We start from the raw sequence: 57671 nt of genomic DNA on the forward strand, positions 1-57671 counted from the left end.
TCCCGGGACAACACACCTAGCCGCACTCCTCGCGCCGGGCCGGCAGCTCCACGGTGACCGTCAGTCCCTCGCCCGGTGCCGTGCGCACCGACACCTCGCCGCCGTGGGCGTGCACCACGCCCTGCACGATCGCCAGCCCGAGGCCGCTGCCCGCGCCGCCGCCCGCGCGGAAGAAGCGGTCGAACACCCGCGCCGCGTCGTCCGCGGCCAGCCCCGGCCCCTTGTCCCGCACCCACAGCCGTACGACGCCCTCGGCGCCCCCCGCCGGCTCCGCGCCGAGCTGCACCGGCACGTCCGCGGGCGTGTGCGTGCGGACGTTGGCGACGAGGTTGCCGAGCACTTGGCGCAGCCCCGACTCGTCCGCGCGCACCCGCACCGACGCGGCAGCGTCCACGGTGACGGGCCGCTGCGGCTGCTGCGCCCGCAGGTCCTCGGCCGCGTCCCGCACCAGCCGGCTCACGTCGACGTCCCGCAGCCGCAGCTCGGGACGCTGGTCCAGCCGGGCCAGGGTGAGCAGCTCGTCCACGAGCCGGCCCATGCGGTCCACCTCGCCGTTCATCCGGTCCCAGGCCCGGCGCCGCTCCTCGGCCTCGCGCAGCATCCCCTGGTCGTAGAGCTGGAGGTAGCCGCGGATCGCGGACAGCGGGGTGCGCAGCTCGTGCGAGGCGTCCGCGACGAACCGGCGGAGCTGGGCCGCGCTGTGCTCGCGGGTGCGGTACGCCGACTCCACCTGGTGCAGCATCGAGTTCAGCGCGATCCGGAGCTGCTCCACCTCCCGGGTGGAGTGGTGCCGCGACGGCACCCGCCGGGTCAGGTCGCCCTCGGCGATCGCCGAGGAGGTCTCCACCATGTCCTCCAGCGGCCGCATCCGCCGCCGCACGCTGAACAGCGTCAGGCACGCCAGCAGCGACAGCAGCAGCGTGCCCACGGCCAGGTCCAGCTTGAGCGCCTTGCCGATGCCCTTGTGCAGGCCGTCGGTGGAGGTGGCCAGCAGGACGTACGTGCCGTCGGCGAGGCGGGTGGCGGTCGCGCGGTAGGCGGCGCCGTGGACGTCGACGGAGTGCGGGTCGGGGTCGGAGGTGAGGGCGGCCGGGTCGTCGACGGCGTCGGCCAGGCCCCGCTGGGCGGGGGTCGGGGTGACGCCGAACAGGGTCCGGGGACGGCCCCGCGCGTCCAGCGCGGTGAAGATCGAGTCGGGTGTCGCCCGCTCGTCGAACTGCTCGGGCGCCAGCCCGTCCCGGACGAACGACAGCACGCTGAGCGAGTCGATCTGGCGGACCGTGAGCCTGGTGCTGGCGAGCGACGTGCGGGTCTTGGTCAGCCCGGAGTCGACCTGGTCGAGCAGGTAGTACCGCATGCCCATCAGGCTGACGGCCGTGGTGGCGACGATGCCGAGGGCGAGCAGCGCCACGTTGGCGAGGGTGAGCTGCACCCGCAGCGAGTGGATCGCGCGCCGTGCCCGGGGCGCCTTCACCGGCAGCCGGGGACGCCTCATGCCAGCCCGTACCCGACCCCGCGCCGGGTCGTGATCAACGGAGGGCCCAGCGCGGCGAGTTTGCGCCGCAGGTAGCTGATGTACGTCTCGACGACGGTGGACTCCGGCGGGGTGTGCTCGTACTGCCAGACGTGGCGCAGCAGTTGCTCCTTGGGCACGATCCGCCCGGCGTTCCGCACCAGGAAGCGCAGCAGCGCGTACTCGGTGGGCGTCAGCTCGACCGTGCGGCCCGCGCGGTGGACGCTGTACGTCGTCTCGTCCAGTTCCAGGTCGCCGTAGCGCAGCGGGGGGCGCCGGGGCAGGACGTCGGCGGGGCGGGTGCGGCGGATGACCGCGCCGATGCGGGCCACCACCACGTCGATGTCGAACGGCTTGGTGATGTAGTCGTCGCCGAAGCCGAGCGCGCCGACGATCTCCGCGGGCGCGTCCCGCGCGGTGAGGAACACCAGTCCCAGCTCGGGCTGTTCGCCGCGCAGCCGCCGGCCGAGCTCGCGGCCGTCGCCGTCCGGCAGCATCACGTCCAGCAGGGCCACGTCCGGCCGGGTGCGCCCGGCGAGCTCCAGCGCCGCACGGACCGTGGCCGCGGTCATGACCTCGAAGCGGTGGAAGCGCAGGGCGATGGCGAGGACGTCCGCGATGCTCGGCTCGTCCTCCACCACCAGTACCGTCCCGGGAGCCGTCGTCATGACCCCAGTATCGGGCGGTGGGCCGGTGCGGGGGCGGCCCGCTGCTTTGGAGTTCCTTGAGAGTCGTCCCGGGGAACGGCCTCGCGCGCACCCGTGCGCCCATGCTGGTGCCAGGACCCGGGGGAACCGAGCGAAGAAGGAGCTTGAGCGTGGCGGCATTGGCGCGGTGGTGCCATCGGCACCGGCTGGTGGTCCTGTTGCTGTGGGTGGGGGCGCTGTTCGGCATGGGGTTCTCGGCCTCGACGGCCGGCACGGACTACGCGAACGTCTTCTCCCTCCCGAACACGGACTCCAAGAAGGCGTACGACCTGATGGAGAAGGCGTTCCCGGCCCGGGCCGGCGACACCGACACCGTCGTGTGGAAGGTCGACGGGGGCTCGGTGCGCGACGCGGACGTGCGCGCCCGCATCCAGCCCGCGCTGGAGAAGATCGCCGGGATGAAGGGCGTCGGGGACGTCGCCGGCCCCTACACCGGGGCCGCGGGCGCCGCGCAGGTCAGCCGGGACGGGCGGATCGCGTACGCGCAGGTCACCTTCACCCAGCGCGCCAACGAGGTGCCCAAGGACCTCGTGCAGGACGTCGTCGACACCGCGCAGGCGGCCGAACGGGACGGACTGCGCGTCGAGTTGGGCGGCCAGGCCATCCAGCGCGTGCAGGAGCCCCCGACCGGTCTCGCCGAGATGGTCGGCCTGGTGGCCGCGGCCGTCGTGCTCTTCCTCGCCTTCGGCTCCGTGTTCGCGATGCTGCTGCCGATCGCGGTGGCGGTCTTCGGCGTGGGCATGGGCCTGTTCGGCACCCAATTGCTCAGCCACAGCACGGACATCCCCGACCTGGCCCCGCTGCTCGCCTCGCTGATCGGCCTCGGCGTCGGCATCGACTACGCGCTGTTCATCGTCACCCGGCACCGGCGCGGCCTCCTGCGGGGCCTGGAACCCGAGGAGTCGGTGATCACCGCGATGAACACCTCCGGGCGGGCGGTGCTGTTCGCGGGCGGCACGGTGTGCATCGCGCTCGCCGGGATGCTGGTGACGAACCTGCGCTTCCTGGACGGCGTGGTGATCGGCACGTCCCTCACGGTCGTGCTGAGCGTGCTCGCGGCGACCACCCTGCTGCCGGCCCTGCTGGGCTTCCTGGGCCCGCGCGTCCTCAGCCGCCGGCAGCGGCGCCGGCTCGCGGAGGTCGGGCCCGAGCCGGAGCGCGCGAGCGGCCTCGCGGCCCGCTGGTCGTCGGGCGTGCAGCGGCGGCCCCGTACGGTCGCGGCGCTCGCGCTGGTCGTCATGGCCGTCCTGGCGGTGCCGGTGCTGTCGCTGCGGCTCGGCGCCACCGACCAGGGCAACGACGACACCACGACGACCACCCGCCAGGCGTACGACCTGCTCGCCGAGGGCTTCGGGCCGGGCTTCAACGGCCCCCTGCAGGTGGTGGCCGACGGCGGCGACACCGCGGCGCTGGTCAAGGGCATCCAGGGCACCCAGGGCGTGGCCCGGGTGGCGGCGCTGCCGCCCGCCGGCGGCGTGACGGTGGTCCAGGTGGTGCCGACGACGTCCCCGCAGTCGAAGGAGACCGACGAGCTGATCGACACCCTGCGCGACGAGGTGATCCCGCGGGCCGGGGCGTCGGCGCACGTGGGCGGGGTGACGGCGGTGTCCAAGGACTTCGCGACGGTCACCGGCGACCGGCTGCCCCTGTTCGTCGCGACGATCATCGGCCTGGGCTTCCTGCTGCTCCTGGTCGCGTTCCGCTCGCTGGTGGTCCCGCTGACGGCGGCGGTGATGAACCTGATCGCGGCGGCGGCGTCGTTCGGTGTGCTGGTCGCCGTCTTCCAGTGGGGCTGGGGCCTGGACCTGCTCGCCCTCGGCAAGGAGGGCCCGATCAACGCGTTCCTGCCGGTCATCATGCTGTCGCTGCTCTTCGGCCTGTCGATGGACTACCAGGTGTTCCTGGTGAGCCGGATGCACGAGGAGTGGGTGCACACCCGGGACAACGCGCGGGCGGTGCGGGTGGGCCTCGCGGAGACCAGCCGGGTCATCAACTCCGCGGCGCTGATCATGGTGTGCGTCTTCCTCGCCTTCGTCCTCAGCGGCGACTCGGGTGCGGCGATGGCGGGCGTGGGCCTCGCGGCGGCGGTGGCGCTGGACGCGTTCGTCCTGCGCACGGCGCTGGTCCCGGCGGCGATGCACCTGCTCGGCAGCTCCAACTGGTGGCTGCCGGCCTGGCTCGACCGGCGGCTGCCCCACCTGGCGGTGGAACCGGCGGAGGACCCGGCCCCGGGCCCCGCCCCCGACGCGGACGGCCCTTCCTCCGTGGTCCACGGCTTCGTCCGCGCCGCCACGGGCGACCCGGTCGACGGCGCGGCGGTGACCCTCCTGTCCAAGGGCGGCCGCCAACTGGACCGCGTCACCACCCTGGCCGACGGCTCCTACATCCTCACGGTCCCCGCCCCCGGCACCTACCTCCTGGCGGTGACGTCCCCGGCCCACGGCTCGAACGCCCGCCACGTGACCGTGACCGACATCCCCCTGACCCACGACGTGGAACTGGCGGGGGGCGGGGTGGACGCGGTCAACCAGCCGAGCCCTGACCGGCCTTGACGATGCCCTCCACGTCGAGGGCGACCTCGGCCCCGATGACGTCGGGCAGGGCGACCGTCTCCCCGGGGGCGTGCACGCGGTGGTTCGCGTACGCGCCCCCGTCGGGCTCGGTGAGCACGTGCAGCCGCTGGTGCTTGCGGTCGACGACGACGTAGACCGGGACCTTCGCCTCGGCGTAGGCGGCGGCCTTGGTCTTGAGGTCGTCCTTCCAGTTGCGGGAGGTGACCTCGACGACGAGCCGGAAGCAGACGGGGTCGTAGGCGTTGCGCTCGACGTGGTGATCGTCGTAATCGGCGTCCAGCAGCGCGAGATCCGGGATCGCGTAGTCCTCCGCGCCGCTGGGCAGCCAGATGCCGACGTTCTGGATCACCACGGTCTCCCCTCCGTGCAGCCCGGCGGCGAGGAAGGGAATCATCAGGTCGGTCAGCACGTGGCCGTGTCGGGCATCCGGTGAAGGGGTCACGAGGAGATGGCCTCCGATGATCTCGACGCGGTAGCCCGGATGACGCTCCATGATCTCGTCGGCGACGGCCGCGAGGGAGAACGGCTCGTCGGCGTCGAAAGGCTGCTCGACGGATGCGGCGGACATCACGTGCCTCCTAGGGGCTGGTGTCGAGAGCATCATCGTAGGCAGCCGGGAGCCCGCATGTCCGGACAGGCGCCGTTCACCCGGAAGTGATCACTCCCGGTCCCCCCGCCCCTTCCCCGGGTCGGGCAGGACCCGCGTCATGCCCGGCAGGAAGTCCGTGAACAGTTCGTGGACCTCGTGGACCAGGGGGCGCAGGAGGCGGAAGCGGGCCAGGGAGACGCCGCGGGCCGTGAGGCGGGCCCCGCGTTCGGCGAGGCGGTAGCTGCGCTCGCGGCCCTCGGTGCGGTCGAAGATCCAGTACAGGACGAGGCCCATCTGGGAGAGCCACATCAGCTCGGGCAGCACGTCCCGCAGCTCCTCGGGCACCTTGGTCCGCGTCGCCCCCGCCAGCACCTCGCGGTGGACGGAGATGGCCTCCTCGCGCGCGTGCTCGCTCTCCGGGGAGAACGGGCTGAGGGGGCTGTCCGGGTCGGCGGCGTTCTTGAAGAACTGCACGGCGAACTCGTGGTACGGCTTCGCCACGTCCAGCCACACCCGCAGCACGCCCGCGAGCCGGGCCTCCAGGTCGGTCTCCCGGTCCAGGACCGCGCGGACCGCCTGCCGGTGCTCGGCGGCGAGGCGGTCGTAGAAGCCCTGGATGAGGTGTTCCTTGCCCGCGAAGTAGTAGTACGCGTTGCCGACCGAGACCCCGGCCTCCTGGGCGATGGCCCGCATCGTCGTCTTGTCGTACCCGCGCTCCTGGAACAGCCGCATCGCGGTCTCCAGGATCAGCGCGCGGGTCTGCTCGGACTTGCTGGGGACGGGGGCCGGCTCCTCGGGGCCGGCGCCCTGGTTCTTCGCGGACACGGACAGAGCCTAACGAGTGGCGCAGGTCCCGCCGGCACAGCCGTCGCCGCCCGGCGGGTACGTCCATCCGGCGGCGGGGTCGTACACCCACCCGTCCGCCCGCCGGTAGCCCTGCCCGCCCCACGGCCGGTCCTGCGCCTGCGGCGGCCCGGAGGGGGCCGGCCAGGCCGGGGCCCGCCCGCGCTCCCGCCACCTGGCCGCGGCCAGCGCCGCCCCCCGGGCGAGCCGCAGCCCCGAGGGGGTGCTCAGCCGGTGGGCCAGGGCCCGGTGCCGGCGCAGCGCCCACAGGGTCACGACCCAGGCGGCGGCGTCCCGGTAGACCTGCCCGGCGTCGTCCACGACGGTGATCTCGTCGAGGGTGGCGCCGTGGTCGAGTCCGGGGAAGAGCCGCCGGGCCTGCTCCGACCCGGCCGGGACCAGGTCGAGCGGCACGAGCTGCGGCTGCCGGACGAGCCAGTCGCGCAGGAAGGCACACGGCGGGCACGCGGCGTCCCAGAGGACGGTCAGCCCGCGCACCGGGACGCGGGCGGTCTCGGCCGGCACCGGGATCACGCGCCCGGCGTGGGGGCGACCCGGCCCTGCGGCCGCACCGGCGGCACCTGCTCCCGCTCCAGCAGCCCCCGCCGCCGGATCCGGTTGAGCACGTACACGTTGCCCAGGTGCATCACCCCGAGCACCAGCAGCACGACGCCGAGCTTGGTGGACAGGGCCTCGAAGACGCCGCGGGCGTCCTCGACGGTGTCGTCGCCGCTCAGGTACAGCGCGACGAAGCCGAGGTTGACGAGGTAGAAGCCGACCACCAGCAGGTGGTTGACGGCGTCCGCGAGCTTCTCGTCGCCGTGCAGCACGTCGGCGAGGAAGACCCGGCCGTTGCGGCTGAGGGTCCGGGCCACCCAGACGGTCAGCGCGATGCTGACGACCAGGTAGATGACGTAGGCGATGACGGTGCGGTCCATGCCCCACCCCTTCTTGAACGCGTTCAAAACGCTGACAGGGTGACTGTAGACCTGTTTTTGAACACGTTCAAGACACATGTGGCCAGGGGGGCGGGCGGGCCGGGCTCAGCCGCGGCGGCCCAGCTCCGGACGCTTGGTGTAGTCGGTGAAGCCGAGGACGTTGCCCCAGGGATCGCACACCTCGACCGTCCAGCCGGTGGCCACCGCGAACGGTTCGTCCAGCGGCGGGATGCCGGCCGCCGCGAGCCGTCGCGCCGCCTCCCGCGCGTCCGGCACCTCCAGCCACACCCGCGGGGACGGCCAGGGCGGCGGCCGGTGCCCCAGCCCGTCCTCCCGCCGCAGCAGGACGCCGGGCGTCTCGCCCCCGACCTTCAGCAGGGCGATCCCGCCCTCGTCGAACCGGAAGCCCACCACGAACCCGGCCCGCTCGTAGAACCCGACGGCCTCGTCGAGGTCCCCCACGGGCAGCAGGACGTTGTCGAATCCGAGCAGCTCGTACGACTGGTCATCTGACATACCGTCAGAATAGGTGCGGACCGTCCGTGAACCCGTGAGGGCACGCCCCGCCCCGCACGGCCGTCGCCCCGGGCCCGGACCCGGCTTCTCAGCGGGCCGCTGCCTCCTGCAAGATGACCTGGACTCACTTCACTGTCGGAGCCGACAGGTCCGTCCATGTGCCAACGGGGAGACACCGCCGTGACCGAACAGCCGCAGCAGCCGCAGCAGCCGCCCCAGCCGGGGTACGGCTACCCGAACGCCGGCCCGGGGCCGTACGGGGGCGGCCAGGCCGGCCCCTACGGCTCCCCGCAGCAGGGCTACGGCCAGCAGGCGTACGGCCAGCCCGGCTACGGGCAGCAGGGCTACGCCCAGGGCGGCTACCAGCAGCCCGGTTACGGCTACCCGCAGGGCGGCGCCGTCCCGCCCGGCTCCTACACCGGCGACCCGAACGCCCCGTACGGCTACGACCCCTACGGGCGCCCCTACTCCGACAAGTCGAAGATCGTCGCGGGCATCCTCCAGCTGTTCCTCGGCACCTTCGGCGTCGGCCGGTTCTACATCGGCAACGTCGGCCTCGGCCTCGCCCAGCTCTTCACCTGCGGCGGCTTCGGCATCTGGGCCCTGATCGACGGCATCATCCTGCTGACCAGCAGCAACACCACCGACGCCCAGGGACGGGTCCTGCGTGGCTGAGGCGGCGCCCCCGCCGCCGTCGGCGCGCCCCACCGCGCGCACGCTGCTGCGGCACCCGGCGGCGGGCCCCCTCGCGGTGCTCACCGCCGGCGCGGCGGGCAGCGCCTACCTGTACGTCACCGACCCGCACGAGCCCGGTCACCTGCTGCCGCGCTGCCCCTTCCGCCTGGTCACCGGGCTGCTCTGCCCGGCCTGCGGCGGCACGCGCATGGCGTACGACCTGATGCACGGTCACCTCACCCAGGCCTGGCTCGACAACCGGGCCCTGCTCCTGGCCGCACCCTTCGCGCTGGCGCTGCTCGGCCGGTGGATGACGGAGGGCCTGCGCGGCCGCCGCTGGCAGCCCCGCGTCGGCCCCCGCGGCCAGGTCCTCATCCTCGCCCTCGCGGTGACCTGGACCGTGGTCCGCAACACCGCCTGACCGCCCGAGGGGTGACGGCAACTCATCCGCCTACCCCTCACACGGGGTCCGAGGCCGGAACTTGACGAAGATTTGATCACGGAACAGGAACGATCATCCCGCGGCCCTCCCCGCGGTCTCGTCCCGCTCTCTAGGCTCACCGCTTACGGGGGGTGGGCCGAGCCATGGGTCCGTGCGCCCTCCGTTCCGGAGCCGTTCCGCTCCGGACTCTCGCAGCAGTCATCCAGGAGCAGTGCACATGACCGTCCCCACCCCTGACGCCCCCTTCGGCTTCGACCCGCAGGGCCGTCCGTACTCCGACAAGTCGAAGATCGTCGCGGGTCTCCTCCAGATCTTCCTCGGCGGGCTCGGCATCGGCCGCTTCTACGTCGGCTCCGTCGGCGTCGGCGTCGCGCAGCTCCTCACCTGCGGCGGCCTCGGCATCTGGTCCCTGATCGACGGCATCCTGTTCCTGACGAGCAACGACCGCACCGACAAGCAGGGCCGCGTCCTGCGCGGCTGACGCCGCCGGCGCACCGACGCGCACCCGCACGCACCGACGGCGAGGGCCCCCTCCGTACTGCACCGGAGGGGGCCCTCGCCGTCGTGATGTGCGCCGGCCGGTCAGAAACGGCGGGTGATCAGCGCCCGCTTGACCTCGGCGATGGCCTTGGTGACCTCGATACCGCGCGGGCAGGCGTCCGTGCAGTTGAAGGTCGTACGGCAGCGCCACACGCCGTCGCGGTCGTTGAGGATCTCCAGCCGCTGCTCCCCGGCCTCGTCACGCGAGTCGAAGATGAAGCGGTGGGCGTTCACGATCGCGGCTGGACCGAAGTACTGGCCGTCGTTCCAGAACACCGGGCAGGACGACGTGCACGCGGCGCACAGGATGCACTTGGTGGTGTCGTCGAAGCGCTCGCGGTCCTCGGCGGACTGCAGCCGCTCGCGCGTCGGCTCGTTGGTGTCCTTCGTGATCAGGAAGGGCATCACGTCCCGGTACGCCTGGAAGAACGGCTCCATGTCGACGACCAGGTCCTTCAGGACCGTCAGGCCCTTGATGGGCTCGACCGTGATCGGCTTCTCGGGGTTGATGTCCTTGATCAGCGTCTTGCACGCGAGGCGGTTCTTGCCGTTGATCCGCATCGCGTCGGAGCCGCAGATGCCGTGCGCGCAGGACCGGCGGAACGTGAGCGTGCCGTCCAGGTCCCACTTGATCTTGTGGAGGGCGTCCAGGACGCGCTCCTTCGGGTCGATCTCCAGCTGGAAGTCTTCCCAGGTCGCCTCGGCCGCGACCTCCGGGTTGAACCGGCGGACCCGGAGGGTGACCGTGATGTACGGGGAGTCGGCGAAACCGGGCTCGGGGCGGCCGGCCGCGTCGTCCTTCTCCAGAACAGGGGTAGCCATCAGTACTTACGCTCCATCGGCTGGTAGCGGGTCTGGACGACCGGCTTGTAGTCCAGACGGACGGTCTCGGAGCCGTCGGCGCCGACTTCGCGGTACGCCATGGTGTGACGCATGAAGTTGACGTCGTCGCGGTTCGGGTAGTCCTCGCGGTAGTGACCGCCGCGCGACTCCTTGCGGGCGAGCGCGGAGACCGCCATGACCTCGGCCAGGTCGAGCAGGTTGCCCAGCTCGATGGCCTCCAGCAGGTCCGTGTTGAACCGCTTGCCCTTGTCCTGGATCGCCACGTTCTTGTAGCGCTCGCGCAGCTCGGCGATCTTCTCGACGGCCGTCTTGATCGTCTGCTCCGTGCGGAACACCATGACGTTGGCGTCCATGGTCTCCTGCAGCTCGCGGCGCAGCGTCGACACCCGCTCGGTGCCCGTCGAGGTCCGCAGGCGCTCGATCTGCTCGACCACGAGGGCCTCGGGGCGCTCCGGCAGCTCGACGAAGTCGGCCTTCTGGCTGTACTCCGCCGCCGCGATGCCGGCCCGCTTGCCGAAGACGTTGATGTCCAGCAGCGAGTTGGTGCCCAGGCGGTTGGCGCCGTGCACGGAGACGCAGGCGACCTCGCCGGCCGCGTACAGGCCCGGCACGACGGTGGTGTTGTCCGCCAGGACCTCACCCTCGACGTTGGTCGGGATGCCGCCCATCGCGTAGTGCGCGGTGGGCTGGATCGGGATCGGGTCCGTGTAGGGCTCGATGCCGAGGTAGGTGCGCGCGAACTCGGTGATGTCGGGCAGCTTGGCGTCGAGCTGCTCCGGCGGGAGGTGCGTGAGGTCCAGGTAGACGTGGTCGCCCTCGGGACCGCAGCCGCGGCCCTCGCGGATCTCCGTGTAGATGGACCGGGACACGACGTCACGCGACGCCAGGTCCTTCATGACCGGCGCGTACTTCTCCATGAAGCGCTCGCCGTCCTTGTTGCGCAGGATGCCGCCCTCACCGCGGGCGCCCTCCGTCAGCAGGATGCCCATGCGCCAGATGCCGGTCGGGTGGAACTGGAAGAACTCCATGTCCTCCAGCGGGATGCCCCGCCGGTACACCGCGGCCTGGCCGTCACCGGTCAGCGTGTGCGCGTTCGACGTCACCTTGAAGAACTTGCCGCAGCCGCCGGACGCGTAGATCACGGCCTTCGCCTGGAAGACGTGGATCTCGCCGGTCGCCAGCTCGTACGCCACGACGCCGGCCGAGCGCTTGACGCCGTCGACCTCGGTGATGAGCTGGTCCAGGACGTAGAACTCGTTGAAGAACTCCACGCCCTCCTTGACGCAGTTCTGGTACAGCGTCTGGAGGATCATGTGACCGGTGCGGTCCGCGGCGTAGCAGGACCGGCGGACCGGGGCCTCGCCGTGGTTGCGGGAGTGACCGCCGAAGCGGCGCTGGTCGATCGTGCCGTCCGGCGTGCGGTTGAACGGCAGGCCCATCTTCTCCAGGTCGAGGACCGAGTCGATGGCCTCCTTCGCCAGGATCTCGGCGGCGTCCTGGTCGACCAGGTAGTCACCGCCCTTGACCGTGTCGAAGGTGTGCCACTCCCAGTTGTCCTCCTCCACGTTGGCCAGCGCGGCGGCCATGCCGCCCTGCGCGGCGCCCGTGTGGGAGCGGGTGGGGTAGAGCTTGGTCAGCACGGCGGTGCGGCTGCGCTTCGTCGACTCGATGGCCGCGCGCATGCCCGCGCCACCGGCGCCGACGATGACGGTGTCGTACTTGTGGATCTTCATGATTCTCGCAGCCCCGTGCCTAGCGGATGTTCGGGTCGAAGGTGAAGATCACCAGCGTGCCCAGCAGGATGGTGAACACCGTGGCGGTGTAGAGCAGGCCCTTGAGCCACAGCCGGGTCTGGGCGTGCTCCGCGTAGTCGTTGATGACCGTGCGCAGGCCGTTGGCGCCGTGCAGCATCGCCAGCCACAGCATCAGCAGGTCCCAGACCTGCCAGAACGGGGACGCCCAGCGGCCCGCCACGAAGGCGAAGCCGATCTTGGAGACGCCGCCGTCCAGCACGAGCTGGATCAGCAGGTGGCCGATGACCAGGACGACCAGCACCACGCCGGACAGGCGCATGAAGAGCCAGGCCGCCATCTCGAAGTTGCCCCGGGTGGACTTCGGGGACTTCCTGGTGCGCTTGCGCGGGGCCTCGATGAGGGGCGCGGGGTTGTCGACGTTGTAGACCGAGCCGCCCTCGACGGGGCCGATCCCGGCAGCGGTGGTTTCAGTCGTGGACATGTGCGTCAGCTCCCGAACAGTTCACGAGCGGCGTGGCCGAGGACGGGGTAGACCGCCCCGAGCATCAGCACGACCCACAGGCCGACCACGGTCCAGAGCATCTGCTTCTGGTAGCGGGCGCCCTTGATCCAGAAGTCGACGGCGATGACGCGCAGGCCGTTGAGCGCGTGGAAGAGGATGGCGGCGACGAGGCCGTACTCCAGCAAGGCGACGATCGGCGTCTTGTACGTGGCTACGACCTTGTCGTAGTCCTCGGGGGAGACACGCACGAGAGCGGTGTCCAGCACGTGGACGAACAGGAAGAAGAAGATGAGGACGCCGGTGACTCGGTGAGCCACCCAGGACCACATTCCTTCCCGGCCGCGGTACAGCGTTCCAGCCGGCACGGAAGAACCCTCCGGGAGCGGGGACTAGGGCCGCGCCGGCTTCGGTGTCGGTCGGGCCCGGCCGGGTACGGTCCACCGGCCCCCAGCATGGTATCCATCCGCTGAGCCGGTGCTCACGGGGGGCCTACCGGTGTGATCGAAGAGGCACCGGACGTGTGATCGAGGTGGCACCGGACGGGCTAGGGGGTGTCTCGGGCCGGGCCGCGGTGCGCGCCGGTCAGGCGCCGCGCGCCGTGCCGTCGTGGCTGGTCGCGCCGTCCGCCCTGCCCGTGAGGCGGGCCAGCAGCCGGCCGCCCGCCAGCCGGCGCAGCTCCTCGGCCGCGAGCACCCGTTCCTCCTCGGGATCGTTGGTCAATCGTGACCGGATGCCTTCGAGGAGGCGGTCGAGGGTCTCGCCCGCGGGCGTGTCGTCCAGGTAGATCACGAAGACGTGGCCGAAGCGCGCCTCGTACGCCGCGTGCGCCGCGTTGAGGGCCGTGTGGGCCGCTTCGTAGGTGCCGGGCGGCAGCGGGGGCAGCGCCTCGGCGGCCAGGGCCTCGGCGAGGTCGGCGGGGCCGAGGTCGTAGGCCGCCTCGTCGGCCGCGGCGAGCAGGGCGTCGGCCGTGGGGTACGGACGGTGGTCGGCCACCCGGCGGGCCCAGCGCGGGCTGCGCAGACAGGCCAGCAGGACGGGGCGCGCCTCGTCGGCGGGCAGCGCGTTGAACAGGGCGAGCCCGGTCGCGGGGGAGACCGCGCGCACCGGGGAGGCCGTGTGGGCCGCGGCCGCGGTGGGTCTCGCGGTGGCCGTGGCCGTGGTCGTCGCGGTGGCCGTGCGGGCCGTCGGGGAGCAGGGACGGGGCTGTTCGGGCAGGGCCGGTATGGCCGCGCGGCCGGACGGGCCCGGGCAGTGGGGGAGGCGGTGGGCGGACAGCGTGGATCCTCGCGTCACGAGCGATGTGGCAGGGGATGCTGTGAAAACTGTGACGCCACGTTATCGACAGAGGTCATCCTGTGTCCGACGGATGCCCGAATTTCACTCGAACGGGAGAGTTTCGGAACGTGTGGTGGACGCCTCCGGGACACCTGAGTCGTAGGTTGGCTGAGTGAGCAGTCACAGGCGCCGGGCACGGCAGAGCAGGACCAGGCAGCGGGCGGTGATCGCCGGGGCGTTCGTCGCGACGATCGGGCTCGGCGTGGGCCTGGGCGTGTGGGCCTCCACGTCCGGCGACGGCGACGGGGGGCCCGCGTCGGCCGCGGGCGCCGGGGAGCGCGAGCCCGGCCGGGCCGCCACGGGCGCGACGCCGCGCGGCGCGACACCCTCGCCGACCCGCACGTACCCCCTGTCGCAGGCGCCGAGGACCATCCCCGCCGTACGGTCGCACACGCCGGCGCGCGGGCCGGGGTGGAAGCCCGCCGCCGGCGAGCGGGTCGTCGTCGCCGACGCCTCCCTCGCCGACGAGGGCCGGCTGATCGCCGGCGAGCTGGGGCTGGCGTACGCGGGGCAGGCGTCCGGCGACCGCGCCGGGGACCTGCGCCTGGCGCTCGACCACGACAAGGGCGCCGGCCCGGAGTCGTACACCATGACCGTGCGCGGCGGGCGGGTCACCATCAGCGGGCCCTCGGACGCCGGCGTCTTCTACGGCACCCGCACCCTCAAGCAGGAGGTGCACGGCGGCGGCACCGCGCCCGAGGGCGTCGTGCGTGACCAGCCGGCCAAGCCCGAGCGCGGTTTCATGGTGGACATCGCCCGCAAGTACTACACGGCCGGCTGGATCGAGGACCGGGTCCGCGAGCTGGGGGACCTGAAGTACAACGAGCTGGGGCTGCACTTCTCCGACGACCAGGGCTTCCGGATCGCCTCCGACACCCACCCGGAGATCGTCTCCGGCCGGCACCTGACCAAGGCGCAGGTGAAGAAGATCGTCCAGCTCGCGGCGGCCCGCCACATCACCGTGGTGCCGGAGATCGACTCGCCGGGACACCTGGGCGCCGTCATCGCCGCGCACCCCGACCTCCAGCTCCGCAACGCGCAGGGCACCGCCACGCGCGGCGCGATCGACATCTCCAAGTCCGCCTCCGCCAAGATCGTCGACGACCTGCTCGACGAGTACGCCGGGCTGTTCCCCGGCGCCGACTGGAACCTCGGCGGCGACGAGTACCAGGCGCTGATGGTCTCCCACCCCGAGACCTCCTACCCGCAGCTCGCCGCCGCGGCCCGCTCGGCCTACGGCTCCGGCGGCACCGTCGCCGACCTGACCACCGGCTGGCTCAACGACCGCGCCGCCACCGTCCGGGCCCACCACCGCACCCCGCGCGCGTGGAACGACGGCTTCTTCCGCGGTACGTCCGTGCAGCCCGACAAGGACATCCGGGTCGGGTACTGGACGGGCAAGGAGATCGGGGCGCGGCCGCCCGCGGAGTACCTCGGCGCCGGCCGCAAGGTGATCAACTACAACGACACGTACCTCTACTACGTCCTCGGCCAGCCCAACGACTTCGTCTACCCGACCGGCCGGCTGATCTACGAGCAGTGGACGCCGAGGGTGCTGCGCGGCACGACCGCCGTGCCCGCGCGGTACGACGCCCAGATCCTCGGCGGGTCCTTCGCGGTGTGGGGCGACTTCCCGAACGCGCAGACCCAGGACCAGGTGGCGGCCGGCATCCGGATGCCCCTGCGGGCGACGGCCCAGAAGCTGTGGGACGCCCGCCGGCCGACGCTGACGTGGGCGCAGTTCAAGGCGTTGGCGGGACGGCTGGGCTGACGCCCGCGGACCGTCCCCCTCGTCCTGCTCGTTGGCTTGATCCTTGCGTTCCGCCTCCTGGCGCGCCGCGCCGTGGCAGGTCTGTGACACTCCGGCGCTGTGGCACGCAGTAAGGGGAAGTGCGGGCTCCGTGAGGGATGGCGCCCCGCGGAGGGAGGCGTTGATGAGCCTGGTGGAACTGATCGCGCGGGCCGACGAGCGGGGCCTGGCCGCGGCCGGGTTGGCTTGTTCGGATCGGTGCGTGGCGCTGCTCGGGGGCGACGAGGAGATCCTGCGGCCGCTGTGGGGCAACCTCATGGAGGACGCCGACGCCGCGCGGTGGGGCGACCTGGTGGCACTGGTGCGGGACAAGCTGGCGGGGGCCGCGGGCGACGGGGACGGCGGGCAGGGGGCCGCCGTGGAGGAACCCGCCGTGGCGGAGGCGGTGGCGCTCGCCCGCCGGATGCTCGACGCGGCACCGGACCGGCGTACCGGGGCGGAGCTGCGGGAGTGGGCCGACACCTGCTCCGTCGCCGCGCTGCGCATCCACCGGCTGCTGGACCCGGCGCAGGACCCGGAGGACGTCGACACCCGCCGCACGGGCCGCACGCAGGGCATGCCGCCGCTCGCCGCGGCCGAGCTGCGCCGCCAGGTGACGGTCCTGGAACTCCTCGCGGAACACGGCCCCCAGGGCCTGCGCCGCGCGCTGGAGGTGTCGACGGAGGGCAGGAGGGTGCTGCGGGCGGCGGTGTCGCGCAGGGCGCGCACGGCGTGAGGACGGTGAGGACGGCGGCGGGCGGCTCGTGCCCCCACGGCGTCCCTCACACGGGGGACACGGTGTGACGGCGTCGCGGTGACCGTGCGCCGTTCCCGCGCCGTTCCGGCGGAGGGCGCGCGGGGGCAGTGACACCGGGCGCGCCGGGCCCGCTCTTGTTCATGTGACCAGTGCGATGAGCGAGACGACGCCCGACGAGACGACGACGCCCCAGCAGCCCCGGCCGCACGCCGCCGCCCGGCCCGTGCGCTGGGCGGCCGACGCCGTGGCCGCGCTGCGCGAGGGCGCACGGCTGCACCTGGACTACTCGGCGCGGAGCCTGTGGCGGGTCGACCGGATGATCGACGACATACGCCGCGAGGGCGCGCCTCCGGCCGCGATGGAGCACGTCCTGCGGGGACTCGGCGCCTACGCCGGAGAAGTGATCGTCCGGGAGACCGGCGGCGAGTGGTGGACCGGCGACGGCGACCACTGGGTCCGCACCCCCGACGGCCGCCTCTGGAACCCGATCGAGGAGTCCCAGCGCTGCTTCGCGGGCCACGGGTCGCTGCGGCTGCTGTGCCGGGACGCGGGCGGGAGTTGAGGCGGGGAGGTGTGAGTGTGCGACGCGCCGTGGCCCGCCGGCTTCCTCCGGCGGGCCACGGTCGTGTACGGCGGATGTGTGCCGGTGACACACTTCGCACGGGCTGTCACATGTCCGGCCCCAGAGTGGCCAGGTCGAAGGCGGCGCTCAGGGCCGCGTAGCCATCCGCGGTGAGGTTGACGTGGTCGCCGGCGTCGAAGTCGGCCGGTGCCGTGCCCGCGTTGAGCATGAGCGCCGGTGGGTCCGTTGTGCTGGCGGGGTCCGGGACGGCGACGGATGCTTCCGTGTCCACATATCCGACCGTGGGCGCGACGAACACGGACTGATCGGTGAGCCAGGTGTTGGCGTCGATCCGGTTCTGATCGACGGCAGCCGTGCAGAGCGCATAACGGGCACATGGTGTGAGGGTGGTGAACAGAACCTTGATCCCCCACCCGCGCAACTGGTCACGCAGTGTCTCGTAGGCGGCCGCCAAGGCCGTGTCGTCGGTTCCGGACACGATGTCCGTCAGCCCCTCGTTCACGACGACGGTGGAGACGCCGGGGAGTGCGAGGACATCACGGTCCAGTCGCGTGAGTACCGCCGGACCGCCTTGTCCTTGTTCCGTGGCGAGGCGGTTGTTCTCGATACCGGACGCGACGACGCCGTAGGCGGAGATGCCCTGGGTGTCGGTCTGCAGAGCAGAGGCCAGCCGGTCCGAGAGCCGGGGAGCGGCCAGGACGGGAGTGGTGCCGTCCGCGAAGGGGTTGACGAGGTTGTCGCCGAGCACGGCGACCGTCGGGCGGTTGTCGCCCGTGACGACATCGATACCGGTCAGGACGTCGGTGAACCATCCCGAGTGGACGCCGCTGCCGATGAAGGCTGTGGTGGCTGTGTCCGCCGTGTGATCACCCGAGCCGACGGCGCTCACGTACATCGTGGCCGCACTGGCCCAGCTGTGCTGGACGAGGTAGGGCACGTCGTTGGCCAGGTGCAGACTGACCATCATGCGCCTGCCCGGTGTCGCCGCGTAGGTCATCGGGTCGCTGTACGTCTCACCGCCGGCCGGGATGGTGACGGACCTGCTGCCCCCGTTGAACGTGACGTCACCCGGTGTCGCCGTCGGCGCAGCCCCGGAGGACTGGGTGGCCAGCGTGGTGTGGTCGATGGTCAGCGGTGTCCTGCCGAGAGCGTTGGACAGCCGGAGGCGCACACTCGATCCCGCGACACTCGGGTCGGCAGCGATGCGGAACGTCTGGTCCCTGTAGTCGGTCCCCTCGTAGTTGAACGAGCCCTCGTTGGGGGCGCTCCAGGCGCCGGTCCAACGCGTGCCACCCGGTGCAGCCGTGGTGTCACGGACGGCCATACCGAAGAGGTGCAGCCCGGGTACGTCCGGTCGTGCCGAGTCGCTGAGGTCCGGCAGGGTGACCGAGCTGATCTGGGCGCCCGGCTTCAGAGGCACGGCGAAGGCGTAGACGTTGGTGCTGCGCGCCTCCTGGGTGCTGTTCGTGTGGTTGCGGTGGGGCAGCGTGACGGCCGCCAGGGCGTTGGAGCCGTACACCCAGTCAGGCACGGTGAGGTGGTAGGTCTGAGCGGTGCTTCCGTCGGCGTAGGTGATGGAGCCGTAGGGGCCCCCGGCCCGGCAGTCCTCGTACTGGCCGTTGCCCAGGGTGCACTCGGTGCCGCTGACCAGGGTGCCTTCGGGGACGGCCGGACTCGAGTAGTCGTCCTCGGCATGCTCGGAGGGAACGAAACCGTAGGTCGAGAACCCAAGGAACACCAGGGCCCGGCCACTGGCGCCGTTCAACTGGATGGTCTGGTTGGCAGCCATCACATTGTCACCGGACACCTGACCGAACGTCGGCAGGGTGAAGGTGGCGCCGTCGACGGTGACCTTCCCGCCCGGTTGCCAGCCGACAGCTTTCAGGTCCTGCAAAGAGATGGTGGCGCCCGAGCCGTCGGCGTCACCCGCCGTCTGACGGGCGTCGTCGGTGACGGCGGTGTTGTTGAAGGCGGCCTGAAGACTGGAGTACGTCTTCCCCGCGTGTCCCAGCGCCGTGAAGTCGTACTGCTGCTGGGTGGAGACGTTCCCGGCCGAGTCCACCGCGTAGACGTAGAGGGTGTGGGTGCCCGGGGCGGTCGGGGTGACAGTGATGGTGGCCTTGTTGCCGGTGGCCGTCACCGTCTGGGCGGCCGGTGTGTTGGAGGTCGGCGGGCTGACGTCGAGGCCGTACAGGAACTTCGCGGCGCTGTCGGTGCTCAAGGTGAATTGCCCTGGGGTGCCGGCTGCCGTCGTCCCGGCGGCGTCCTCGGGGTAGAGGCCACCGACGCTCGTGACGTTCGTCGGTGCAGGCGCCGAGAGATCGACGGTGAAGTGGCAGGAGGACGAGGGCCCGCTGGTGTCCTTCCCGTCGCCGGCGGTGACGTTCCAGCCGACCACGTCGCCGGTCTTCAGTCCGCTCATGAAGGTCGATGAGAGCTGCTTGGGCGCGTTCGAACCGCTGGAGACAGTGGCACTGGTCGTCGTGGTGGCGGCGCCACTGCCGACCCAGTACTTGTAGGTGGCGGCCAAGGCGTCCTTGTCACCGTCACTGACCACGGCGTTGAGCGTGGGCGGGGTGGTGACGAGCGTCTTGCCGATCACCGGATAGGGCGTGGTGGTACCGCAACCCACCGAGTGTGTACCGAACTTGGCCGCGAGGCTGCTCGGCTTCGCTGGGACGTGATTGTACTCGATCGACATCGACGGGTTGTTGGCGAACCGTTTGAAGTAGTTGCCGTCTCCCGTGCCTTCGTTGCTGTTGACCAGGGCGAACGTCCAGCTGGAGTTCTTGGCGGCCGCTTTCTTGGCGATGGTGGAGGTGACCGAGAACCCGCCGGACGGCTGGCTGCTGCAGGCCGGACCGAAGCTCTTCGTCGCCAGGTAGCTGGAGAGGGCGGGGCGGTTGCTCCACGTGGTGCCGGAGCTGATGGCACCCGTCAGGTACAGCTTGACGTCGGAGGACAGACTGCAGCTCGCGGAGTAGTTCTCCTTGGCGTTGACCGTGGCGGCCACGATGTGCGTGCCCCAGACGGTGGAGGGGATGGCAAGCTGGAAGTACGAGCGCTCGACACCGATGCAGCCGGACCAGCTGTTGTAGCCGACGCCCGGGTCGCCGTACTGGGTGGAGTCGTAGTTCTTCGCCGACGCGCAGCCCTGCTGGGTCTCGACGTAGTGCTGGCGGCCGCCGGTGGCGTAGTGGGGGTTCCAGGTCGGGTCGATGTAGACCGGATAGTGCGTGCCCGAGCCGGTCAGCAGCGAGCGGTCCGGAGACAGGGTCAGGGTCGAGCCGCGCACGTCGTCGCCGACGCGGGCGACATGAGCCCCGGGAGCCGGACCTGTGGCTGGGGAACCCGTTGTGGTGTTGTCCCGTGAGGCCATGGTCCTGACCGTCTGCGCGCTCGAAGAGGAGTCCCACATCAAGGGCTGAGGCGCACTGAACATCACCTGACCCGTGGGGGTGGTGGCCTGGAGATTGTCGTGGCCGTCGTCGGAGACGGTCACTCCCGTGGTGTGTGCGGTCAGTTCGAACGTGGCCAGGGCGGGGTTCGCGGCGGCGGCCGCACTCTTGACCACTACGAGCTCCGAGAAACCGCCGAGGGTGTTCGCGGTGAGCTGGAGGTCGACGTCCTCGAGGACGCCCGGGTAGGTGATCGTGGCGCCGGACACGCTCGGTGCGGGGAGGGGACGGGGCCAGGCGAAGGACAGCTGGACCCTGCCACTGGTCATGGACACGAGTGGTGCGGTGCCGCCGCCGGAGAACGTGAGTGGCTCCGCCGCGGCCGCGGGACTGTAGCTACCGTCGGAGTTCTGCCGGAGCGTGGCGTCCACCGGGGTCCAGGCGCCGTCACGGCGAACGCGTTGGGGCAGGAGACTGGTCGTCCACGTGACTGTGCCGGTGGGATTGGCCTGAACGGTGGCGGTCTCCGTCGTCAGGACATCCACCGGTACCGGGCTGCCTGTCGACCTGGCCCGGGACTGCGCCGAGGCGAGGGCAGCCTGTTGGTCGGCCGTCAGGCCGGAGTCGTCCGTCGGGCGGGTGGTGCCCAAGGGCCCGGTCGGCCGACTGCTCGGCAACGTCGGTGCGGGCTTCGTCGCTGCGGGGGCTCCGCGGTCGTCGGCTGCCGCAGCCGATGCCGTTCCCGTGAGCGGCGCAGACAGCAGGAGCGCCAGGACAACAGTGACGGTCGAGATGGTCGGACGTATACGGCTTTTTCTTCGTGTCTGATGACGACGTATCGGCGCGTACATGCTGCTCCCCCCGGTGAATCAGGTCTCTTTCTCCGCAGTGGTAGCAGCTTTGCCGACTCATTCTGCTCGACCGGAGAAGTTGCGAATCTTTCTTGGTGGAAAGTTGACCGCCTTGACGTGGCCATGGAAAGTTTTTGATCTTCCATGGCCTGAAGGGCATGCGACTCCTGTTAGGTTCCCGATGCCTTTACTAGGGGATGGGGATTTCGGTGGGCGACTGGAAGCGGTTGATAAGTGGCCGGATTGCGAGGCGGAGGCCGTCGGCGCGCACGTGGCTTGTTCTCGCCCTTTTCCTGTCGCTTCTCGTTCCCCTTTCCGTAACCAATGCGGCTTTCGCATCGGATGCGGTGCGGCGCGACTACTTGCTGCACCCGAAAAAAGAGCCCTCCATTCCCGTGAAGCCGGTGAGGGGCCGCTCCGTTGCCCGTACCCGCATGCACGCCTGGAAGGCCGGAGCCGCGAAGAAGGCGTGGCCCGAACCCGGCCAGGCCGACACGCACGTCGCGAGCGGCGCGGCAAGCCGCGCCGGTGTCCTCCCCGTCTCGGTTGCCGCCGCGCCCGAGGGAGCACATCTTGCTCCCTCGGGAACGAAGCTCCGTGTTTCCCTCCCGGGGCAGTCGGCCGCCGAACGGCTCGGGCTGCGAGGCGTGGTCTTCACCGTGCGCCCCGCCGCGGAGTCACCCGGTGGCAGCACGCGAGTGGCCTTGGACTACGCGTCGTTCAAGGACGCCTACGGCGGTGACTGGTCCTCGCGGCTGCGCCTCGTCCAGCTTCCCGCGTGCGCACTGACCACCCCCGGTCTCGCCCGCTGCCGTACGCAGACGCCGCTGGCGTCGACGAACGACGCGCGTCACCACGAGGTGGCCGCGATCGTCCGGATTCCTGGTCGTACCACCACGGTGGCCGCCTCACCGACGGTCGTGGCAGCGGTCGCCGGAACGGCGGGCGGCGGAGGCAGCTACGCGGCCACTTCGCTGGCGCCGTCCGGCCAGTGGGCCGCCGGCGGATCGAGCGGCGCCTTCACCTACTCGTACCCCGTCTCCGTGCCGGACGTTCCCGGCAGCTTGGTGCCGAGCGTCTCCCTCGGGTACAGCTCGCAGAGCGTCGACGGGCGGACCTCTTCCACCAACGCCCAGTCCTCCTGGATCGGGGACGGCTGGGACTACGCACCCGGTTTCGTCGAACGCAGCTACCTGGGCTGTGCCGACGACGCGGCGGGCGGCACACCCAAGACGGCCGACGAGTGCTGGTCGGACAACGCCGACACCCTGACGCTGTCGTTGAACGGTGCCTCGAACACGCTCGTCCACGACGACACCACACACAGCTGGCACGCCCAGGGCGACAACGGCGAGAAGATCGACATCAAGACCGACACCGTCAACGGCGACAACGACAACGAGTACTTCGTCGTCACCACCGCCGACGGGACGAGGTACTACTTCGGTCTGAACCGTCTGCCCGGCTGGACCTCGGGCGGTGCTACCACCAACTCGGTGTTCACCGCACCCGTCTACGGCAACGACTCCGGCGAGCCCTGCCACGGCTCGACCTTCGCGGACTCCTGGTGCCAGCAGGGGTACCGCTGGAACCTCGACTACGTCGTGGACCCCCACGGCAACGCCATCAGCTACTGGTACACGCCCGAAACCAACTACTACGGGCGGGACAACGCCACCTCCCCCACCCCGTACACCCGGGGCGGTTACCTCTCCGAGATCCATTACGGCCAGCTCGCGGGGAAGGTCTACGACAGCACCGCCCCGGCCGCCGCCAAGGTCTTCTTCGACACCGCCGAACGCTGCCTTGCGGACTCCGCCTTCGACTGCGCCGCGTCCAAGATGACGACGGCCAACGCCGCGCACTGGCCCGACGTACCGGTGGACCAGGTCTGTGCCTCGTCCGGCACCTGCGCCAACCACGGACCGGCGTTCTTCAGCACCCGCCGCCTGACCTCCATCCGCACGCAGGTCCTGGTGGGCACGGCCTACCAAAACGTGGACAGCTGGTCACTGGCCCACACCTTCCCGTCGACGGGGGACACCACCACCCCGTCCATGTGGCTGTCGTCCCTCACACGGACCGGCAAGGACGACGGCAGTCTCGCCCTGCCTCCGGTCCGGTTCGACGGCCAGGCACTGGCCAACCGGGTCGACGGCCTGGACGGCTACCAGCCCATCACCCGCTACCGGCTGACCAAGATCACCACAGAGTCCGGTGGCCTCATCACCGTCAACTACAGCAGCCCGCAGTGTCACCGCGCCGGCACCCAGGTACTGCCGTCCAGCCCTGATGCCAACACCTATCGCTGCTATCCGCAGTACTGGACTCCGCCCGGCCAGACGTCGCCCCAACTGGACTGGTTCAACAAGTTCGTCGTCACCTCCGTGACGAACGAGGACCCGACCGGCGGCGGTCTGCCCGTCCAGACGACCTACGCCTATCTCGGCAACCCGGCCTGGCACTTCAACGACGATCCGCTCTCCCAGGCCAAGTACCGCACCTGGAGCCAGTGGCGTGGCTACGGCAGGGTGGAGACCCGGACGGGCACCGCCCCTGGAGTGCTCACACTGTCCCGGGACACCTACTTCCGAGGTATGGACGGGGACAAGACGTCCACCGGGACACGTGACGTCACCGTCAACGACCGAGCCGGGGACGACGCCCAGAAGGACTCCGACTGGCTCGCGGGCCAGACCCTCGAGAACGAGGCCTTCAACGGCGACGGCGGCGCACTGCTCACCGACACCGTCACCGATCCGTGGAGCTCGGCGGCAACAGCCACCCAGGCGCGTACCAAGGCGGGTCTGGACCCGCTCGTGGCGTACCGCACCAACGTCAAGCGGTCTCGCACCATGACGACCAAGGCGGACGGCACCCAGCTCACCACCGAGACCGACTACACGATCGACGCCGCCACAGGCTTGCCCACAGCGGTGGACGACCTCGGTGACGTCTCCACGCCTGACGACGACAAGTGCACGCGTACCTGGTACGCCCAAGACGCCTCGGGCGCTCTGCTCCCCGTGCCGCGCCGCGTTCAGGGCGTTTCCGTCAAGTGCTCCACCACGCCCGTGCTGACCAAGGACCTCGTCAGTGACGACCTGACGTTCTTCGACGGCTCCACCACCAACACCGCCACTCCCACCAAGGGTGACGTGACGATGGTGCAGAAGGCGGACAAGGTCGACGCCGACGGCACGGTGCACTACATCACCGCCCTGCAGAACAGCTACGACTCCTACGGGCGCGAACTCACCGAGACGGATGCCGACGGCCGCACCACGACCACCGCCTACACGCCCGCCGCCGGCGCGTCCCCGACCGCCCTCAAGGTCACCCAGCCGAAGGTCACCGGTCAGACCGCGGGCTTCGCCACCACGACCACCCTGGACCCGGCCCGCGGCCTCGATCTGAAGACCACGGACGCCGCGGGTTACTCCACCACGAGCACCTACGATCCCCTCGGCCGGCTGACGGCCGTCTGGAATCCCGGCTTCTCCACTGCCAACAACCCCAACAGCAAGTTCACCTACGACCTGTCGCCGACGCACCCGTCGACCGTCACCACCCAGACGCTGAACGACGACAACACCTACCGCGCCTCCATCGCCCTGTACGACGCGATGCTCCGTCCGCGCGAGTCGCAGACGGCGACCGTGGACGGAGGCCGGGTGATCACGGACACGGTGTACGACTCGCACGGATGGGCGGTCAGCAGCTCGGACCCGTACTACAACTCCGGAGCGCCCGCCGGCACGTTGGTGGACGCCGCCGACAACCAGACCCCGTCCCAGACGGGCACCGTCTACGACGGGGCGGGCCGGGTCACCGCGTCGATCGCCTACCACTTCGCCACCGAGACCTGGCGCACCACCACGGAGTACCCGGGGTCCGACCGTGTCGACGTCACACCACCCACCGGATCGACGCCCAGCACCACGTATTCCGACGCGCGTGGCCAGACGGTCAGACTGCTGCGCTACCACGGCAGTACGCCCACCGGCGCCGCGGACACCGTGACCTACACCTATGACAGGTCCGGCCACCCGACCGGCCAGGACGACGGCCAGGGCCACACCTGGTCCAGCACGTACGACCTGCTCGGACGCCGCGTGTCGCAGACGGACCCGGACACGGGTACCTCGTCGTCCACGTACGACAACGCCGGTCAGCTCCTCAGCACCAAGGACGCACGGGGAAAGACCATCTCGTACGCCTACGACGAGATGGGCCGCAAGCAGGCCGAGTACGACACCACCGACGGGGTCGCCCCCTCCCCGACCAACGAACTGGCCGCGTGGACCTACGACACCCTGAAGAAGGGCAGGCCCACCGCCTCCACGCGATATGTCGGGGGAACCGGCGGCAGCGCCTACGTCAACAAGATCCTCGGATACGACAGCCACGGTTGGGCGCAGGCGACCCAACTGGTCGTCCCGGCCGGTGAGGGTGTGCTCAAAGGCACCTACACCCATCAGAACACGTACAAGCTCACCGGCACGCTCGCCTCGTACACGGACGCCGATCCCACGTCGGTCAAACTGCCGCAGGAGACCGTCTCCTACACCTATGACGCCTTCGGCCGGCCCGTGGGAGTGGGCGGTGACACCAACGGCTGGGCCTACGTCAGTGGCCTCAGGTACACGGAGTTCGACGAGCCATCCCAGTTCACCTACGGGCCGTCGGGCAACTTCGCCCAGCAGACCCTGGCTTACGACGACCAGACCCACCGCCTCACCGAGTCCACGACCGTCACCGGGTCGGGCACCGTGATGGCCGACCGGACCAGGTACGCGTACCAGCCTTCCGGCAACGTCACGAAGATCTCCGACAGGCTCGGGACCGGAATCACCGACACCCAGTGCTTCGACTACGACTGGGCGCAGCGGCTGAAGGCCGCGTGGACGGCCACGGACGACTGCACGGCGGCCCCCGCCCCCGGAGCGTCCACGACCGTGGGAGGGCCGTCCCCGTACTGGCAGTCCTGGACGTACGACGCCACGGGGGCTCGTCGGACGCAGGTGGACCATGCCCCGTCCGGTGACACGACCCAGGACACCACGGCGACCTACACCTCTTTCAAGCCCGGCGAGGGCCCCGCGCACGCCGTGTCGCAGGTCGCCAGGACCACACCCGCGGACCCGACGGCCGACACCGCCAACAGCTACACGTACTACGACGACGGCGACGTGCACACCCGCACCACCCGCACCGGAACGGACACCTTCAGCTACAACGACGAGGGCAACCTCTCCGAGTTGTCCTCGACGGGCACCTCGGCCGACACCACCTACCTCTACGACGCCGACGGCAGCCTCCTCATCCGGCGCGGCCCCGACGGCAACACCCTGTACACGGGCGACGAGGAGATCACTGCGAAGAAGGACGCGACGAGCGCCGACGGCGTGCGCTACATCTCCATCGCGGGGCAGACGGTGGCCACGCACTCCTCCGACGGCAAGTTCACGTACCTGATCCCCGACCGGCAGGGCACCGGCACACTCGCCGTCGATTCCCAGAGCCAGCAGGTCACCCGCCGCCAGTACAAACCCTTCGGGGAGACACGGGCCCAGACCGGGCCGTGGATCGGCCAGCGGGGCTTCGTCGGAGGCACCCAGGACGACAACACCGGGCTGACCAACCTGGGCGCACGCGAGTACGACCCTTCCATCGGCCGTTTCCTGAGTCCCGACCCGCTGCTCGATCCGGGAGCGCCACAGTCCTGGAACGCCTACGACTACGCCGATGACACCCCGGTCACCACGTCCGACCCGAGCGGTAAGTGCCCGGACATCGACTGCCCGACGCGCAATTGCCCGGCCTGCCTCAACCGCACGCCCACGGACACCAACCCGAACTCGCCCGCCCTGCACGACCACCCGGGCTCGGGCAGCACACCGACCAACACCAAGTCGTACGCCAAGCGCTACCAGGCGGAGGTCAGCAACAACACGGCCCACGCCCAGGCGGAGGAACGGGCCCTCCAGCGGCAGAAGGCGACAGCGGACGCGACGGCCGCGGCAGCGAAGAAACAGGCTTCCGGCTTCAAACACCGGCTGCTGAGCCTCGTCGCGGATGTGATCGGCCTGACGGACGCCTACAACTGCTTCACCAAGGGCGACGTGATGGGCTGCATCAACACCGCCCTCACGGCCGTCCCCTGGGGCAAGGTGTTCAAGGCCATCAAGGTCGGTGTGGAGGCCTTCAAGGTCTGGCGCGCCCTCGACCGCGCCTATACGGCGGTGAAGGACGCGGAGGAGGCGGCCAAGGTCGCCGACGATGCCCTGGCGGCAGAGCACGCCATCGTCGAGGCGGGCAAGGCCGAGGATGTCGGCGAGGCAGCGGCGGGCTGCTTGACCCACAGTTTCGTCCCGAGCACCGAGGTCCGGCTCGCCGACGGTTCGTCCAAACCGATCAGCGAGGTCAAGGCCGGCGACACGGTCCTGGCGACGGACCCGCAGACCGGGGTCACGGCCCCGGAGCAGGTGCAGGCGGTCATCGTGACCCGCACCGACCACGACTTCACGACCCTCACCCTGGACACCGCCCCGGTCCGCGGCCCACCCCACGCCGGCGCGTCCCGCCACCGGCCGACCGGCGAGACCCTCACCACCACCTGGCACCACCCCTTCTGGGACGCCACGCACCACCGCTGGACCGACGCCCACGACCTGACCCCCGCCACGAAGCTCCGCCGGGCGGACGGCACGACGGTGAGGGTCACGGGGGTCCGGAACTTCCACCGCGGCGGGGTGACTTATGACCTCACGGTCGGGACGGTGCATACGTACTATGTGCTGGCGGGGGTCACGCCGGTTCTTGTGCATAACTGCAGCAAGAATCAAGGAATCTATGAGTTCGAGGATCAGCTGAACCCCGGGAAGACGTATGTCGGCAAGACGAAGAACTTCAAAAACCGTCTGCAGGATCACATCGACAGCGGGCGCCTGAAGAGTCGTGAGGACGCGACCTGCACTCACGTTTGCGGAACGAATGATGACCTGTTCGTCGCCGAACATCTGCGGATGGGAGAACTGCGCGGTCAGGGAGTCGATTTGTCGAATGACATTGCTTCTCCGGGCAAGAAAATCTTCGAGCAGAGGCAAAATGCCGAAAAATTCGAACAACTCGAACTCTGGTAGGGGCTCGAAGTGGTTGATTTCTGGAAGGTCATCGGAACAAGCTCCGTGCGGGATGAGGGCGAGATCGACTCTGCCCTGGAGCGGATCTCTGGGCAGCTCGGTGCGATGACGCCCGATTCCTTGACTCGATTTGTTGAGCGACTCCGGGAGTCGCTCTATCAGATCGACAGGAGGGAGCTAGCGGAGGTGCCAGTGGTGCTTGCCAATGGTGTGAAGTTCCCGCAGACAAGCGACCATTTCCTCCATGCGCGATGCGCCTGCATCTTGGCGGGCGAAACGGCGTACGGCGATGTCCTAAGTTCTGGTATCGGTTTCGATCGATTCGTTGCGCCGTTTGCTCAGGAGGCTGAAGGCCTGCTGTACCTCGCATCGGAACAGTACGAAAAGAAGACCGCCTCCAAGATGAACGTCGATAGCTATTGCTCGATCGAATCGGGGTCGAACATTCAGGGATGGGCCGCCTGATCCCTGTCAGGATTCGAGTCACCTGAGGACGTACTGAAGGTCCGCCGGACCATTCCGGCGGACCTTCAGGGCCTTGTGACGGCAACGTCAGCGGACGACGGCTGTGGCAGGTGGGTCGTCACGGGCGTTGCTGGTGGGGGCTGACTGCGTCGATGGCCTGGCGCGGGAGCCGGAGTCGCACATGGGCGTAGACGCCTATGTGAGCGTGGCCGAGGAGTTCCTTGATCACGGTGCCGTAGGTCGTGAAACCGGATGCTGCGAAGTCCTGCGCGGTCATGAAGGTCGACGAGACCAAGCGCCGCGCGTACGGGTCCGCGTGAAGGAAGGCGGCGGGTGTCTTCGGTACAGCACCGCTCTTTCTGACGGAGAAGGCCGATGAACTGCACGCTTCGTGGGACCGGACACTGCTGCGACCGCATCTGCGGGCCGACCGTGTTGTGGCGCGTGTCGTCGCCCGCACGGTGACGGGGCAGCACCACTACACGTCCGAGATGCTCTCCCAGGGCGTTCACCGCCTCATCGAACGGGCAGCGGCCACGTTCACCCCTTCGGAACTCAGCATCCACTACCCCGACCTCGCCGAACACGTACTTGAGCTACGTTCGCTGCGTTCCGGCGTTGATCCACTCGCCGCTACGGACGAGTTGCTGACCGACGTGATCCGTCAGGTGGCGACGGCAACCGGATGCGTGGGCGTCGAACTGTCGGGCGGCGCGGACTTCGGGAACGTCGCCCAAGCCATCAAGGCGGCTCGCTTCCCCGAGGTGACAGCTTCGGCTTGCTGGTGGGGGAAGCATCGGCAGGTATTCAGCCTGGAAGGTTGGGTGGGTGCGTAGCCGCTGAGCGCGGCGCTGTGACGTTTCTGTGGGTGCGGGCGCTGATCACCGTGGGGGCGTGGCGGTGGCCGGACCGTCGGTGCGGCACGAGGATCACGCGCCCGCCACGAACTCCGTACGAACGAGGACAGTCTTGGGCCAGGGAGGGGAACCCCGGCGTGCGCAGGCGTACGACGGGGAACTGGGCGCGGCGGTCGCGCGGGCCCAGGGCGGCGACGAGGCCGCGTTCGCGGTGGCGTACCGGATCGTGCAGCCGGGGCTGCTCGGCTATCTGCGCGGGATCGTGGGGGACGACGCCGAGGACGTCGCCTCCGACGCCTGGCTGGAGATCGCCCGCGACCTCGGGCGGTTCCAGGGCGACGGGGCGGGGTTCCGGGGGTGGACCGCCACGATCGCCCGGCACCGCGCGCTCGACCACCTGCGCCGGCTGCGGGTAAGGCCCCGGTCGGCCGCGCTGGAGCAGGACGTGCTCGACCTGCCCGGGCCGCGCAGCACGCACGACGAGGTGCTGGAGAACCTGTCGACCGAGCGGGCCCTGGCCCTGGTCAGGGGCCTGCCGCGGGACCAGGCCGAGGCCGTGCTGCTGCGGGTGGTGGTCGGGCTCGACGGGCCCTCGGCGGCCCGTGTGCTCGGCAAGCGGCCGGGTGCCGTCCGTACGGCCGCCCACCGGGGGCTGAAACGGCTCGCGCGGCAGCTCGGCGTGGAGGGTGTGACGGATGACGGCTCCCGGACGCTGGGTGAGTCGACATGAACGGCGACGGCGCCGGACCGTATGAAGGGGAGGACCCGCGCGCTCCGGGGGCGGCGGCCTCCCGCGCCCGCGGGGCCCCGGGTCCCGTGAGCAGTGACCAACCGGACAGAGGCGGAAACGGACATGGGTGAACGGCAGGACGACCGCGGGGCCGCGGACGGCCGCCGGCGGTGCGTGCACCCTGGTGCCACCGCGTCCGGTACGGCCGGCACGGCGGACCGGGCCGGGCTCGAGGAACTCCTGGCCCTCGTCCTGCGCGACCCCGGTGGCGGGCCGGTCGACGGCAGCGAGGGCGAGAAGCGGGCCGTGGCCGCCTTCCGCGCGGCCCGGGACACCGGCGCCCACCGCGCCCGCACCCGCCGCCGCGACGACTGGCGGCAGCAGCGGCAGCGGCGCGCCGCGCGCTCGCTGCGGGCCACGCTGACCGTGGCCGTCGCGAGCCTCGCCCTGGGCGGGGTCGCCGTCGCGGCCATCGGTACGGTCGGCTCCTCCGACGACGTCTCCGCCGCCCGTCCCACGGTCCGCGCGTCCGCGTCCGCCGCCGCGCCCGGCGGGCATGCCACGGCGGGCCCCGCCGACCCGGCCTCCGCCCCGGCGCTGCCCGCCCGTCCGGCCACCGCGAAGGACACCGCGGCCCGGTGCCGCGCGTACGAGAAGGCCGGCGGCAAGGGCAGGGCCATGGAGGCCACCGCCCGGCAGCGGCTGATCGCGGCGGCGGGCGGCGAGGACCAGGTCGGCGCGTACTGCGCCCACGTCACCGCGACCGCCTCCCCGCCGGGCAGGACGGCCCGCGGCACCACCCCCGCCCCGGGGACGGCCCGCGCGAAGGCCCGGTCCGAGGGCACCGACGGTTCCCCGGGCGCCGCGGCCTCGAACGGCACGCAGGGCAAGGGACAGGACGGCGGTCAGGGCAACGGGCAGTCCGACGCGGCGAAGCCGGGCGGCGGCAAGGGGCCGTGACCCGGCTCCGTACACCTCGCCCGGGGCGTCGGGGCGTCGGGGCGTCCGGTGTCGGTGAGGGGGCGTACCGAGGCGACGGCCGGGGCCGCCACCCCCCACAGGAGAGGCCCCGGCCGTCGCGCGGCACGGACCGCGCCGCGGTCCGTACTCCCTACAGCGCCGGGCGTGCGTTTTGTGTCACACCCCGGCCCGCATCGTCCGTGTCACGAGATAGTTGCATGTTGGACGGACATGGACGCGCTGCGGTTTCACGCCGTAACGTGCCTTTCGCGCCGAGTGCGGGGCGGCCGGACCACCCGCAACGACCTGCGGTCCCGCCGACCGCGACCATCGACCGAGGAACCAGGGTGCTGGGGGACGACGCGGAGCTGACCGCCGCGGTGCTCGCGGCGCAGGGCGGGGACGAGACCGCGTTCCGTGCCGTGTACCGCGCCGTGCACCCACGGCTCCTCGGCTACGTCCGCACCCTCGTCGGCGAGCTCGACGCCGAGGACGTCGCCTCCGAGTCCTGGCTCCAGATCGCCCGCGACCTGCAGCGCTTCAGCGGCGACGCCGACCGCTTCCGCGGCTGGGCCGCCCGCATCGCCCGCAACCGCGCCCTGGACCACATCCGCATGCGCGGCCGCCGCCCCGCCATCGGCGGTGACGAGAGCGAACTGACCGGTCGGCCGGCCGCGTCCGACACCGCGGGCGAGGCCATCGAGGCGCTCGCCACCGGCCGTACCCTCTCCCTCATAGCCAAGCTGCCCCAGGACCAGGCCGAGGCCGTCGTCCTGCGCGTCGTCGTCGGCCTCGACGCCAAGACCGCCGCGGAGACCCTCGGCAAGCGGCCCGGTGCCGTCCGCACCGCCGCCCACCGCGGGCTGAAGAGGCTCGCCGAGCTGATCGGTGACGACCCGGAGACGGCCGGCGTGCTCGACGCGCTGCCCCTCCAGCGACGAGCGCCCTCGGGCGCGGTGACCTCCGCCGGTGTGACGCACGCGTGCCCGCGGACGCAGAAGGACATGTGATGGCCGACGAGTACAGGTGGCTGGACCGCGAGGCGGCCGAACGTCTGCTGCGCGGCGAGTCACCGGACGACGCCGTCCCCCCGGCCGCCCGTGAGCAGGCCGAACGGCTCTCCCGCACCCTCGACGCCCTGTCCGCCTCCCTCGCCGACGCCCGCGCCACGGAACCCGACCCGGCCGCCGCGTCCGCCTCCGTCACCCCCACCGGTGAACTCCCCGGCGAGGCCGCCGCCCTCGCCGCCTTCCGCGCCGCCCGTGCCGAGCCCGCCGGCACCGGGGCCGGGCTGGTCCGCATCGGCGGTCCCGGGCGGCGGGGCACCGCCCGCCCCTCCCGCCGGCGCCGCACCGCCCGCCTCGGCCTGGCCGCCGCGCTCATCGCCGGTACGGTCGGCGGCGTCGCCGTCGCGGCCGGCACCGGTGTGCTCCCCGGGCCCTTCGGCGGGGCCCGTCCGGAGCCCGCCACCTCGGTCTCGGCCGCCCCCTCCGGACCCGGCGACCACCCGTACCCCACTCCCTCGCCCCGCGCGGGGGAGTCCGCCACCGCCGACGGCCCGACGAACGGCACCGCGACCGGTCCCGCCGAGCCCGGCTCCGCGCACGGCACCCCGCCCGAGGTCGCCTCCGCCTGCCGCAAGGTCCGCCAGGGCCGGACCCTGAACCCCGCCCTGCGCCACACCCTGGAGAACCGCGCCGGCGGCCCCTCCCGCATCACCGCCTACTGCACCGACCTCCTGGAGGAGACCGAGGGCGGCACGCGCGACCCGGGCGGCGCGGCGCGCGGCAGCGAAGGCAACGGCAGCGGCAACGGCAACGGCAACGGCAACGGCAACGGCAACGGCAGGACGAAGGGCAACGGCAACGCCGGCGGCACCGACGCCAACAGCGGCGGCACCGGCCAGGGCAACAACGGCAAGGGCAATGGCAAGGGCAATGGCAACGGTCAGGGTCAGGGACAGGAGAAGAAGGACCCGGCTCAGGGCGGCACCGGCAACAACGGCAACCAAGGGGGTCAGGGCCAAGGCCAGGGCCAGGGTCACGGCCACGGCCGGGATTACGGCGCCACCCCCGCCCCCGCCCCCGGCACGGACTCCGCCGACCCCTCGTAACCCCCTCTGACCTGCGGCGTTCCCCCTCTCCGAAAATTTCCCGCCCAGGGTGTGACATTTTCCGGCCCCGCCGCGCAGTTACTAGTGAGCCGACTGGTCATCGGCCGTCGCACGGAGCCGGGGTTCCCCCCGTACCCACGGCTCGTGCACCTGGCGCGGGCGGGGCACGTTCCCCCGGTCCCGCCCGCGCCCCACTTCCCCTCGTACCGCCCCGCGCGGCCCCCGCCTCACCCTCCGGTCCCGGTGCCCCGGTGCGCGCCCTTCGGATGACGCGTCGCGCAGGACACGGCATCGTTGTGAGGAAGGTCCCAGCGTGGGCCACTCCACCGGGCGCACGGCCGCCGCTACAGTCCGTGGCGAGGAGTCGGCCCTACCGGCGAGTAACCATGAGAGCGCGGAGGCAGAGCATGGCACGCGAGTCCGAGTCCGGACTGCCCATCGAACCGGTCTACGGACCCGACGCCCTGGCCGACTGGGACCCCGCCGAGAAGCTGGGCGAACCGGGGGCGTACCCGTTCACGCGCGGTGTGTACCCGTCGATGTACACCGGCCGGCCGTGGACGATGCGCCAGTACGCCGGTTTCGGCACGGCGACCGAGTCCAACGCCCGCTACCAGCAGCTCATCGCCAACGGCACGATGGGCCTGTCGGTCGCCTTCGACCTGCCCACCCAGATGGGCCACGACTCCGACGCCCCGATCGCCTCGGGCGAGGTCGGCAAGGTCGGTGTCGCCATCGACTCGATCGACGACATGCGGGTGCTGTTCGGCGGGATCCCGCTGGACAAGGTCTCGACGTCGATGACGATCAACGCGCCCGCGGCCCTCCTGCTGCTGCTCTACCAACTCGTCGCCGAGGAGCAGGGCGTCAGCGCGGACAAGCTCACGGGCACCATCCAGAACGACGTGCTGAAGGAGTACATCGCGCGCGGGACGTACATCTTCCCGCCCAAGCCGTCGCTGCGGCTGATCGCCGACATCTTCAAGTACTGCCGGGCCGAGATCCCGAAGTGGAACACCATCTCGATCTCCGGCTACCACATGGCCGAGGCCGGCGCGTCCCCCGCGCAGGAGATCGCCTTCACGCTCGCGGACGGCATCGAGTACGTCCGGACGGCGGTCGCGGCCGGCATGGACGTCGACGACTTCGCGCCGCGGCTGTCCTTCTTCTTCGTCGCCCGGACGACGATCCTGGAGGAGGTCGCCAAGTTCCGCGCCGCGCGCCGGATCTGGGCGCGGGTGATGAAGGAGGAGTTCGGGGCGAAGAACCCCAAGTCCCTGATGCTGCGCTTCCACACGCAGACGGCCGGTGTGCAACTGACCGCGCAGCAGCCCGAGGTGAACCTGGTGCGCGTCGCCGTCCAGGGCCTCGCGGCCGTCCTCGGCGGCACCCAGTCCCTGCACACCAACTCCTTCGACGAGGCGATCGCGCTCCCGACGGACAAGTCCGCCCGGCTGGCGCTGCGTACGCAGCAGGTCCTCGCGTACGAGACCGACGTGACCGCCACCGTGGACCCGTTCGCGGGCTCGTACGTCATCGAGAAGATGACCGACGAGGTCGAGTCGGCCGCGCTGGAGCTGATGCAGAAGGTCGAGGACCTGGGCGGGGCGGTCACCGCCATCGAGCACGGCTTCCAGAAGAACGAGATCGAGCGCAACGCCTACCGCATCGCCCAGGAGACCGACTCCGGCGACCGGGTCGTGGTCGGCGTCAACCGCTTCCAGCTCGACGAGGAGGAGCCCTACGAGCCGCTGCGCGTGGACCCCGCCATCGAGGCCCAGCAGGCCGAGCGCCTCGCGAGGCTCCGGGCGGAGCGGGACCAGGCGGCGGTGGACTCGGCGCTCGCGGCGCTGCGGAAGGCCGCGGAGGGCGAGGACAACGTCCTGTACCCGATGAAGGACGCGCTGCGGGCCCGCGCCACGGTGGGCGAGGTGTGCAACGCGCTGCGGGACGTGTGGGGGACGTACGTGCCCACGGACGCGTTCTGACGGGCGCGTTCCCGGGCCGGTCCGGGGGACCGCCCGGCGGGTGAGCGGAACCACGGTGAGGAGTGCCGCACGCGCGTGCGACACTCCTGCCATGTTCGGCGTCATCGACCTCCCCACCTACCTGGCAGGACTCGTCCTGATCGTCCTGCTGCCAGGCCCCAACTCGCTCTACGTGCTGTCCGTCGCCGCCCGCAGGGGCGTACGGGCCGGGTACCGGGCGGCGGCCGGTGTCTGGTGCGGGGACGCCGTGCTGATGACCCTGTCCGCCGCAGGCGTCGCCTCGCTGCTGCAGGCCAACGCCGTGCTGTTCGGCATCGTGAAGTACGCCGGGGCCGGCTACCTGACGTGGCTCGCGGTCGGGATGATGCGGGCCGCGCGGGGGATGTGGCGCTCCCGGCGCGAGCGGGGCGCGGACGGGGAGGCGGCCGGGGACGCGGCCGGCCCGTCCGCGGGCGCCGGTGCTCCCGCCGCCGAGGAACGGCCCTTCCGGCGCGCCCTCGTGGTCAGCCTGTTCAACCCCAAGGCGATCCTGTTCTTCGTCGCCTTCTTCGTTCAGTTCGTCGACCCGGCCTACGCCTACCCGGCGCTGTCCTTCGTCGTCCTCGGGGCCTTCGCCCAGGTCGCCAGCTTCCTCTACCTCAGCGCCCTGATCTTCAGCGGCACCCGGCTCGCGGCGGCGTTCCGCCGGCGCCGGCGGCTGGCCGCGGGGGCCACGAGCGCGGCGGGCGCGCTGTTCCTGGGCTTCGCGGTGAAGCTGACGCTGGCCGGCGCCTGACGCTCCCCGTCCGCCGTCCCCGCGGCCGGCTACCGCCCGACGCCCGCGCCCACCCGCGCCGCGTACGCGTCCAGGTCCTCCGGGCCCGTGCCCGTCCAGCCCACGTAGCCGTCCGGCCTGATCAGGTACAGGCCCGTGTCGAACGGCTCCACCGGCGGGCAGGACAGCACCCGTACGCCCTCCAGCGTCCGCGGGGCCCGCGTGCCCACCGCGAGCAGGGTCCACCGCGCCCCCGCCAGCGACGCGTGCAGGCGTACGCCGTCCACCTGCACGTCCGGCACGCGGTCGCCCGCCCGCACCTCGCCCGGGGCGTCTCGGGTCTCCACGGCCAGCGACGACTCCCGGTAGCCGAGGCCCAGTTGGCGGGTGGCCGCACCGCGCCGCGCCTGGTCGCGGTGGATCGCCGTGGACAGGGCCAGGATGTGCGCGGCGACCGGGCGGCGCTCCTCCTCGTAGGTGTCGAGCAGGGCCTCGGGAGCGGCCCCGGTCAGCACCGCGGCCAGCTTCCAGCCCAGGTTGTAGGCGTCCTGCACGCTGGTGTTGAGGCCCTGTCCGCCCGCGGGGGAGTGGACGTGGGCCGCGTCGCCGGCGAGCAGGACGCGGCCTGAGCGGAAGCGGTCGGCGAGGGCCGCGCGCGGGCGGAAGCCGGAGGACCAGCCGACCTCGGTCACCGACCCGGGGGCCAGGTGGGTGCGTTCGCCGACCACCGCGCGGATGCCCTCCAGGGAGGGGTCGAGGCCGTCCGCGCCGGGGAACTGGGCGACGAGCTGGAAGTCGTCCGTCCCGGCCAGCGGGCAGATCGCCAGGAAGCCCCGGCGCGACCCGGCGCGCCCGCCGGCCCCCTCCGGGCCTTCCGGGGCGCGCGCGTCCTCCGGCGGCGGGAACAGGTGCCAGCACTCGCGGCTCAGCCCCTCGACGCGCACGTCCGCCACCAGGACCGGGTCGGGGTCCACCGTCTCCCCGGTCATGCCGATGTCCAGGGCCCGGCGCAGCGCCGAGCGGCCCCCGTCGGCCGCGACCGCGTACCGGGCGCGCACCGGCGCCCCGGCGGCGAAGCGGACGGTCACGCCGTCGGCGTCCTGGTCGACGCCCACCGCCTCGCGGCCGAAGGCCACCCGGCCGCCCAGTTCCGTCAGCCGCGCGTACAGGATGCGGGTGGTCCGCCACTGCGGCACCATCCAGGGGGCGGTGAAGCGGGAGTGCGGTTCGCCCTCCTCGACCGGGTCGAACATCCGGTGCTCGCCCAGCTTCCTGCCGTCCCGCCAGACCACGGCGGCCGGGTAGGTGCCCCCGGCCGTCAGGACGGCGTCCAGCACGCCGAGGTCCTCGAAGACCTCCATGGTGCGCGGCTGGAACCCCTTGCCGCGCGAGCCGGGGGCGAGCCGCTCGCCCCGCTCCACCACCAGCGCGTCCACCCCGCGCCGGGCCAGGTCGATGCCGAGCGCGAGGCCGGTGGGCCCCGCGCCGACGACGACGACGTCCGTGCGGGTCGCTCCTGTGCCCATCCCTGCTCCTTAACGTTGTTAAGTGCTGCCGTCGACCAGCCTGTCCTTAACGACGTTAAGGAGTCAAGCCTGAGTGCTTAACGGTGTTAATTTGGCCGCGTGAGCACCGAACGCCGAGCCCCCCTGGACCGCGCCCGCGTCGCCGACACCGCCCTGGCGCTGCTGAACGAGGTCGGCCTGGAAGGGCTGACGCTGCGCGCCATCGCCCGCGAGCTGGACGTCAAGGCGCCCGCGCTCTACTGGCACTTCAAGGACAAGCAGGCGCTGCTCGACGAGATGGCCACCGCGATGTACCGCCGGATGACCGCCGACGTCGGCCTCGCGCCCGGCGGGACCTGGCAGGAGCGGCTGCGCGCCACCCACCACGGGCTGCGCTCGGCGCTGCTCGCCTACCGCGACGGCGCCCGGGTCTTCAGCGGCTCACGCTTCACCGGCACCGACCACGCCGTGCAGATGGAGGAGACCCTGCGCGTCTTCACCGCGGCCGGCTTCACCCTCGCCGAGGCGGTCCGCGCCTCCTCGACGGCGTACGCGTACACCGTCGGCTTCGTCATCGAGGAACAGGGCGTACGGCCGCTGCCCGGCGAGCGCCGCGAGGGCTACGACGTCGAGGAGCGGGCCCGGCTGCTGGCCGACTTCCCGCTGTCGGCGGCGGCCGGCCCGGAGATCTTCACCGACTACGACCGGCACTTCGAGGACGGGCTGGAGCTGGTGATCGCGGGCATCACGGCACGGTACGGCCACGGCTGAGGGCCCCGACGCGGATGTCACAGCGAGTTCACCCGGCTGTCGTCGGCGGGACATCAAGGTGCTGATCTTACTTTCTTAGAGTCACTTGACTTCCCGCTCAGAATCCAGGTGCGCACCCGTGGCCAACACACCGACCCTGTCCGTCGTCGTCCCCTGCTACAACATCGAGGCCTACGTCACCGAGACGGTGGCCGGCCTCGTCAACAACGCCCGGGACGACTTCGAGTTCGTCTTCGTCGAGGACCGGTCCACCAAGGACAGGACCTACGAGGCCCTCCTCGCCCTGACGGAACGGCTGCCCCGCAGCAGGGTGATCCGGCACGAGCACAACGGCGGGCTGGCCACGGCCCGCAACACCGGCATCGACGCCTCCGAGGGCCGCTACCTCACCTTCCTCGACGGCGACGACTGGCTGGCGCCGGGCTACCTGGCCCGCCTCGTCGACGTCATCGAGCGGTTCGACGTGGACTTCGTGCGCACCGACCACGTCCAGGTCACCGGCGTCGAACGGACCGTCCACCGGGCGCCCGAGGGCCGCCGCCACACCCCGCTGGACCCGCGCACCTCGATCCTCCCCGTCGACGACACCACCATGGTCGACTACCCCTACGCCTGGGCCGGCGTCTACCACCGCCGCCTGCTGGACAAGGGGCTGCTGCGCTTCCACGACGGGCTGCGCACCGCCGAGGACCGCCCGTGGATCTGGGGCCTGCACCGCCGGGCGGAGTCCTACGTCGTCGCCAGCCTGCGCGGGGTCTTCTACCGCCGGGGCGTGGCCAGTTCGCTCACCCAGATCGGCGACGTGCGCCAGCTCGACTTCTTCCGCTCCTTCGACCTGGTCCTCGCCGAACTCGCCGACGACCCCGAGGCCGGCCGGCTGCGCACGAAGGCGCTGCGCAACTACTGCGTCGTGATCGCCCACCAGCTCCTGGACCGGGGGCGGTTCGAACGCGGCGTGGCCGCCGAGCTCAAGCGCCGGGCCGCCGAGGCGCTGCGCGCGATGAGCGAGGACGAACTGGGCGAGGCCGTGGTGGGGATGGGCGAGGAACGCGTGCACCTGCTGCGCCGGGTGCGCGGTGGCCTGAAGGGAGTGGCGGCATGATCCAGATGTTCTTCTCGGCGACGCAGTACGCGGCGGCGACGGTGACCGCCGCGATCCGCGCCGGACAGTTCGGCCCCCGCGAGGGCGTGCGCCGCATCCTCGTCGTCAGCAACGTCGCCGCCGTCCCGGAGGTCAGCACGCCCCTGGACCGGATGCCCGGCTTCGAGAAGCTGCGCCCCGAGTTCGACGAGGTGCGCTCCTGGAACGAGTTCATCTCCCCGCACCACCCGGCCGGCTGGGCACCGCGCGCCCAGGACGCCGCGCTGTGGGAGAAGGCCGTCCGCCTCGCCTGGGACCTCGGGGACGAACCGGTGGAGATCGCCTGCGAGTCGATCCAGGCCAACCCCTCCCGCGCGGTCGCCGACATCTTCGCCGACAGCCCCCTGCACGTGTACGCGGACGGCCTGATGACCTACGGCCCCACCCGCAACCGCATCCCGCACGGCATGAGCAGCCGCATCGAGCGGGTCCTGCACCTCGACCTGGTGCCCGGGCTGCGGCCCCTGCTGCTGTCCGAGTACGGCGTGCAGCCCGAGGCCGTGCCCGGCGAGGCGATGGTCGAGGTCCTCGCGCAGCTCGGCGAGTCCGGTGCCGGGCTGCTCGCCGGCCTGCTGCCCGCCGACCATCCGCCCACCGCCGTGCTGCTCGGGCAGTACCTCTCCGCCATCGACCTGATCAGCCAGGACGAGGAACAGGGCCTGCACCTGCGGATGCTGCGGGCCGCCGCCCGCGCCGGGCACCGGGACGTGCTGTTCAAGCCGCACCCGAGCGCGCCCTCCGTCTACAACGAGACCCTGGAGGCCGCCGCCGGCGACCTCGGCGTGCGGCTCACCGTGCTGAACGAGCCGGTCCTCGCCGAGACGGTCTTCGCGTTCCTGAGGCCGAAGCTGGTCATCGGCTGCTTCTCCACGGCCCTGATGACCGCCGCCGCCTTCTACGGCCTACCCGTCGCCCGGGTCGGCACCGACCTGCTCCTGGAGCGCATCACGCCGTACGAGAACAGCAACCGGGTGCCGCTCACCCTCATCGACGCGGCGCTGCCCGACGCCGAGCGCGACGAGGTCGGCACCCCCTTGGAACTCAAGGGCATGGCCGAGGAGTTGACGCCGCTGGTGCGGGCCGTGGGGTACTGCATGCAGTCCCGCAAGCACCACGCCCTGCGCGAGGAGACGGCGCTCTGGCTCGCCGCCCACCTCGCCGAGTACCAGCGGTACTTCAAGCGCCGCCGGCTGACGAGCCTGCGGCTGCCCGGCGGGGCCCCGGTCCGCGCCGAGGCGCTGCGCCGGAACCCGGCCGTCCGCCGGGCCGTACGGCGGCTGCGGTCGGCGGCACGCCCCGCGTGACGCCCGGGCGGGGCGCGTCGACTCACGGCATCGCACCGCTTACCACGCGTTAGCGGCACGTTCACATGGTCCCCCTAGGTTCGGCGGATGCCAGACATATCCAGCCGGGCGCCACAGGTGCATGTGCCGCGCCAGCGTGGTGGCGCGGCGCTCGTCTCCTATGTGTTGCCCGCCTTCAACGAGTTCGACGGGATCCGCCGCTTCCACGAGGAACTCGTGGCGGCCCTGTGCGAACGCCCCGAGTACGCGTACGAGTTGGTGTACGTCAACGACGGCTCCTCGGACGGCACGCTCGCCGTGCTGGAGGACATCGCGAAGAACGACCGGCGGGTCCGGGTGGTGGACTTCGCCCGCAACTTCGGTCACCAGATGGCCATCACGGCCGGGATCGACGTGGCCCGCGGCGACGCCGTCATCGTCATGGACACCGACCTGCAGGACCCGCCCCGGGTCAGCCTGGAGCTGATCGACGCCTGGCGCGACGGCGCGGAGATCGTGCACGCCCGCCGGCGCAGCCGGCAGGACACGTTCTTCAAGCGGACCACCGCGCACGCCTTCTACCGCGTCCTGCGGTCCTCCACCGACGTCGACATCCCCGTGGACACCGGCGACTTCCGGCTCATGGACCGCCGGGCCGCCGACGAGTTGCGCCGCTTCCGCGAGCGCAGCCGGTTCGTGCGCGGCATGGTCGCCTCGATGGGATTCCGGCAGAGCGAGGTCCACTTCGACCGCGACGAGCGGTTCGCCGGGGAGACCAAGTACCCGCTGAAGAAGATGGCGCGCCTCGCCGTCGACGGACTGACCGGCTTCTCCACCGCGCCCCTGCGGATGATCACCAAGCTGGGCTTCGCGGTGCTCGCGCTGTCGTTGCTCGGCATCGTCTACGCGCTCGGCATGAAGGTGCTGCGCCCGGACATCACGGTGTCGGGCTGGACGATGCTCATGGTGGTCGTCCTCTTCCTCGGCGGCGTGCAGATGCTGTCGCTGGGCGTGCTGGGCAGCTACATCGGCCGCACCTACAGCGAGGTGCAGGGCAGACCCCTGTACACGGTGCGGCAGATCATCGCGCACGGGACGGACACCGCTCCCGCCCCCGCCGCCGCCCCCGTTCACGTCCCTGTCCCCGTCGGCGGTGACGGCACCGGCCATGGCGACCGATGACCTGATGCCCGCCGGCGCCGGCACCCCCGCCCCCGCACGCCCCGAGACCCGCGGGCGGGCCCGTGACGCCCGGCAGCTCATCACGTACGCGCTGGTCGGCGGCAGCGGTGTCCTGCTCGACCTGGGGGCGTTCCTGCTGCTCTACGACGTCGCCGGCTGGCACGAGCAACTGGCCAACGTCCTGTCCACCAGCATCGGCATCACCAACAACTTCGTGCTGAACGCGCTGTTCACCTTCCGCAGGCGGGACCGCCTGCTGGTGCGCTACCTGCGTTTCTACGCCGTCGGCCTGACGGGCATCGCGCTGACCTTCGTGCTGCTCGCGGTGTTCTCCCGCGGCCTCGGCATCGACCCGAACCTCGTGAAGGCCGGCTCGCTGCCCGTGGTGCTGCTCTTCCAGTTCGCGCTCAACAGAAAGTGGAGTTTCGGATGAACCTCGGCGTCATCGGCGCGGGAGCCACCGGCCTGACCGCAGCGTACGACGCGGTCGGGCAGGGCCACGCGGTCACGGTCCTGGAGGCCGCCGACGAACTCGGCGGGCTCGCCGCGTCGATCACCGTCGGGGGAGTGCCGCTGGAGCGCTACTACCACCACATCTTCCGCAGCGACCGGCAGATGATCGAGCTGATCGAGGACCTCGGGCTCGGCGGGTCCCTGCGTTTCCACCGGACGACGACGGGTGTGTTCCGGGGCGGCCGCACGCACCCCTTCAGCACCCCGCTGGAGATGCTGCGCTCACCGCTGTACGGGCTGCCCGCCGGCATCCGCTTCGGGCTGTCGTCGGCCTGGCTGAAGGTCGTGCGCGACGGCGAGCGCTTCACCGACCGCACGGCGCTGAGCTGGCTGAACAAGTGGGCCGGGCGGCGGGCCACCCGGGCCGTGTGGGAGCCGCTGCTGCGCGGCAAGTTCGGCGACCGCGCCGACCAGGTGTCGATGGCCTGGCTGTGGGCCCGCGTGCACTGCCGCACCTTCGAACTCGGCTACCTCGACGGCGGGTTCGAGCGGGTCTACGCGACCTTGCGGGACCGGATCGCCGAGCGCGGCGGCAAGGTGGAGTTCGGCAAGCGGGTGGACACCATCCGGCAGCCCGACGCGGGCGGGCCGGTCACCGTGCGCACCGCCGACGGCGCCTCCTACGCCTTCGACCACCTGATCGTCACCACCCCGCAGCCGGCCTTCGCCAAGGCCGCCGAGGCCCCCGCCGACGACACGGTGTGGCGCAACCAGTACCTGGGCGCGACCTGCTTCGTCCTGGAACTGGACCGCAGCGTGATCCCGTACTACTGGCTCAACATCAACGAGCCGGACTTCCCGTTCCTCGCGGTCGTCGAGCACACCCGGATGATCGACCCGGCCGTGTACGGCGGGCGGCACATCCTCTACGTCGGCAACTACGTGGAGCGCGACGACCCGCGCTTCACCACCGAGCCGGCCGAGCTGCTGGACCGGTACCTGCCGTGGCTTAAGCGGATCAACCCGGAGTTCGACCGGGCCTGGATCCACGACTGGCACTTCTCCCGGGCGCCCTTCGCGCAGCCCGTGGTCACACCCGCGTACAAGGCGCTGATCCCCGGGCACCACACGCACCTCGACGGGGTGACGCTCGCGACGATGGCGCAGATCTACCCGCAGGACCGCGGCCAGAGCTATTCGGTGGAGCTGGGCCACAAGGCGGCCCGCATCGCCGGGGCCGCCTGACCTCAGTGCGGCCGGCGGAGGGTGCACACCACCAGTTGCTGCCCCTCCGCCGGCCTGGGGCACCGGTAGGTGGTGCGGATGGCGGAGGCGATGCGCGGGTCGATCACGCCGAGCGAGAGCCAGCTCGGCTGGTAGACGGCGTACGCGGGCGGGTGCGCCTGGGTGATGCAGCGGACGTTCTCCCGGGTGGACGTCAGCGACGGCACCTCGGTGAGCTGCTTGGGCACGTTGAGGAACGTGGGGAACGGGTACCGGCAGCGCGTCGGGTGGCCGATGTAGTACGCCTGCTGCCCGAACACGAGGTACTGCACCTCGGCGCCCGGGGGCAGGAGCGCGTCCACCTGCTCGGCCGCGGCCTCGGCCGACCGCGCCTGCGCCTTCAGCTCGGCGTTGGTCGTGACGAGCCGGCCGAGGATGATGCGGACCCCGGAGGACGGCCACACCGTCACCGCCAGGCACACCACCAGCGCCAGCACGGGCAGGGCCGCGGGCACCCGGGGACCGCGCGCCCCGCCGGGACCACGGGAGAGCCGGACGTCGACGAGCGCGGCGGCCAGGGAGAGCGCGGCGGCGTACCCGGCGAGCACCGCCGCGTCCACGTCCTGGCGGACCGTCTCCAGCAGCGGGGTGAGCACACCCAGCAGCAGCGCCAGCGCGGTCAGGCAGAGCGGGGGCCGGCCGTACCGGCCGTACCAGCGGCCGATCGCGAGGCCGGTGAGGGCCGCCGCCACCACGGGCAGGTTCTCCCCGTGGTACGCGAACCAGTTGCCCTGGTAGACGACGACGGCCACCCCGCAGAGCACCAGCAGCACGGTGACGAGCGACGCCTCCACGCGCTGCCGCCGGGAGGTGAGCGTCAGCACGCACAGCAGCAGGGCGCCCGGCAGCAGCGCGAGGACCGGCGTGAGGGCCGTGCGGTCGCCCAGGTAGTACGCGGTCCGCTGGAACAACTCGGAGGCGACCACGGGGTCGTTGCCCCAGGCGTGCGCGTTGATGTGCGGCATGTCGCGCAGCCACTGCAGTTCGCGCGAGCCGGACCAGGCGCTGACCGCGAACAGCAGGCCGGTGGCGACGGCGGCGGCCGCGGCCAGCAGCAGGGCCCGCACCCGGTCCACGGTGAACACCACGAGCAGCGCCATCGCCGCGGTGCCCGCCGTCGAGTACTTCATCAGCACGGCCAGACCGAGCGGCACGGCGGCCAGCGCGACGGCCCGCCACCGGCGGCGCACCCCCAGCACGGCGGCCACGGCGAGCACCGAGAAGACGATCGCGAACCACTCGGGCTGCAGGTAGTCGATGACCGGCGCGAAGGCGAGGGTGAGCGCGGTCGGTCCCGAAACGAGCAGCGCGTCGCGCTCCGGCATCCGGGCGCGCAGGGCCCGGTGCAGCAGCAGCCCGGCGCCCGCGCACAGCAGCAGGCCGACGCACCGCATCAGCGCCTCGCGCACCGCGTCCGGCCCGGCGGTGAGCGCGTCGAGCCCGGCGACCAGCCAGCGGTAGAAGAACGGCCGGTGCGCGAACACCTCCGACGGGGACAGCCCGGCGCGACCCGTGGTGCGCAGGGCCGCGAGCACGTACCGCAGGTCGAGGAACACCCCGGTGGTGAGCGTGGTCGCCAGCAGCAGGACCGCGGTGACGACGGCGGTCGCCCCGCCGGCGGGGGAGGCCAGGCGCGCCCGGAGCCCGCGCGGGCCGGGGCCGCGCCGCGCCGCGGGCGCGGTCGGGGCCGCGGTGGATATGTCGGTCACGACCGCGAACCTAACACCGGTGTTCCACCGGAAAAGGCGCGCCGGGGAAAAGCTGCCGCACGGGTCGACGGCATTTCACCGGCCCGTCACCCGGCGGACTTTTCCGCTGCCGCTCCCGCTGCTTTCACCGCACCCGCGGCATTGTCGACCCCGCGTACGACAAGGCCCCGCTTCAGTCGCGGACCGATCGGTTTCTCCACGTACTTGTGCAGGAGCCAGGCCAGTCCCAGCATGATCAGAATGCTGCCGGTGATCGTCACGTACGGATTCAGTCCGAACTCCCGGTGCAGGATGCGGATCGCGAACCAGCCCAGGTGCTCGTGGATCAGGTAGAAGGGGTACGTCAGCGCGCCGGCCACGGTCAGCCACCTGCCGTTCGCGCGGCTCGTCCAGCCCACGGCCACCGCGGCGACGGCGACGAAGGCGACCAGGACGATGAGCTGGATGACGTGCGGATCGCGGTGGAAGTCGCCCTGCGGACCCGGGTGCCACAGCGCGGTGACCGAGTAGCGCTGGCCGAGCAGGAAGCTCATCACCACGATGCCCCACAGCAGCAGGTCGCTGCCGTAGCGGTGGATCAGGTACAGGGCGAGGCCGCCGATGAAGTAGGGGGCGTGGTCGCGCATCACCAGCTCGTCGGTGAGCGGGGTGTCGGCGACCCGGGCGAAGACCCCGGCCAGCGTCCACAGGCAGCAGAAGATCACCACCCGCCGGTAGGTGACGCCCCGCCAGACCACGCACAGCGCGAACAGCGCGTAGAAGCGGACCTCGACCCACAGCGTCCAGTCCACGCCCAGCACCCGGTCCACGCCCATCGGCTGCTGGAGCATGGTGAGGTTGACCAGCAGCTCGTCCGAGCGCAGCGGCTCCACCACCACCGGCAGGACGTACGCGGCGGCCGTGACGACGACGATCGCCGCCCAGTACGCCGGGTACAGCCGGGCCACGCGCGAGCGGAAGAAGTCGCCCAGGCTGCGGCCCCAGCTGCTCATGCAGATGACGAACCCGCTGATCAGGAAGAAGAACTGCACCCCGAGGCTGCCGTAGGTCGCCAGCCGCGACAGGGTCGGGAACACCTCGCTGGGGGACTGGTGCCAGGACTGCGCGACCTCGCCGTTCTTGCCGGCGTAGTGGTAGCAGCACACCATGAGCGCCGCCAGCAGGCGCAGCCCGTCCAGGGCGCGCAGCCGGCCCTCCGCCCGGGGCCGGACCGGGGCCGGGCCGGGCAGGAGGGCGTTGTGTCGCGGGGCCGGCGCCGGCGGGGGTGCCGGTGCCGTGGCTTGGTCGGCCGCGCTCATCCTGGGGACCTTCCGTGGGAGTCGGGGGACGCGTGAACGCTAGGTACCGCCCGCGCATGACGAATGAGTGACGGCTGACCCGCCGGGGGCGTGAACATGACGATCGGATGAATGGCCGCCCGGTCGAACCTCACGCCTCTCAGCGCCGGTTGCCCGACGCGCCCCGCTTCAGGGCCCGCGCCCGGCGTGCGATGCGGCGCACGGCCGCGTTGCGCGGGAGGAAGGCGAGCTGGGCCGGTACGGCGCCGGGCAGGGCCAGGGCGGCCAGGCGCCGGCGCTTGAAGTAGCGCCAGGTGTGCGGGTCCAGGTGCGCCGCGAGGTACCGCTCGGCCTCGCCCCGCAGGGACGGGTGGATCTTCGGCTGCATCGCGAAGCCGACCGCCCGCAGCAGCGCCGCCAGCTCCGCCACCCGCTCCGGTCCCGGCATGCTCCACGCCTCGACCGCCGCCGCGTCCTCGAGGTCCGGCAGCAGGGCGTCGACGATGGTCAGCGGCACCCGGTTGCTGTTCTGGTACGGCGCGAGCCGGGCCAGCACGGTACCGGTGCCGGCCCGGGCGACCGGCAGGCCGTACAGGCCGGCCGCGGTGAGCAGCGCGGTGGAGAAGCAGCCGACCACGAGGGCCGGGCGCAGCCGCTGGTAGACCACCTCCGCGAGGACGGGCCGCTCCAGGGACGTGAGCCGGGCGCCCAGGCGCGCCGCCTCCTCCTCCAGCAGCCGCGACCAGCGCGCCGGTGCCGTGGGGTGCGGCTTGAACACCAGCCGGCGGTGCCCGAGCGCGACCGCGCCGCGCACCATGGCGAGGTGGAGCTGCTCCTCCTCGGCGTCCCCGAGGATGCCGAGCGCCGAGAGGTACTGCCCGAGCAGCAGCGCGGGCCGCTCCCCGGGACCGGCCTCGTCCCCCGGGCCGGGCTCCGCCTGGGCCAGCTCGCCGAGCACCTTCAGGAACGCCTCCGGCGGCACCAGCACCGGCGGCACGCCGAACTCGGTGAGCAGCAGCGGGGAGAGGCGCGGCACCAGGTCCAGGTGGAGCAGCCGGCCGACGCGGGTGCCGACCAGCGGGTCGAGCTTGTCGCGGGTGGGGCCGTAGCTCATCAGGCCGTCGGCGTAGACGTCGAGGGGGGCACCGGTGAAGAGCTGGGCCAGCGCCAGCGCCGGGTTGACCTGGATCGACTCCACCGCCAGGTGGACCTCGTCGTCGCCGAGGCCCCACAGCAGCCGCACGTACCGCTCCCACATCGGGACGTCGTCCGCGCGCGGGCCCCAGCCGCCGGGGTGGAAGGGGGCGATGGCCGCGTTCCAGGACAGCACGTCGTCGAAGCGCTCACGGATCCGGTCGAAGCCGGGCATCGTGTCGACGGACGGGGTGGTCTCCGGGTTGGCCGCGTTGTTGGTGACCAGCAGCAGCCGGCGGTCCGTCGGCGCGAACAGCCCGGCGTCCAGGGCGGCGGCCAGGGTCGCGGCGCCGAACAGGGTGGAGACGCAGAAGATGCGGGTGGTGCCGGGCATCAGACGGCCACCGCCGACCGTGCCGCCGCCGGCCTGCGCCGCACCCGCCGCAGCGTGGTGGCGCGCTCGGTGTCCATCGAGTCCATGACGTCGGCGAGGACGTCCTGCGGCATGCGCCGCAGCGCGGCCGCGCACAGGGAACGGAGCTGACGGGCCACCGCGGGTTCGAACCTCTCGATCGTGCCGAGGTGATGGGTCATGATCGCGCAGTAGGTGCGCACGGCCTTGGGCAGCAGCCGGTCGGCCTCGGGGTCGCGCGCGGTCTCCTCGATCACCTGGTCGAAGGCGCGGACGAAATCGAGCTGGCGCACGTCGCCGATCTGGGTGAGCGACGAGGCCACCCCGCGCCGGTAGAAGACGCCCAGCAGCCCCACCACGGCGAAACTGTCCGCCTGCCGGTGCAGCTTCCAGATCCACGGCCGGTCCTCGGCGGTGCGCAGCCCGTCGGTGAAGTGCAGCAGCCCCCGGTCGACCAGGCGCCGGTGGTAGATCCCGGCCCAGGCGTAGGCGTAGTCCACCGGGGTGGACCGGTCGGCGGGCAGGATGCCGTCCCGCGGGTCCAGCACCGTGCCGCGGCGGCCCAGCGGCACCCGGTGGACGCTGCGCGCCCGCCCGGTGCACTGGACGTGGTCGGTGCGCACGAAGTCGCAGCCCAGCTCCTCGGCGGCGGCGAGGAGCCGGGGGAGGTACCCGGGGGCGAGCCAGTCGTCGCCGTCCAGGAAGGTCAGGTAGTCGCCGCGGGCCGCGTCGATCCCGGTGTTCCTCGCGGTGGCCAGCCCTCCGTTCCGCTCGTGTCTGACCAGCACCGCCCCCGGCAGGTCGCGCTGCGCACGTTCGAGGATCTCCGGGGTCGCGTCGGTCGAGCAGTCGTCGACCAGAATGAACTCGAAGTCCTCCCGGGTGTTCGCGCGCAGGCTCACGAGGGTGTCGGGCGCGTATTGCTGCACGTTGTAGAACGGCACGATCACGGAAAGCTTTGGCACGGCGAAACCCTAGGGCGCGTCAGGGCGGCAGGTATTTCCGCTCGGGATACAGCGGGTGAACTCGATGTGTCGGAACAGTGCCGCACACCTACTTCCCGGCGGAAGGCCGCCCGATTCGGACTCAGGTGATGTGTTGTTAACTCATTGTTGACTTGTGGTTGGCACGTCGCTGGATTTCTCTTTCTAGCGTCTTGGCCGTGCCACCGAGTAATACGAAGACCCTTCGGATCGCCGTCCTCGCGGACTCCGACACCCGCTGGAAATGGGGGGCGTCGACCGCCGGACGCGTCGCCCCCGCCGCACCCGCCGCACCTGTCCTGGACGGCTTCCTGCTGCGCGGCCGCGCCACCCCCACCCCCCGCCAGCTCGCCGAGGTGGGCGTGCGCGCCGACTCCCTGCGCGAGGTCACCGCGGCGGAGTTCCTGCGCGTCATGGCCCAGGAGCCCTACGACGTGCTGGTCCTCGCGCTCGTCGGGGGCGGCGTGCAGGCCGTGCTGCACGGGCTGCGCCGGGTCTGGGAGGGCCGCACGGACCGGCCGGTCGTCGTCACCGGCTACGTCGGCGTCGTGTACGAAAAGCTCGCCGACGGCCTGCTGCTGCGCCACGGCGCGGACCTCGTCCTCGCCAACTCCCGCCAGGACGCCGAGCGGTTCCGGCAGGTGTACGAAGGGGTGGGCGCCGACGCCTCGTCGGTGACCGAGGTGGCCCTGCCGTTCCTCGGCGGCGCGCCCTACACCGGCGAACACGACCCCTACACCGTGGTGTTCGCCGCCCAGCCGTCCGTGCCGGAGACCCGGCGGGACCGCGCCTACCTGTTGGAGCGGCTGGTACGGCACGCCCGGCTGCACCCCGAGCGCGAGGTGCTGCTCAAGCTGCGCTCCCGGCCCGGTGAGCACACCACCCACCTGGAGGAGCTGCCGTACCAGAAGCTGGCGCAGCGGCTCGACCTGCCGCCCAACGTCCGCCTGGTCTACGGCAACATGGGCGAGGTCCTGGACCGCACCGACCTGATGGTCACGGTCAGCTCCACGGCCGCGCTGGAGTCCCTGCACCGCCGTGTCCCCACGGTCGTGCTGACCGACCTCGGGGTGCGCGAGGCGCTCGGCAACCACCACTTCGTCGGCTCCGGCTGCCTCGCCTCCTGGGACCAGCTCGACGCCGGCCACCGGCCCGTGCCGGACGAGGAGTGGGTGGCCCGGCAGGGCGTCGCGGCCGACGGGCGGTACGAGCGCGCCTTCGACGCGGCCCGCGAGCGCATCGCCGAGCTGCTCGGGCGGCCCGGCGGACTGCCCCCGCTCGCGCCGTACTACACACCCGAGACCGCCCCCGGCTACCTGCCCGGCGTCCTCGCCCGCCACCACCTCGCCCCCGACGGCTCCCTGCTGCCCGGCGCCCCGGCCGCCGACCGGGAGCCCGGCCCCGTCCGCCAGATCGTCCGCCGCGCCGCCCGCGGGGCCTACCGGCACGGCGTACAACGCGTGGCCCCCGTCATCCGCCGCATGGGCGAACTGTGACCCCGGCCCCGGCCCCACCCCCGTCCCGAGACCCAGGAGTCCACCCCATGCCCCATCCCGACGGCCCCCCGGTGCGCCGGGTGCTCGCCGTGATCCCCGCGCGCGGCGGCTCCAAGGGTGTGCCCGCCAAGAACCTGGCCCCCGTCGGCGGGGTCCCGCTGGTGGCGCGGGCGGTCCGGGCGTGCCGGGCGGCGCGGCGCGTCACCGACGTCGTCGTCTCCACCGACGACCAGGCCATCGCCGCCGCGGCCCGCCAGGCCGGCGCCGAGGTCGTGCTGCGGCCCGCCGCCATCGCCGGCGACACCGCCACCTCCGAGGCCGCCGTACGGCACGCCCTGGACGCCCACGAGGCCCTGCACGGCACCCCCGTCGACGTGGTGCTGCTCGTCCAGTGCACCAGCCCCTTCCTGGTCCACGAGGACGTCGACGCGGTGGCCGGCGCGGTCGCCGAGGGCGGCGCCGACACCGCCGTGACCGTCGCCCCCTTCCACGGGTTCGTCTGGCGCGACGCCGACGACGCGTCCGACGGCGGCACCGGCGTCAACCACGACAAGTCCTACCGGCCGCGCCGCCAGGACCGCCCCCAGGACTACCTGGAGACCGGCGCCGCCTACGCGATGGACGCGGCGGGCTTCCGCACCCACGGCCACCGCTTCTTCGGCCGCACCGAACTGGTCCGCACCGACCCGGCGCGCGTCCTGGAGATCGACGACCCGCACGACCTGGCCCGCGCCCGCGCCCTGGCCCCGCTGCTCGACGCGGACCGCCCGGGCGCCCTCCCGACCGCCGACGACGTCGACGCGGTCGTCCTGGACTTCGACGGCACCCAGACCGACGACCGGGTGCTGATCGACGCCGACGGACGGGAGTTCGTCTCCGTGCACCGCGGGGACGGACTCGGCATCGCTGCCCTGCGCCGCAGCGGCCTGGCGATGCTGGTCCTGTCCACGGAACAGAACCCGGTGGTCGCCGCCCGGGCCCGGAAGCTGCGGCTCCCGGTGCTGCACGGCGTCGACCGCAAGGACCTCGCGCTGAAGCAGTGGTGCGAGGAGCAGGGCATCGCGCCGGAGCGCGTGCTCTACGTCGGCAACGACGTCAACGACCTCCCGTGCTTCGCCCTCGTGGGCTGGCCCGTGGCGGTCGCGAGCGCCCACGACGTCGTACGCGGCGCCGCACGCGCGGTCACCACCGTCCCCGGTGGCGACGGCGCGATCCGAGAGATCGCCAGCTGGATCCTCGGCCCCTCTCTCGACTCCCTCCACGATTAAGGACAGTTCCTGCCATGAGCACCGACTCCCGTCTGCGCACGTTCGGTTCCCGCGAGGTCGGCCCGGGCCGGCCCGTCTACATCTGCGGCGAGATCGGCATCAACCACAACGGTGAGCTGGAGAACGCCTTCAAGCTGATCGACGTGGCCGCCGAAGCCGGCTGCGACGCCGTGAAGTTCCAGAAGCGCACCCCCGAGATCTGCACCCCGCGCGACCAGTGGGACATCGAGCGCGACACCCCCTGGGGCCGGATGACGTACATCGACTACCGCCACCGCGTGGAGTTCGGCGAGGACGAGTACCGGCAGATCGACGCGTACTGCAAGGAGAAGGGCATCGCCTGGTTCGCCTCCCCGTGGGACACCGAGGCCGTGGCCTTCCTGGAGAAGTTCGACGTGCCGGCCCACAAGGTCGCCTCCGCCTCCCTCACCGACGACGAGCTGCTGCGCGCCCTGCGCGCCACCGGCCGCACCGTCATCCTGTCCACCGGCATGTCCACCCCGAAGCAGATCCGCCACGCGGTGGAGGTCCTCGGCAGCGACAACATCCTGATGTGCCACGCCACCTCGACCTACCCGGCGAAGGCCGAGGAGCTCAACCTCCGCGTGATCAACACGCTGGAGAAGGAGTACCCGAACGTCCCGATCGGCTACTCCGGCCACGAGACCGGCCTGCAGACCACGCTGGCCGCGGTCGCCCTCGGCGCCGCCTTCGTCGAGCGCCACATCACCCTGGACCGCGCCATGTGGGGCTCGGACCAGGCCGCCTCCGTCGAACCCCAGGGCCTGACCCGCCTGGTGCGCGACATCCGCACCATCGAGGCGTCCCTCGGGGACGGCGTGAAGAAGGTCTACGAGTCCGAGCTGGGCCCGATGAAGAAGCTGCGCCGGGTCAGCGGCGTGGTCGCCGAGGCGGAGATCGCGGCCGCGGCGGGCGAGCCCCTGACGGTCTGACCCCGGCCGCCGATCCGCACCCCGACAGCACCCCACGACGGGATGGTCGTACGAGGATGAGACCCCGCGCCGGGAACACCGGCACCCCCCACACCCTCGCCTTCGTCGAGAGTCCGGTACAGCTCCTGAACGTGCTGGAGTGGGCCCACGCCCAGGGCCCGCACCCCCGCGAGGAGCCCGGCGCGGGATTCACCCTGGTCGTGCTGTCGCCGACCGACCCGATGACCCGCGGCCAGTTGCGCCGGATGGCCGAGCTGGCCCGCGAGGAGGGCCACGCGGTGCGCTGGGAGGAGGCGCGCGGCGGCGCGTCCGCGCCCTTCCGCACCGTCGGCGCCCTGACCGGCCTGCTGCGGCGGGCCGACCGGGTCGTCATGGGGGACCCGTTCTCCCGCTACGTCCAGCTCCTGCTGACGATCACCCGGGCCCGGTCCCTGGTGGTCGTCGACGACGGCACCGCCACGATGGAGTTCGTGGCCCAACTGGCGCGCGGCGAGCGCCTGGTGCGCTGGCACCGCAAGGGCGGCCGGCCCGCCCCGCGCGACCTGCTCTTCGCCCCGGTGTCGGCCCGGGCACGCCGCCGGCTGTCCCCGGCCGGGGAGCGGACGGTGGAGGTGTTCTCCGCCATGCCGATCGAGGAGCGGCCCGAGGGCGTCACGGTCACCGCCAACGCCTTCGCCTGGACCCGTGCGCGCTTCGGCCCGCCGCACCTGATCGACGGCGCCGACCTGGTCGGCACCTCGCTGGTGGAGACCGGCGTGGTGGACGGCGAGCGCTATCTGGAGGCCGTCCGCACCCTGGCCAAGGCGCACGGGGTGCACCGCTACTTCGCCCACCGGCGCGAGAGCGCCGACAAGCTGCACCGGCTGGCCGTGGAGACGGGCCTGGAGATCGTCCGGCCCGAGCTGCCCCTGGAACTGATCGCCCGCCGCGGCCCGGTCGGCCGCACCGTCCTCAGCTTCCCCTCCACGGTCGTGCACACCCTGCCGCTGGCCCTGGCCGGCACCCAGGTGCGCATAGCCGTCTGCGACATCGACCCCGGCTGGCTCACCGACCGCGCCTCCCCGCGCGCCCAGGGCTTCCTCTCGGGCGTCACCACCACGGCCCGCGACGTCCACCGGCTGGCGGCGGTGACCCCGGCCTAGGGGCTGTCCCGTCAACCGGGGCGGGGCCCCTTACCTCCCGGGTAATCGCACCGTCCGCCCCGGCGCCGGTACGTTCGACGCGTCGCCCCAGCAGACGTGCCGAAGGAGCCGGAGATGACCGCCTACGCCTTTGCCCACCTGCACCACAGCGCCCTGCACCCGGACGTCGTCGAGTACATCGACCGCATCCAGGACACGCTGGACCCCTTCCGGGGGCGGTTCCTGCTGCACGGCCCGCCGGCCGAGGTGGTGGAGGGCAGCTTCGAGGGCAACCTCGTGCTGATCGCGTTCCCCGGCCTCGCGGAGGCCCGCGCCTGGTACGCGTCCCCCGCCTACCGGGAGATCCTGCACCTGCGCACGGACCACATCGCCGGGGACATCGTCCTCGCGGAGGGCGTGGCGCCCGGCTACGACCCCCGCGCGACGGCGGCCACGCTGCGGGCGGCCCTCTGACCCCTGCCGTCGGGCCGCCCGCGTTCCGCGGTGTCTATGCGGTGCGCGTGCGGGCGTCCAGCAGGACCGCCGCCGTGAACAGCTCCACGCCCACCTGGATCGCCGACTCGTCCGCGTCGAAGTCGCCCTGGTGCAGGTCACGGACCGTGCGCTCGCCCGGGGGGCGCACGCCGAGGCGGGCCATGGCGCCGGGGACGTGCTCCAGGTACCAGGAGAAGTCCTCGCCGCCGAGGCTCTGCTCGGTGCTCTCCACGGAGTCGGCGCCCCGGCGGGCGGTCATCGCGCTGTCGAGCAGGTCGACGACCTCGGCGTCGTTGACGACCGGCGGCACGCCCCGCACGTAGTTGATCTCGGACTTGGCGCGGTGCAGGTTGGCCACCTCGTCGATCGCCGCGACCACCATGTCGGGCGCCAGCCGCCACGCGTCGATGTCCAGGCAGCGCACCGTGCCGGACAGCTCGGCGTGCTGCGGGATGACGTTCGGCGCGTGACCGCAGTCGATCCGGCCCCAGGTGACCGCCAGCCCCGCGCGCGTGTCGACGCGCCGGCCGACCAGCGCCGGGACGTCGGTGACCACCCGGGCCGCCGCGGTCACCAGGTCGGTCGTCAGGTGCGGGCGGGCGGTGTGGCCGCCGGGCCCCTCCAGGGAGATCTCGAGCCGGTCGCACGCCGAGGTGATCGGCCCGACCCTCAGCCCGATCCGGCCGGCGTCCACCCGCGGGTCGCAGTGCACGGCGATGATCCGCCCCACCCCGTCCAGCGCGCCGCACGCGATCGCGTCGGCCGCGCCGCCGGGCAGCACCTCCTCGGCGGGCTGGAAAATCAGCCGCACCGGACGCGGCAGCAGCCCGTCGCGGTACAGCTCGGCCATGACCAGGCCGGCGCCGAGGACCACGGTGGTGTGCACGTCGTGGCCGCAGGCGTGCGCGCGGTCGGGCACCGTGGAGCGGTACGCGCAGTCGCTCTTGGTGTCCGGGATGGGCAGCGCGTCGATGTCCGCGCGCAGCGCCATCACGGAGCCGGTGGCCGGGTCGACGTCACCGATGTCACAGATCAGCCCGGTGCCCCCGCTCAGCACCCGCGGTCGCAGGCCCGCCTTCTCCAGGCGTGCCTTGATCGCGGCCGTCGTGCGGAACTCCTGGTTGCCCAGCTCGGGGTGCATGTGCAGGTCGCGGCGGAAGGCGACGAGCTCGGCGCGCAGGGCCTCCGGAAGGGCGCCGGGGAGCGGCGCGTGTGCGTGCCCGGCGGTGACGGGATCGGCCTCGGACTCTCGGGACATCAGTTGCTTCACCCTTTGAAGGGTAGGACGCCGGGGCGGTCAACCGACCCACGATCACCAAACTTCAACCCGTCAGGGGAAGAAAGATTGGCCGCGCGGCGCATGGCGGTCGTTTCGGGTGGGTAAACTCGCCCGTCCTCCGGCCGAGCCGATCATGGGCTCCACCCGTCGTTCCTCTGGCTGTTCCCTCCTCTGTCCTCGCTTGACGTCGTCTGTCGTCGTCTGTCTTCGTCGGTCCTCCTCTTCCACGGATACCACGCGTCGCCACAGAACCGCTGGACTTGTCCACCCAGCGGAACCGCCACCGCCGCGCGAGTAGAGTCCGCTCCCGTGACGGACTCCGACGCAGGGACCACGACCACGCGGACGGACCTGGCGGACGCCCTGCGGGCCGCCCGGGACTCGTACGACACGATCGCCGAGGACTACACCGAGGAGCACCCGGACGGCCTGGGCGACGGCCCGCTGTACGGCGCGCTGCTCACCGCCTTCGCCGACCTGGTGAAGGAGGCGGGCGGCGGGCCGGTGGCCGACATCGGCAGCGGACCGGGGTACGTCACCGCCCGGCTGCACGCCCTCGGGGTGCCGGTCTTCGGCGTGGACGTCTCGCCCCGCATGGTCGCGCTGGCCCGCCGCGCCCACCCCCACCTGCGCTTCCACGTGGGTTCCATGACCGCACTCGACCTGCCGGACGCCACGCTCGGCGGGATCACCGCGCTGTACTCGATCATCCACGTGCCGGACGAGCACCTGCCGGCCGTCTTCGCCGGGTTCCGCCGCGTGCTGGCCCCGGGCGGCCAGGTGATGCTCCTCTTCCAGTTCGAGGAGGACACCGACGGACGGCACCTGGCCGAGCGCTACGGCCGGCCGGTCGACCTGCGCTACCACTGGCGCACCCCGGACACCGTGGCCGGCCTCCTGACCGACGCGGGCCTGGAGGTGCGCGCCCGCGCCGTCCTCGCCGCGGAGGGACCGTCCCGGCTGCGGATGCCCAGGGGCTACGTCCTGGCCCGCCGGCCCGCGTAGGGCGGGGCCGGCACCCGCGGGCGCCGGCCCCTCCGTCCCACGACCCGTCGGTCAGCCGAACATGCCCGGCTGGTAGTCCCCGGCCGGCTGCTGGTTGATCACGTTGACCCGGTTGTAGGCGTTGATGATGGCGATCAGCGAGATCAGCGCGGCGAGCTGCTCCTCGTCGTAGTGCTTGGCCGCGTTCTGCCACACCGCGTCGGGCACGCCGCCGGCCGCGTCGGCGATCCGGGTGCCCTCCTCGGTCAGCTCCAGGGCGGCCCGCTCGGCCTCCGTGAACACCGTGGCCTCGCGCCAGGCGGCGACCAGGTGCAGGCGCTGCGCGCTCTCCCCGGCGTGCGCGGCGTCCTTGGTGTGCATGTCGGTGCAGAAGCCGCAGCCGTTGATCTGGCTCGCGCGGATCTTCACCAGCTCCTGCGTCGCGGCGGGCAGGGTCGACTCCGAGAGGGCCTTGCCCGCGGCGTTGATGTGCTTGAAGACCTTGCCGGAGACAGGGTTGGTGAAGAGGTTCAGCCGGGCTTCCATGAGAACTCCTCTGCCGTGGTGGCGGGTTGTACTTCTCTGACGGAACGGCCCGGGCGGATGTGACAGCCCTGGGTGTGACCTGCGTCTCAGCCCGCGCGGAGAGGGAGCGCGCGCCCGGTGTGCCCCGCTTCGCCCCCTGTCGACACCCGCCCGTAACCGCGGGGGGCCGCCCGTAACCCGGGGGCGGCACGAATCGGTAACGGCCGCGAGGAACCCCGTTCCGCTCCCCTTCTAC

At 71.9% G+C, this 57671-nt stretch carries 48 protein-coding genes and 1 pseudogene; 28 read left to right on the forward strand and 21 right to left on the reverse strand.

The window, feature by feature from the left end:
- Nucleotides 1-16: 16 nt before the first annotated feature.
- Both E4U92_RS03425 and E4U92_RS03430 read right to left on the reverse strand, forming a co-directional pair.
- Complete coding sequence (locus E4U92_RS03425; RefSeq protein WP_137298743.1) at nt 17-1495, reverse strand: HAMP domain-containing sensor histidine kinase; 1479 nt, start codon at nt 1493-1495, stop codon at nt 17-19.
- Nucleotides 1492-2181, reverse strand: coding sequence for a response regulator transcription factor (locus E4U92_RS03430; RefSeq protein ID WP_137298744.1), 690 nt, complete (start codon nt 2179-2181; stop codon nt 1492-1494). The genes E4U92_RS03425 and E4U92_RS03430 overlap by 4 nt, the downstream gene beginning before the upstream one ends.
- Nucleotides 2182-2339: 158 nt before the next feature.
- Between E4U92_RS03430 and E4U92_RS03435 the strand changes: the two genes are divergently transcribed.
- The gene (locus tag E4U92_RS03435; RefSeq protein WP_137298917.1) at nt 2340-4772 is read left to right on the forward strand and encodes an MMPL family transporter; all 2433 of its coding nucleotides are present in this window, start codon (nt 2340-2342) and stop codon (nt 4770-4772) included.
- Here the strand turns inward: E4U92_RS03435 and E4U92_RS03440 are convergent.
- The 5 genes from E4U92_RS03440 to E4U92_RS03460 form a co-directional block, all read right to left on the reverse strand.
- Complete coding sequence (locus E4U92_RS03440) at nt 4744-5361, reverse strand: Uma2 family endonuclease (RefSeq protein WP_137298745.1); 618 nt, start codon at nt 5359-5361, stop codon at nt 4744-4746. The two genes, E4U92_RS03435 and E4U92_RS03440, sit on opposite strands and share 29 nt — an antisense overlap.
- 90 nt (nt 5362-5451) lie before the next feature.
- Complete coding sequence (locus E4U92_RS03445; protein ID WP_137298746.1) at nt 5452-6207, reverse strand: TetR family transcriptional regulator; 756 nt, start codon at nt 6205-6207, stop codon at nt 5452-5454.
- A gap of 9 nt (nt 6208-6216) precedes the next feature.
- Nucleotides 6217-6759: a DCC1-like thiol-disulfide oxidoreductase family protein gene (locus E4U92_RS03450; protein ID WP_168725024.1), complete on the reverse strand. Its 543-nt coding sequence runs from the start codon at nt 6757-6759 to the stop codon at nt 6217-6219.
- On the reverse strand, nt 6756-7163 hold the full coding sequence (locus E4U92_RS03455) for a hypothetical protein (protein WP_137298747.1): 408 nt from the start codon (nt 7161-7163) through the stop codon (nt 6756-6758). The genes E4U92_RS03450 and E4U92_RS03455 overlap by 4 nt, the downstream gene beginning before the upstream one ends.
- A 105-nt stretch (nt 7164-7268) precedes the next feature.
- The gene (locus E4U92_RS03460; protein WP_137298748.1) at nt 7269-7679 is read right to left on the reverse strand and encodes a VOC family protein; all 411 of its coding nucleotides are present in this window, start codon (nt 7677-7679) and stop codon (nt 7269-7271) included.
- Between the two features lie 180 nt (nt 7680-7859).
- Here E4U92_RS03460 and E4U92_RS03465 point away from each other — a divergent pair, with 180 nt between their 5' ends.
- The 3 genes from E4U92_RS03465 to E4U92_RS03475 all read left to right on the forward strand — a co-directional run bounded on the left by E4U92_RS03465 (nt 7860) and on the right by E4U92_RS03475 (nt 9277).
- Complete coding sequence (locus E4U92_RS03465) at nt 7860-8354, forward strand: TM2 domain-containing protein (protein WP_137298749.1); 495 nt, start codon at nt 7860-7862, stop codon at nt 8352-8354.
- Entirely contained in the window at nt 8347-8775 is a 429-nt protein-coding gene (locus tag E4U92_RS03470; protein WP_229863042.1) for a DUF2752 domain-containing protein, read from the forward strand. Before E4U92_RS03465 ends, E4U92_RS03470 begins: the two co-directional genes overlap by 8 nt.
- 238 nt (nt 8776-9013) lie before the next feature.
- Nucleotides 9014-9277 (forward strand): TM2 domain-containing protein, encoded by a 264-nt coding sequence (locus E4U92_RS03475; RefSeq protein WP_067240044.1) that lies wholly within the window; start codon nt 9014-9016, stop codon nt 9275-9277.
- A 101-nt stretch (nt 9278-9378) separates the two neighbouring features.
- Here the strand turns inward: E4U92_RS03475 and E4U92_RS03480 are convergent, their stop codons facing one another.
- The 5 genes from E4U92_RS03480 to E4U92_RS03500 form a co-directional block, all read right to left on the reverse strand.
- Nucleotides 9379-10158, reverse strand: coding sequence for a succinate dehydrogenase iron-sulfur subunit (locus E4U92_RS03480; protein ID WP_067240043.1), 780 nt, complete (start codon nt 10156-10158; stop codon nt 9379-9381).
- Nucleotides 10158-11912: a succinate dehydrogenase flavoprotein subunit gene (gene sdhA / locus E4U92_RS03485; RefSeq protein ID WP_067240041.1), complete on the reverse strand. Its 1755-nt coding sequence runs from the start codon at nt 11910-11912 to the stop codon at nt 10158-10160. Before sdhA ends, E4U92_RS03480 begins: the two co-directional genes overlap by 1 nt.
- A gap of 19 nt (nt 11913-11931) precedes the next feature.
- On the reverse strand, nt 11932-12414 hold the full coding sequence (locus tag E4U92_RS03490; RefSeq protein WP_137298750.1) for a succinate dehydrogenase hydrophobic membrane anchor subunit: 483 nt from the start codon (nt 12412-12414) through the stop codon (nt 11932-11934).
- 5 nt (nt 12415-12419) lie between these two features.
- Entirely contained in the window at nt 12420-12800 is a 381-nt protein-coding gene (sdhC, locus tag E4U92_RS03495) for a succinate dehydrogenase, cytochrome b556 subunit (RefSeq protein WP_137298751.1), read from the reverse strand.
- 217 nt (nt 12801-13017) lie between these two features.
- Nucleotides 13018-13728 carry a 2-oxo-4-hydroxy-4-carboxy-5-ureidoimidazoline decarboxylase gene (locus tag E4U92_RS03500; RefSeq protein ID WP_422070790.1) on the reverse strand — a complete coding sequence of 237 codons (711 nt, stop codon included), beginning with the start codon at nt 13726-13728 and terminating at the stop codon, nt 13018-13020.
- Between the two features lie 154 nt (nt 13729-13882).
- On the opposite strand from E4U92_RS03500, the gene E4U92_RS03510 reads away from it, so the two are divergent.
- The 3 genes from E4U92_RS03510 to E4U92_RS03520 all read left to right on the forward strand — a co-directional run bounded on the left by E4U92_RS03510 (nt 13883) and on the right by E4U92_RS03520 (nt 16878).
- Nucleotides 13883-15541, forward strand: coding sequence for a beta-N-acetylhexosaminidase (locus E4U92_RS03510; protein ID WP_137298753.1), 1659 nt, complete (start codon nt 13883-13885; stop codon nt 15539-15541).
- Nucleotides 15542-15704: 163 nt separating this feature from the next.
- Nucleotides 15705-16295: a hypothetical protein gene (locus E4U92_RS03515; protein ID WP_137298754.1), complete on the forward strand. Its 591-nt coding sequence runs from the start codon at nt 15705-15707 to the stop codon at nt 16293-16295.
- 175 nt (nt 16296-16470) lie between these two features.
- Nucleotides 16471-16878: a hypothetical protein gene (locus E4U92_RS03520; RefSeq protein ID WP_137298755.1), complete on the forward strand. Its 408-nt coding sequence runs from the start codon at nt 16471-16473 to the stop codon at nt 16876-16878.
- 106 nt (nt 16879-16984) lie between these two features.
- On the opposite strand, the gene E4U92_RS03525 is transcribed toward E4U92_RS03520, so the two are convergent.
- A complete protein-coding gene (locus E4U92_RS03525) occupies nt 16985-20842 on the reverse strand; it encodes a hypothetical protein (RefSeq protein WP_137298756.1) in 3858 nt (1285 codons plus the stop codon).
- A gap of 740 nt (nt 20843-21582) precedes the next feature.
- Here E4U92_RS03525 and E4U92_RS03530 point away from each other — a divergent pair.
- Nucleotides 21583-28293 carry an RHS repeat-associated core domain-containing protein gene (locus E4U92_RS03530; RefSeq protein ID WP_137298757.1) on the forward strand — a complete coding sequence of 2237 codons (6711 nt, stop codon included), beginning with the start codon at nt 21583-21585 and terminating at the stop codon, nt 28291-28293.
- A 9-nt stretch (nt 28294-28302) separates the two neighbouring features.
- Complete coding sequence (locus tag E4U92_RS03535) at nt 28303-28758, forward strand: DUF4240 domain-containing protein (RefSeq protein ID WP_137298758.1); 456 nt, start codon at nt 28303-28305, stop codon at nt 28756-28758.
- Nucleotides 28759-28845: 87 nt separating this feature from the next.
- On the opposite strand, the pseudogene E4U92_RS03540 reads toward E4U92_RS03535, so the two are convergent.
- Nucleotides 28846-29039: pseudogene (locus E4U92_RS03540) on the reverse strand (hypothetical protein); the annotation flags it as partial.
- Nucleotides 29040-29195: 156 nt separating this feature from the next.
- Here E4U92_RS03540 and E4U92_RS03545 point away from each other — a divergent pair.
- From E4U92_RS03545 to leuE, 7 genes are all read left to right on the forward strand, one after another.
- The gene (locus E4U92_RS03545; protein WP_229863050.1) at nt 29196-29594 is read left to right on the forward strand and encodes a hypothetical protein; all 399 of its coding nucleotides are present in this window, start codon (nt 29196-29198) and stop codon (nt 29592-29594) included.
- Nucleotides 29595-29727: 133 nt separating this feature from the next.
- Nucleotides 29728-30345: an RNA polymerase sigma factor gene (locus tag E4U92_RS03550; protein WP_137298759.1), complete on the forward strand. Its 618-nt coding sequence runs from the start codon at nt 29728-29730 to the stop codon at nt 30343-30345.
- 123 nt (nt 30346-30468) lie between these two features.
- Nucleotides 30469-31305, forward strand: coding sequence for a hypothetical protein (locus E4U92_RS03555; RefSeq protein ID WP_137298760.1), 837 nt, complete (start codon nt 30469-30471; stop codon nt 31303-31305).
- A gap of 347 nt (nt 31306-31652) precedes the next feature.
- Nucleotides 31653-32315, forward strand: coding sequence for an RNA polymerase sigma factor (locus E4U92_RS03560; RefSeq protein WP_137298761.1), 663 nt, complete (start codon nt 31653-31655; stop codon nt 32313-32315).
- The gene (locus tag E4U92_RS03565) at nt 32315-33418 is read left to right on the forward strand and encodes a hypothetical protein (protein ID WP_137298762.1); all 1104 of its coding nucleotides are present in this window, start codon (nt 32315-32317) and stop codon (nt 33416-33418) included. The genes E4U92_RS03560 and E4U92_RS03565 overlap by 1 nt, the downstream gene beginning before the upstream one ends.
- A gap of 407 nt (nt 33419-33825) precedes the next feature.
- Nucleotides 33826-35406 (forward strand): acyl-CoA mutase large subunit family protein, encoded by a 1581-nt coding sequence (locus tag E4U92_RS03570; protein WP_137298763.1) that lies wholly within the window; start codon nt 33826-33828, stop codon nt 35404-35406.
- Between the two features lie 91 nt (nt 35407-35497).
- A complete protein-coding gene (leuE, locus tag E4U92_RS03575; RefSeq protein WP_137298764.1) occupies nt 35498-36181 on the forward strand; it encodes a leucine efflux protein LeuE in 684 nt (227 codons plus the stop codon).
- A 29-nt stretch (nt 36182-36210) separates the two neighbouring features.
- On the opposite strand, the gene E4U92_RS03580 is transcribed toward leuE, so the two are convergent.
- Nucleotides 36211-37686: an FAD-dependent monooxygenase gene (locus E4U92_RS03580; protein ID WP_137298765.1), complete on the reverse strand. Its 1476-nt coding sequence runs from the start codon at nt 37684-37686 to the stop codon at nt 36211-36213.
- 99 nt (nt 37687-37785) lie between these two features.
- Here E4U92_RS03580 and E4U92_RS03585 point away from each other — a divergent pair, with 99 nt between their 5' ends.
- From E4U92_RS03585 to E4U92_RS03610, 6 genes are all read left to right on the forward strand, one after another.
- Nucleotides 37786-38436, forward strand: a complete 651-nt coding sequence (locus E4U92_RS03585) for a TetR/AcrR family transcriptional regulator C-terminal domain-containing protein (RefSeq protein WP_137298766.1) — start codon at nt 37786-37788, stop codon at nt 38434-38436.
- 118 nt (nt 38437-38554) lie between these two features.
- Nucleotides 38555-39538, forward strand: coding sequence for a glycosyltransferase family 2 protein (locus E4U92_RS03590; RefSeq protein ID WP_137298767.1), 984 nt, complete (start codon nt 38555-38557; stop codon nt 39536-39538).
- Nucleotides 39535-40881, forward strand: coding sequence for a polysialyltransferase family glycosyltransferase (locus E4U92_RS03595; RefSeq protein WP_137298768.1), 1347 nt, complete (start codon nt 39535-39537; stop codon nt 40879-40881). Before E4U92_RS03590 ends, E4U92_RS03595 begins: the two co-directional genes overlap by 4 nt.
- Before the next feature lie 87 nt (nt 40882-40968).
- A complete protein-coding gene (locus E4U92_RS03600; protein WP_137298769.1) occupies nt 40969-42042 on the forward strand; it encodes a glycosyltransferase family 2 protein in 1074 nt (357 codons plus the stop codon).
- Nucleotides 42029-42475 (forward strand): GtrA family protein, encoded by a 447-nt coding sequence (locus tag E4U92_RS03605; protein WP_229863053.1) that lies wholly within the window; start codon nt 42029-42031, stop codon nt 42473-42475. The genes E4U92_RS03600 and E4U92_RS03605 overlap by 14 nt, the downstream gene beginning before the upstream one ends.
- Nucleotides 42472-43740 carry an NAD(P)/FAD-dependent oxidoreductase gene (locus E4U92_RS03610; protein WP_137298770.1) on the forward strand — a complete coding sequence of 423 codons (1269 nt, stop codon included), beginning with the start codon at nt 42472-42474 and terminating at the stop codon, nt 43738-43740. The genes E4U92_RS03605 and E4U92_RS03610 overlap by 4 nt, the downstream gene beginning before the upstream one ends.
- 2 nt (nt 43741-43742) lie before the next feature.
- Here E4U92_RS03610 and E4U92_RS03615 read toward each other — a convergent pair whose 3' ends face one another.
- From E4U92_RS03615 to E4U92_RS03630, 4 genes are all read right to left on the reverse strand, one after another.
- Nucleotides 43743-45488: a hypothetical protein gene (locus E4U92_RS03615; RefSeq protein WP_137298771.1), complete on the reverse strand. Its 1746-nt coding sequence runs from the start codon at nt 45486-45488 to the stop codon at nt 43743-43745.
- A gap of 86 nt (nt 45489-45574) precedes the next feature.
- Complete coding sequence (locus E4U92_RS03620) at nt 45575-46786, reverse strand: acyltransferase family protein (RefSeq protein ID WP_174863685.1); 1212 nt, start codon at nt 46784-46786, stop codon at nt 45575-45577.
- A gap of 139 nt (nt 46787-46925) precedes the next feature.
- On the reverse strand, nt 46926-48293 hold the full coding sequence (locus E4U92_RS03625) for a polysialyltransferase family glycosyltransferase (protein ID WP_137298772.1): 1368 nt from the start codon (nt 48291-48293) through the stop codon (nt 46926-46928).
- Entirely contained in the window at nt 48293-49276 is a 984-nt protein-coding gene (locus tag E4U92_RS03630; RefSeq protein WP_137298773.1) for a glycosyltransferase family 2 protein, read from the reverse strand. The genes E4U92_RS03625 and E4U92_RS03630 overlap by 1 nt, the downstream gene beginning before the upstream one ends.
- A 197-nt stretch (nt 49277-49473) precedes the next feature.
- On the opposite strand from E4U92_RS03630, the gene E4U92_RS03635 reads away from it, so the two are divergent.
- The 5 genes from E4U92_RS03635 to E4U92_RS03655 all read left to right on the forward strand — a co-directional run bounded on the left by E4U92_RS03635 (nt 49474) and on the right by E4U92_RS03655 (nt 54606).
- Nucleotides 49474-50790 carry a DUF6716 putative glycosyltransferase gene (locus E4U92_RS03635; RefSeq protein WP_137298774.1) on the forward strand — a complete coding sequence of 439 codons (1317 nt, stop codon included), beginning with the start codon at nt 49474-49476 and terminating at the stop codon, nt 50788-50790.
- Between the two features lie 47 nt (nt 50791-50837).
- Complete coding sequence (locus tag E4U92_RS03640) at nt 50838-52058, forward strand: acylneuraminate cytidylyltransferase (RefSeq protein WP_137298775.1); 1221 nt, start codon at nt 50838-50840, stop codon at nt 52056-52058.
- Between the two features lie 14 nt (nt 52059-52072).
- A complete protein-coding gene (locus tag E4U92_RS03645; RefSeq protein ID WP_137298776.1) occupies nt 52073-53011 on the forward strand; it encodes an N-acetylneuraminate synthase family protein in 939 nt (312 codons plus the stop codon).
- A gap of 56 nt (nt 53012-53067) precedes the next feature.
- Nucleotides 53068-54153, forward strand: a complete 1086-nt coding sequence (locus tag E4U92_RS03650) for a hypothetical protein (RefSeq protein ID WP_137298777.1) — start codon at nt 53068-53070, stop codon at nt 54151-54153.
- Between the two features lie 114 nt (nt 54154-54267).
- Nucleotides 54268-54606: a DUF1330 domain-containing protein gene (locus E4U92_RS03655; protein WP_137298778.1), complete on the forward strand. Its 339-nt coding sequence runs from the start codon at nt 54268-54270 to the stop codon at nt 54604-54606.
- A 34-nt stretch (nt 54607-54640) separates the two neighbouring features.
- Here the strand turns inward: E4U92_RS03655 and E4U92_RS03660 are convergent, their stop codons facing one another.
- A complete protein-coding gene (locus tag E4U92_RS03660) occupies nt 54641-55885 on the reverse strand; it encodes an amidohydrolase (protein WP_137298779.1) in 1245 nt (414 codons plus the stop codon).
- 330 nt (nt 55886-56215) lie between these two features.
- On the opposite strand from E4U92_RS03660, the gene E4U92_RS03665 reads away from it, so the two are divergent.
- A complete protein-coding gene (locus E4U92_RS03665; RefSeq protein ID WP_137298780.1) occupies nt 56216-56911 on the forward strand; it encodes a class I SAM-dependent DNA methyltransferase in 696 nt (231 codons plus the stop codon).
- 51 nt (nt 56912-56962) lie between these two features.
- On the opposite strand, the gene E4U92_RS03670 is transcribed toward E4U92_RS03665, so the two are convergent.
- Entirely contained in the window at nt 56963-57436 is a 474-nt protein-coding gene (locus E4U92_RS03670) for a carboxymuconolactone decarboxylase family protein (protein WP_137298781.1), read from the reverse strand.
- Nucleotides 57437-57671: the final 235 nt, after the last annotated feature.

This window comes from Streptomyces galbus, from assembly GCF_005280195.1.
Classification (GTDB): Bacteria; Actinomycetota; Actinomycetes; order Streptomycetales; family Streptomycetaceae; genus Streptomyces; species Streptomyces galbus.

Excerpts from the sequence above, each read along its gene's own strand:
- E4U92_RS03480 (WP_067240043.1), bottom strand. The coding sequence starts at position 10,158 with ATGGCTACCCCTGTTCTGGAGAAGGACGACGCGGCCGGCCGCCCCGAG.
- sdhA (WP_067240041.1), bottom strand. The coding sequence starts at position 11,912 with ATGAAGATCCACAAGTACGACACCGTCATCGTCGGCGCCGGTGGCGCG.
- E4U92_RS03640 (WP_137298775.1), top strand. The coding sequence starts at position 50,838 with ATGCCCCATCCCGACGGCCCCCCGGTGCGCCGGGTGCTCGCCGTGATC.
- E4U92_RS03660 (WP_137298779.1), bottom strand. The coding sequence starts at position 55,885 with ATGTCCCGAGAGTCCGAGGCCGATCCCGTCACCGCCGGGCACGCACAC.
- E4U92_RS03460 (WP_137298748.1), bottom strand. The coding sequence starts at position 7,679 with ATGTCAGATGACCAGTCGTACGAGCTGCTCGGATTCGACAACGTCCTG.
- E4U92_RS03625 (WP_137298772.1), bottom strand. The coding sequence starts at position 48,293 with ATGCCCGGCACCACCCGCATCTTCTGCGTCTCCACCCTGTTCGGCGCC.
- E4U92_RS03595 (WP_137298768.1), top strand. The coding sequence starts at position 39,535 with ATGATCCAGATGTTCTTCTCGGCGACGCAGTACGCGGCGGCGACGGTG.
- E4U92_RS03555 (WP_137298760.1), top strand. The coding sequence starts at position 30,469 with ATGGGTGAACGGCAGGACGACCGCGGGGCCGCGGACGGCCGCCGGCGG.
- E4U92_RS03645 (WP_137298776.1), top strand. The coding sequence starts at position 52,073 with ATGAGCACCGACTCCCGTCTGCGCACGTTCGGTTCCCGCGAGGTCGGC.
- E4U92_RS03655 (WP_137298778.1), top strand. The coding sequence starts at position 54,268 with ATGACCGCCTACGCCTTTGCCCACCTGCACCACAGCGCCCTGCACCCG.
- E4U92_RS03580 (WP_137298765.1), bottom strand. The coding sequence starts at position 37,686 with ATGGGCACAGGAGCGACCCGCACGGACGTCGTCGTCGTCGGCGCGGGG.
- E4U92_RS03620 (WP_174863685.1), bottom strand. The coding sequence starts at position 46,786 with ATGAGCGCGGCCGACCAAGCCACGGCACCGGCACCCCCGCCGGCGCCG.
- leuE (WP_137298764.1), top strand. The coding sequence starts at position 35,498 with ATGTTCGGCGTCATCGACCTCCCCACCTACCTGGCAGGACTCGTCCTG.
- E4U92_RS03605 (WP_229863053.1), top strand. The coding sequence starts at position 42,029 with ATGGCGACCGATGACCTGATGCCCGCCGGCGCCGGCACCCCCGCCCCC.
- E4U92_RS03425 (WP_137298743.1), bottom strand. The coding sequence starts at position 1,495 with ATGAGGCGTCCCCGGCTGCCGGTGAAGGCGCCCCGGGCACGGCGCGCG.
- E4U92_RS03530 (WP_137298757.1), top strand. The coding sequence starts at position 21,583 with ATGCACGCCTGGAAGGCCGGAGCCGCGAAGAAGGCGTGGCCCGAACCC.
- E4U92_RS03520 (WP_137298755.1), top strand. The coding sequence starts at position 16,471 with ATGAGCGAGACGACGCCCGACGAGACGACGACGCCCCAGCAGCCCCGG.
- E4U92_RS03475 (WP_067240044.1), top strand. The coding sequence starts at position 9,014 with ATGACCGTCCCCACCCCTGACGCCCCCTTCGGCTTCGACCCGCAGGGC.
- E4U92_RS03490 (WP_137298750.1), bottom strand. The coding sequence starts at position 12,414 with ATGTCCACGACTGAAACCACCGCTGCCGGGATCGGCCCCGTCGAGGGC.
- E4U92_RS03565 (WP_137298762.1), top strand. The coding sequence starts at position 32,315 with ATGGCCGACGAGTACAGGTGGCTGGACCGCGAGGCGGCCGAACGTCTG.
- E4U92_RS03610 (WP_137298770.1), top strand. The coding sequence starts at position 42,472 with ATGAACCTCGGCGTCATCGGCGCGGGAGCCACCGGCCTGACCGCAGCG.
- E4U92_RS03670 (WP_137298781.1), bottom strand. The coding sequence starts at position 57,436 with ATGGAAGCCCGGCTGAACCTCTTCACCAACCCTGTCTCCGGCAAGGTC.
- E4U92_RS03650 (WP_137298777.1), top strand. The coding sequence starts at position 53,068 with ATGAGACCCCGCGCCGGGAACACCGGCACCCCCCACACCCTCGCCTTC.
- E4U92_RS03455 (WP_137298747.1), bottom strand. The coding sequence starts at position 7,163 with ATGGACCGCACCGTCATCGCCTACGTCATCTACCTGGTCGTCAGCATC.
- E4U92_RS03430 (WP_137298744.1), bottom strand. The coding sequence starts at position 2,181 with ATGACGACGGCTCCCGGGACGGTACTGGTGGTGGAGGACGAGCCGAGC.
- E4U92_RS03570 (WP_137298763.1), top strand. The coding sequence starts at position 33,826 with ATGGCACGCGAGTCCGAGTCCGGACTGCCCATCGAACCGGTCTACGGA.
- E4U92_RS03515 (WP_137298754.1), top strand. The coding sequence starts at position 15,705 with ATGAGCCTGGTGGAACTGATCGCGCGGGCCGACGAGCGGGGCCTGGCC.
- E4U92_RS03440 (WP_137298745.1), bottom strand. The coding sequence starts at position 5,361 with ATGTCCGCCGCATCCGTCGAGCAGCCTTTCGACGCCGACGAGCCGTTC.
- E4U92_RS03600 (WP_137298769.1), top strand. The coding sequence starts at position 40,969 with ATGCCAGACATATCCAGCCGGGCGCCACAGGTGCATGTGCCGCGCCAG.